Genomic DNA, 55,730 nt, shown 5'->3' on the forward strand with positions numbered 1-55,730 from the left:
GGGGCGGCGGCCGGGGCTGGCGCGGCCGCGGCTGGCGCGGGCGCCGCGGGCGCGGGCGCCGCGGGCGCGGCCGCCGAGACCACCGGCGACGCCGAATCACTCCGCGCTCCCGAACCAGGCTGCGCCCCGGCGGCAGGCCCCGCTGTCGCGGCGGGCAGGTCCGGGTCGGCGGGCTGCTGCGCCGTGGTGGCGCTCAGCGCCTCCACCAGGGCGTCCAGGAGGAGGCACAGCCCACGGCCGCCGGCATCCACCACCCCGGCGCGGGCCAGCACAGGAAGCTGCTGCGGGGTGCGGGCCAGCGCCTCGGTCGCGGCCCGGGAGGCCGCCCGCGCCACCGCCAGCAGGTCGTCGGAGCGCACCTTGCCGGCCGCGTCGGCGGCGGCCGCCACCACCGACAGCACGGTGCCCTCCACCGGCCGGGCCACCGCCGCATAGGCCGCCTCGCTGGCCGACCGCAGCGCCCGGGCCAGCTCGCCGCCGCGCACCGCGACCGCGCCCGCGAACTCCTCGGCCATGCCGCGCAGGATCTGCGAGACGATCACGCCCGAGTTGCCCCGGGCGCCGAGCAGCGCGCCGCGCGCCATCAGGCGCATCGCCTGCCCCAGCGGCGTCGGCGCCGGCCCGCACGCGGCGACCTCGCCCTCCAGCGCCGGCGTCCGCCCCTCGGCGTACGCCGAATCCCCCAGCGCCCGCGTCTGACCCTCGGCGTACGCCGAGTCCCCCAGCGCCCGCGTCCGCCCCTCGGCGTACGCCGAGTCCTCCAGCGCCTGCTGTGCCGAGGCGAGCGTGAGCACCAGGTTGGTGCCGGTGTCACCGTCGGGCACGGGATACACGTTCAGCTCGTCGATCTCGTGCTGGTGCGCGCGGAGCGCCGCGAGCCCACCGCCGCACCAGCGATGCACGGCGGCGTCGTCCAGGGTTTCCAGCACGCGAAAATCGTACTAAGCAGCACCGACATTCTCCCGCTCACGCAGTCCTCCGGGGTGATTAGCTGGCCCGGCGCCGCATCGGGTACCCTGGTCGGGTTGCCCGGGACGATGTCTGGGCGTTTCGAAGATCGATCAATCCCAGGAGTTACCCGTGGCAAGCGTGTGCGACGTCTGTGGCAAGGGGCCGGGCTTCGGTCACAACGTGCCGTGGTCGAAGAAGAAGACCAACCGCCGCTGGAACCCGAACATCCAGTCGGTGCGCACCCCCGCCGGTGGCGGCACCACCAAGAAGCTTCAGGTCTGCACCTCGTGCATCAAGGCCGGCAAGGTCGTCCGCGCCTGACCTGCTCCACCCGTCAGCCCCTGGATCCGTCGGGTCCGGGGGCTGCGTGCTGTGTCGCTGCCGTCATCCCACGAGCGTCCCGGTCGCCGTGGCGGGCCGGTCGACTGCGCGATGCGCCGGCACGAGGCTGCGCTCAGAGGTCCCGGGCGAAGGAGAGCACCCCCTCCTCGTCCCGGTAGTAGCCGAAGTCCGGAATCCGCTCGTACCCGCAGGACTGGTACAGCGCGATCGCCTCAGGCTGCTTGTCACCGGTCTCCAGGATCACCCGGGCCCGCCCGTCGGCCCGCGCCGAGTCCTCCACCACGGCCAGCAGCCGCCGGGCCACCCCGAGGCCCCGGGCCGCCGGCGTGGTGAACATCCGCTTGAGTTCGGCGTCCTCGCCGTGCACCCGCCACCCGGCGCAGCCGATCAGCTCGTCGCCGCGGCCCGCCACGAAGAACCGGCCGCGCGGCGGCGCGAAGTCCGCCGCGGACACCGGGGTGTCGTCGCCGCTGCCGCCGTACCGCTGGGACAGCTCGGCCAGCGCCTCGCCGACCAGCTTCTGCACCGCGGGTTCGTCGTACCGGGCGGCCCGGATCTCGATCTCACTCACCCGGACCACCTTAGGTTCTGCACTCAGCGGAAGTGGTCCCAGCCGGTGCCGCCCTGCCAGGGCAGCCGGTCCACGGTGACGCCGGTGCCCTCGTGCACGCCGCCGATCACCCGCCAGTCGTCCGGCAGCACGGTGTCGCGCGGGAACGTGGCCGCCAGGGCGTGGTCGTCGCCGCCGCTCAGGATCCAGGAGTACGGGTCGACGCCCAGCGCGCTGGCGGCGTCGCGCATCTGGTCCGGGATCTCGAACGCGTCCCGCCGCACGTCGATGCCCACCACGCTGGCGGCGGCGACGTGGCCGAGGTCCTGCAGCAGGCCGTCGGACACGTCGATCATCGAGGTGGCGCCCAGCCGGGCCGCGTCGACCCCGGCCTGGTACGGGACCTGTGGCCGCCGGTGCGCCTCCACGAAGATCTTCGGGGTACGGAAACCGCGGGACAGGATGGCGTACCCGGCGGCGGCGTACCCGGTGCGCCCGGCCAGCGCGACCACGTCGCCGGGCTGGGCACCGCTGCGGACCACCGGGTCGCGCCCGCCCAGGTCGCCGAGCGCGGTCACCGCCACGGTCAGCGTCGGGCTGGCGGACATGTCACCGCCGACCACACCGGCGCCCACCGTGCCGGCCTCCGCGGACAGCCCGCCGGCCAGCTCCTCCGCCCAGGCGACCTCGAGGTCGGTGGGTACGCACAGCGCCACCAGCAAAGCGGTCGGGGTGGCGCCCATGGCCACGATGTCGGCGAGGTTCGCCGCGGCGGCGCGGTGTCCGACGTCCGCCGCGCTGGACCAGTCCCGCCGGAAGTGCCGCCCCTCGACCAGCACGTCGGTGCTCGCCACGACGCGGCCGTCCGGCGCGGTCACCACGGCCCCGTCGTCCCCGGGGCCCAGCAGGCTGCTCCCGCCGCCGTCGAGTCGCGCGACGATCCTGGCGATGAGCCCGAATTCTCCGGCCTCAGCGATGCTCACGTAGAGCCTCTCTCTCCGTACGTGTGGTGGCGCCCTGCTGCCGATCCGATCCGTACGGTAGTTTCACGTTCGGGTCGCCAGCTTTGGATTGGAGTCGGATCGTGGTCCAGGCATACATCCTCATCCAGACCGAGGTCGGAAAGGCTCGTGACGTGGCCGCGGCGATCGACAAAATCGACGGCGTGGTCCGGGTCGACGCTGTCACCGGCCCGTACGACGTCGTGGTGCTGACCGAGGCGCACAACGTCGACGAGCTCGGCCGGCTCATTGTGAGCAAGGTCCAGTACGTCCCGGGCATCACCCGGACCCTGACCTGCTCTGTGGTAAATCTCTGACATGGTGGATCTGCAGACCCGGCCGGCCCGGCAACCCGATCCCACGGTCCGCCGGGCGGCGCTGTGGGCCACCGTGGTCGCGGTGCCGGTGGCCGTACTCGCGGGTCTGTTGATCTTCGCGAAGGTCACTCCGGAGCCGGCCGCGGCACCGGCCGCGACGGCGAGCGCACCGGTGGCCGTGCCCGGCACGCCGGTGCGGATGGCGGCGCCGGCGCTGGCCGCGCGCCCGGCCGAGGTGTGTCTCGCGGTCACCTCGCAGCTGCCCACCCGGGTGCGCAACCTGCCGGCGCGGAAGGTCTCGGCCGGTCCCGAGCAGAACGCGGCGTACGGCGAGCCGCCGCTGACCGTGGCGTGCGGCGTGGCCCAGCCGCAGATGTGCCCGACCACCACGGCGACCGCCGGCTGCGTGCCGCTGGACACCGAATTGCTGATCATGAACCGGGTCTGCTGGTACCCGGCACAGACTCCGGCCGGTGCCGTCTTCACCACCATGGACCGTGAGGTGCCGGTCCAGGTCACCGTGCCGTCCGGCTACGCCAACCCGGCCCAGTGGGCGAACGAGTTCTCCGACGTCGTGGTGCAGACCGACCGGTCCCGGACCACGGGCGTGCCGTCCGGCTGCGGCTGACCCGCGACCGCTGCGGACGTCCGGCCCGGAAATTCCGGTGCGCCGTGACGGTGCCGCCTCTACCGTGGCCGGATGTCGCTGGAAGCCGCCCGGGCCGCGGAGATCCTCGCCCAGTTGTCCGAGCCGGCGCGGCTGCGCGCGTTCGCCGAACTGGTCCACCGGGGTGCGGAGGGCGCCACCCTGGCCGAACTCACCTACGCCCTGGATCTGCCGCTGCCGAAGACCGGCGACGCGTGTGCCCGGCTGGTCGCCCTCGGGCTCGCCACCGGCACCGGAAACGGCGTCTACCGGGCCCGGCCGGAGGGTCTGCGGGAGGCCGCGACGGCGGTGGACCGGCTGCAGCCGATCACCGCGCTGCTCGCCGGTTACCCGTCGTTGCGCGGCTACTTCTCGCACGGCCGGCTGACCGGCATGCCGCCCACCCTCAGCGACCGGTACGACCTGCTCGGCGAGATGCTGTCCGGCTACCTGGCGCTGGACGGCCTGTACGACGAGGACGCGATCAACCGCAAGCTGGCCGGTCTCACCGACGACGTCGCCGGGGTACGGCGGATGCTGGTGGACACCGGCTGGCTGGAACGCGACCGGGCCGGCACCACGTACGGGCCGGGGCGGTCCCCGGCCCGGTGACCGCGGTCAGTGCAGGCCGGTGCCGCGGCGCAGGGCGGCCTGGATCAGCCGGTCCGCCACCTGCGCCCGGGACAGGCCGGTGGCCTCCCACATCAGCGGGAACATCGACGTGGGCGTGAAGCCCGGCATGGTGTTGATCTCGTTGAGGTAGATCCGGTGGTCCGCGGTGACGAAGAAGTCGACCCGGGCCAGGCCGGCGCAGTCGAGCGCGGTGAAGGTCCGGCGTGCGTACTCGCGCACCTGCTCGGTGATCTCGTCCGGCAGGCCGGCCGGGATGTCGTACTTGGCGGCCTCCAGGTACTTGGCCTCGAAGTCGAGGAGATCGCGTTCGGGTACGTGGACCTCGGCCAGCAGGGACGCCTCCGGCACGCCGTCGGTCTCGCCCTCCAGCACGCCGCACTCGATCTCCCGGCCCACGATCGCGGCCTCGACCAGCACCTTGGGGTCGATCTGCCGGGCCTCGGTGATGGCGTCGTCCAGGTCGGCCCAGGTGGTGACCTTGCTGACGCCGTACGACGAGCCGGCCCGCGCGGGCTTCACGAACACCGGCAGCCCGAGCCGCTCCCGGTCCGCCTCGGACAGCGACTGCCCGGCCCGCAGCACCGTGTACTTGCCGACCGGGATGCCCTCGGCGGCGGCCAGCTTCTTGGTGAACTCCTTGTCCATGCCGGCCGCCGAGGCGAACACGTTGACCCCGACGTACGGGATGCCGGCCATCTCCAGCATGCCCTGGATGGTGCCGTCCTCGCCGTACGCGCCGTGCAGGACCGGGAACACCACGTCGACGCCGGCCAGGGACCGGACCCCGTCGGCCGGCTCCAGCACCATCAGTCCGGACGAGGTCGGGTCGGCCGGCAGCACCACGGTCGAGCCGGACTCGGCGGTGATTTCGGGCAGCCGGCTGTCCTGGATGGACAGCTGCGCCGGGTCTCCGGCGGCCAGCACCCACGCGCCTTCGCGGGTGATGCCGACCGGCACGACCTCATATTTGTCCGGGTCGAGCGCGGCCAGGATCCGGCCGGCGCTGACGCACGAGATCGCATGTTCGGTGCTCCGGCCGCCGAACACGACGGCGACGCGGGTCTTGCGAGGGATCATCGCGGGAAGGCCTCTCCTGAGCGGCTGGACTGCGGTGTTCGCCTGGTGTCGCTAGGCTGCCTGCGGGCATTGCCGGGGTGACCCTACTCTGCGTAGACAAGCAGTGGGACGAGGGCGGAGGCTGGCCCGACCAAAAGAGGACACGGAGTAGATGAGACCAGCACTGCACGTAATCGGATGGCCCGGACCGGGCCGCATCGCGACGATGGCGCACCCGCGCGGCGGGCCCTGGCTCGCCGACGAGATGACCGGCTTGTCCCGGGCCGGCGTGGATGTCTTCGTCTCCGCCCTGACCTGGGACGAGGACCGCCGGCTGGGTCTCACCGAGGTGGCCGGCGCGGCCGCGGCCGTGGGCATCGAGTTCATGTCGTTCCCGATCGCCGACCGCGGAGTGCCGCGGGCCCGGGACATCGCCGACGACACCGACGCCATGGCGCTCGGCGTCCGGCTGGCCGCGCACGTCCGGGCCGGCCGCTTCGTGGTCACCCAGTGCTTCGCCGGGATCGGGCGGTCCACGTTGCTCGCCGCAGTGACGCTCGTCATGCTCGGCGTCGGACCGGAACGCGCGCTGCAGATGGTGTCGGAGGCGCGCGGCCTGCCGGTGCCGGACACCGAGGCCCAGCGCCACTGGCTGTACGAGTTCGCCGCCACCCACTGCGGCTGAGCCGCACCCCCGATGCCGCGGCCGGCTCAGCCACACCCCGGGCGCCTCAGCCCGCGGTCCGGGCCACCGCCACGTCCCGCATCTGCAGGTAGAACGCCGCCGTCCCGGCCGCGGTCAGCAGCAGCGACACGGTGAGCCCGGCGGCGTACGGCAGCACCCGCGCCGACGGCGTGTCCTCCGGGCCGAAGATGCCGAGCAGCGCGTCCGTCACGGCCAGCGGCAGCGCGGCGGGCACGAGCAGCAGCAGTCCGGCCCACCAGCGGAACCGGTAGAACCCCGCGGTGATCAGCGCACCGGAGACCAGCCAGCCCAGTGCGGCCGGCAGGAGGTGGCCGAACTCGCGGACCGCCCCGGCCGCGGAGAACGCCGGGTACGACTCCGGCGGGCCGCCGAACGCCGTCCAGACCAGCCACTCGACCCCGTGGCCGATCGGCACCATGGCGGCGTACCCGACGGCGGTGATCGCGCCGAAGACGCCGGCGCCGAGCAGGAAGTCCCGGCGGGTGACGCCGTTGGCCAGGTACAGCTTGAAGTGGGTGGCCACCAGCATCACCCCGATCACCAGCAGCCACCACTTCAGGCCGTGGCCGGCGATGATGATCCACAGGCTCAGCTTCACCTCGGCGACCTGGGCCAGCACTGCCGTGCCGACCGCGGCCACGACCGCCACGGTGCACCAGAACCACACGATGATCGGTCGGTAGATGCGGAACAGGGACCGGGCCACGACCGTCATCGCTGTGCTCCCGTCAGGTGGACGAACAGTTCCTGGATGCCGACCGGTCCCACGGTGAGACCGTCGGCGTCGGCCCGGGCGGCGTCGGCGTCGTCCAGGCGGCCGTAGAGCGTGGCGGCACGGACCCCGCCGAGGCTCTGCTCGCTGAGCACCGTGCGCCCGGCGACGAACCGCTCGACGGCCGCGGCCGGGCCGGTCACCGTGACGCCGCGGCCGCGCAGCACGTCGGCCTCCTCGTGCAGCACGAGCCGGCCCCGGTCGATGATGATCACCTGCTCGAACAGCTCGGCGGCCTCCTCGATGAGGTGGGTGGAGAGGACGACCGTGCGCGGGTACGCCAGATAGTCGGCGAGCAGTTCGCGGTAGAAGGTGGTCCGGGCCGCCGCGTCCATGCCGAGGGACACCTCGTCGAGGAGCGTCAGCGAGGCGCGGGCGGCGAGGCCGAGCACCGCCCCGAGGATGGACCGCTGGCCACGGGAGAGCGTGGTGACCCGCTGGCCGGCGGGCAGGCCGAACGTGTCGAGCAGCCGGGCGGCGTACTCCCGGTCGAAGGTCGGCCGCAGGTCCGCGGCGAACGACAGCACCGCGCCCACCCGGTCGCTGTCGGCGACGTCGAGGGTGTCCCGGACGAAGCAGGTCTGCCGCATCACCTGCCGGTTCTCGAACGGGTTGACCCCGCCCACGGTGACCGTGCCGGACGACGGCCGGCGGTACGACGCGAGCACGCTGAGCAGGCTGGTCTTGCCGGATCCGTTGCGGCCCAGGAGGCCGTAGATCTTGCCGGGCGCGAGGTCCAGGCTGAGTCCGTCGACCGCGACGGTGGGGCCGTACCGGACGGTGAGGTCGCGGAGCACGATGTCGGTGATCATCGCTTCCGCCCCAGGTAGTCGAGGATCTCCTGGACGTCGACGCCGATCATGCGGGCCTCGGCGACCATCGGATCGACGACATCGGCGAAGAACCGTTCCCGGCGTTGTCGGCGCAGCCGGGCGCGGGCGTCCGGGCTGACGAACATGCCGATGCCGCGCTTCTTGTAGAGCACGCCCTCGTCGACGAGCTGGGCGAAGCCCTTGGCCGCGGTGGCCGGATTGATCTGGTAGAACGCCGCGTACTGATTGGTGGACATGATCTGTTCGTCCTCCTTGAGCGTCCCGCTCAGGACGTCGTCCTTGATGCCGTTGGCGATCTGCAGGTAGATGGGGCTGCGGTCATCCAGCACGACAGCTCCCTAGTTCAGTAGTTCATTACTCATGTAATGAACCATAGAACCACGACGCCAGCCGCGCAAGGTGCCGGACAAGAGGGGGCTCAGGCGGCGGCGAAGGACTGCGGCAGTACGCCGTCGTCCCAGAGCCGGTCGAGATGCGCGAGGAAGCCGGTCAGGCTGCGTTCCAGCTCGCGCCGCTCCGCCGTGGACAGCAGCGCGAGCGGGTCGGAGAAGACCAGGCCGGCCGGATGGGCCGCACGGGTGCCGACGAACCGGCGGCACGCCGAGCACCAGACGTAGCTCACCAGCGTGGGCCGGCGGGCCGCCTCCGGAGTGGTGAGGTACGCCCGTACCGCCCGCTCACCGCACGCCGGGCAGTCCCGCTCACCCGGCTCGACCAGGAAGCTGGTGCCCTGCGCCAGCGCCTCCACCTGACCCGCGTCGAAGCTGCGCCACGCCATGGGCGAAACGGTAACCGACCGGCCGTCAGGCGCGGTCCAGCGCGGCCGTCAGGTCGGCCAGCAGATCGTCGGTGTCCTCGATGCCGCAGGACAGCCGCACGAACCCCGGCGCGGTGTCGTCGCCCCACTGGGCCCGCCGGTCCGCCGTGGTGTGCAGCCCGCCGAACGAGGTGGCCGCGAAGACCAGCGTGGACGCCTGCAGGAAGCCGGCCACCCGCTCCGCGCTGCCCAGGTCGAACGAGACGATGCCGGGGATGCGCCGCATCTGAGCGGTGGCGACCGGGTACGACGGGTCGTCCGGCCGCCCCGGCCAGCGCACCCCGTGCACGTCCGGACGGGCGGCCAGCAGCTCCGCCACCGCGGCCGCGTTCGCGGTCTGCCGGGCCAGCCGCAGGTCCAGCGTGCCGATCGACCGGTGCGCCAGCCAGGCGTCGAACGCACCGGGCACGCCGCCGGTCTGCGACCGCCAGCTGGTGAGCCGGGCCAGCAGGTCGGCGTCGTTCGTGGCGACATAGCCGAGCAGCGTGTCGGAGTGCCCGGTCAGTGCCTTCGTACCGGACGCCACGACCACGTCCGCGCCCAGCTCCAGCGGGCGCTGCCCGAGCGGGGTGGCGGTGGTGTTGTCCACCACGACCAGCGCACCGGCGGCGTGCGCGGCGTCCGCCACCGCCCGGATGTCGCAGACGTCCAGTCCCGGGTTCGCCGGCGTCTCCAGCAGCACCAGCCGCACCCCGGCGAACGACGGGTACGGCCCCGCGGTCGGCACCAGCAGCGGCTTCACCCCGAGGTCGCGCAGCGTGCCGTCGGCGAACGCGCGCACCGTGAAGTACCCGTCCGACGGCAGCGCGACGGTGTCGCCGGGTCGCAGCACGGTCAGCAGCATCCCGGTGATCGCGGCCTGCCCGGAGGCGAACGCCAGCACCGCGCCGCCCTCCAGCCGGCCGATGGCCGCCTCCAGGGCGCGCCGGGTCGGGTTGTCCGGCCGGCCGTAGCCGTTCTCGCCGGGCCCGGTGACCGGATCCAGGTGGTACGGCGCCGCGAACACCGGACCGGGCAGGAACGGCTGACCCGGCACCGGTTCGGGCAGTCCGGCATGCACCGCCGCGGTGCTGTCTCCGGTACTCATTCCTGCTTCATCTCCCGGCCCATCAGCAGTTTGACCGCCACCCGCGGGTCCACGCCCTCGTGGCAGACCCGTTCGACCTGTTCGGTGATCGGCATCTCGACGCCGTGCGCCCGGGCCAGGTCGCGGATGGACAGGCAGCTCTTCACGCCCTCGGCGGTCTGCCGGGTGGACGCCTGCGCCGACTCCAGCGACTCGCCGCGGCCCAGGTGCTCGCCGAACGTGCGGTTCCGGGACAGCGGCGACGAGCAGGTGGCCACGAGGTCGCCGAGGCCGGCCAGCCCGGCGAAGGTCAGCGGGTCGGCGCCCACCGCCACGCCCAGCCGGGCCGTCTCGGCCAGGCCACGGGTGATCAGCGACGCCTTGGTGTTGTCGCCCATGCCCATCGCGCTGGCCATCCCGTACGCCAGCGCGATGACGTTCTTGACCGCACCGCCCATCTCGCAGCCGACCACGTCCTCGCTGGTGTACGGCCGCAGGTAGGGCAGCGCGATGGCCTGCTGCACCCAGCGGGCGCGCTGCAGGTCGATGCCCGCCACCACGGTCGCGGCGGGCTGCTCGGCGGCGATCTCCGGGGCCAGGTTGGGGCCGGACACGACCACCACCCGGGCCGGGTCCACCCCGGCGGTCTCCACGATGACCTCGCTCATCCGCTTGGTGGTGCCCAGCTCGATGCCCTTCATCAGCGAGATGAGCGTCGAGTCGGGCGCGAACGCACCGGCCCATTCGGCCAGGTTGCCGCGCAACGTCTGGGACGGCACCGCGAGCGCCACCAGCTCGGCGTCGCGCACCGCCTCGGCCACGTCGCTGGTCGCGGTGATCCGCTCGGGCAGCTTGACCGACGGCAGCGAGCCGTCGTTGCGGTGCTGCTCGCGGATCGCGGCGGCGACCGACTCGCGGCGGGCCCAGATGGTCACGTCCGCACCCGCCTCCGCGAGCACCTTGGCGAACGCGGTGCCCCAGGCGCCGGCCCCGACCACCGCGGCGCGGGTCATTCGGCCACCCCGCCGTCGGCCGGACCGCGGCCCACCCGCTCGTACAGCGGGGGCGGATCGCCCTCCCGGACGGTGGCGAGCAGATCCCGTATCGCGATCATGATGGTGTCCGTCATGTCATCCAGCACCGCCCGCGTCGGCGCCTCACCCACCCACCGGGACAGGTCCACCGGCGGGCCGGCGGTGACCCGCACCGGCGTACGCGGGCGGAAGTTGAGTCGGTTGGTCCGCGGGTCGAAGACCCGCTCCGGGCCCCAGTTCGCCACCGGAACCACCGGCGCACCGGTGACCAGGGCGAGCCGGGCCGCGCCGGTCTTGCCGCGCATCGGCCACAGGTCGGGCTCGCGGGTCGTGGTGCCCTCCGGGTAGATCACCACGACGGCGCCCTGCTGCAGCGCGTCCACCAGGACGTCCAGCGATTTGACCGCCTCCACGCTGCCGCGTTCCACCGGGATCTGCTTCACCTTACGGAGCAGGAAGCCCAGCACCGGGACCTTCCACAGACTGGCCTTGCCGAGAAACCGCGGCCACCGGCCGAGCCCGTAGACGAAATGCGCGATGACCAGGGGATCGAAGTGCGAGACGTGGTTGGGCACCAGGATCACGCCGCCGGTGCGCGGCACGTGCTCCTGCCCGGTCCAGATGCGTTTCGTCCAGACCGTGAGGACCGGCAGCACCAGTCCGACCGCGAACCGCCGCCAGAAGCCGAGCCTGCGGTGCGCCACGGTCCCTCCCTGCCTCGCCCCGGCGGACCCGCCGCCGTCCCCCGTCACCCCTGCGTCGAAATCATGCCTGTTCGCGGCGATGAGGACCAGGCAGGGGTACGGACGGCGGCGCTGGCAGGATGGCGGGGTGGCGCAGAACTGGACGGCGGTGATCCCGGTCAAGCGGCTGCACGCGGCCAAGACCCGGCTGCGTGGCGCGGTACCGGCCGCCCGGCACGAGGAGTTGGCGCTGGCGCTGGTGCGCGACACCGCCGCCGCGGTCCTGGCCTGTCCCGGGGTCGCCGAGGTGCTGGTGGTCACGGACGACCCGGCGGCGGCCGACGCGGCGCGGGCCCTGGGCGCCCGGGTGGCGCCGGAGGACGGCGCCACCGACCTGAACGCCGCGCTGCGCCGGGCGGACCGGGTCACCGGGCCCGGCCGCGACCGCGCCGTGCTGACCGGCGACCTGCCCGCACTGCGCCCGGAGGAGCTGGCCGATGCGCTGCGGCGGGTGGGCACCCGGGCGTTCGTGCCGGACGCGGCCGGCACCGGCACCGTGCTGCTCGCCGCCCCGGCCGGCGTGGACCTCGATCCGTGCTTCGGGGTGGACTCGGCGGCCGCCCACGCCGCGTCCGGGGCGGACCGGCTGGCCGGGGACTGGCCGGGACTGCGCCGCGATGTGGACACGGTCGCGGACCTGCGGGCCGTCCTGGCCCTCGGCACCGGCCCGCACACCTGCGCGGTGCTGCGCGCGGCCGGCCGGGCCGGGGACTGCCGCCCGGCGGCCTGAGACACGGTACGGTGCCAGGCATGCAAGGGACGGTCGCCACCTTCGATCCGGACACCCACGCCGGCACGCTGCTGCTGGACGACGGGACCGAGCTGCCGTTCCCGCCGGAGTCGTTCGGGCGCTCCGGGTTGCGCCTGCTCCGGCTGGGCCAACGGGTCGACGTGCGGACCAGCGCGGACGGCACGGTCACCCGGATCGGGCTACCCGGAATCGAATAAGTTGATCAAGGAGTTGTTCATTCACCGTTAACCCCGGTCGGGTGATGATGGAGACATGCGCACCCCGCCTCGGACACCCGACCCGACCGCGCCCGTTCCGGCCGAAGCCGGTCCCCGGCGTGGCCCCAACGGCCGCTTCGCCCCGCGCGGCACGAAGGAGCCCGGATCCGAGCCGGAGACGGCCGCGCCCGCCGCGCCGGCAACCGCCACCGCGGTCCCCGTCGAGCCGGCCGACCCGGCTGATCCGGAGGACGCCGACGTGACCGGGGACGAGGACGACGACCTGCCCGAGGACCGGTTCCTCAACCGGGAACTCTCCTGGCTCGACTTCAACGCCCGGGTGCTGGCGCTGGCCGAGGACCCGGGCACCCGGCTGCTGGAACGCGCCAAGTTCCTGGCCATCTTCGCCGGCAACCTGGACGAGTTCTACATGGTCCGGGTGGCCGGCCTGAAGCGCCGCCTCAACGCCGGGCTGCCGATGCGCGGCGGCGACCGCTCCTCCCTGCGCAACCAGCTCGAGATGATCACCGAGCGGGCCGCCGACCTGGTGACCCGGCACGCCGCCTGCTTCGGCGAGGAGGTCCGGCCGAAGCTCAGCGCCGAGGGCATCGAGCTGGTCACCTGGAGCGAGTTGGACGCACCGGAACGCGAGCGGCTGCGGACGTACTTCCGGGAGAAGGTCTTCCCGGTGCTGACGCCGCTCGCGGTCGACCCGGCGCACCCGTTCCCGTACATCTCCTCCCGGTCGTTGAATCTCGCCGTGGCACTGCGCAACCCGGACGAGAGCGGCTCCGAACTGTTCGCCCGGATCAAGGTGCCGAACAACGTGCCGCGGTTCGTCACCGTGCAGAACGACAGCCGGGGCGCGCGTTTCCTGCCGGTCGAGGAACTCATCGCGGTACACCTGGATCAACTCTTCTCCGGCATGCAGGTGCTGGAGTGGCACCTGTTCCGGATCACCCGCAACGCCGAGCTGGAGGTCGACGAGGACCGCGACGAGGACCTTCTGCAGGCGCTCGAACGCGAGCTGGCACAGCGCCGGTTCGGTCCGCCGGTCCGCCTCGAGGTGGCCGCCTCGATCAGCGACCACGTGCTCGACCTGCTCACCCGCGAACTGGACATGGACAGCAACGACGTGCTGCGGGTCCCGGCGCCGCTCGACCTGTCGGCGCTCTGGCAGGTGTACGGCGAATGCGACCGCGACGACCTCAAGGACCGGCCGTTCGTCCCGGCCACCCATCCGCAGCTGGCCGACGGCGAGGTGCCGCGCAGCGTCTTCAACCGGCTGCGCGAGTGCGACATCCTGGTGCACCACCCGTACCACTCGTTCTCCACCAGCGTGCAGCGCTTCATCGAGCAGGCCGCCGCCGACCCGAACGTACTCGCCATCAAGCAGACGCTGTACCGCACCAGCGGCGACTCCCCGATCGTCGACGCCCTGGTGGACGCCGCGAACGCCGGCAAGCAGGTGGTGGTGCTGGTCGAGGTGAAGGCGCGCTTCGACGAGGTGGCCAACATCGGCTGGGCGCGCACCCTGGAACGGGCCGGCTGCCACGTCGTCTACGGCCTGGTCGGCCTCAAGACGCACTGCAAGACCGCGCTGGTGGTGCGCCAGGAGGGCAGCCAGATCCGGCGCTACTGCCACATCGGCACCGGCAACTACCACCCCAAGACCGCCCGGTTGTACGAGGACTTCGGCATGCTCACCGCCGACCCCGAGGTGGGCGCGGACGTCACCGACCTGTTCAACGTGCTCACCGGATACAGCCGGCAGACCGCGTACCGCCGGTTGCTGGTCGCGCCGCACAGCGTCCGCAAGGGCCTGATCGAACGGATCGAGGAGCAGGCCCGGGTGGCCCGCGAGGGCGGCGAGGCGCTGGTGCAGTTCAAGGTGAACTCGCTGGTGGACGAGGAGACCATCGACGCGCTGTACCGCGCCTCCCGGGACGGGGTGCGGATCGACCTGGTGATCCGGGGCATGTGCGCGCTGCGGCCCGGCGTACCCGGGCTGTCCGACAACATCCGGGTGCGCTCCATCGTGGGCCGGTTCCTGGAACACTCCCGGGTGTTCCGGTTCGGCGCCGGCGACGACGCCGAGTACTGGATCGGCTCGGCCGACCTGATGCACCGCAACCTGGACCGCCGGGTCGAGGCGCTGGTGCGGGTCACGCTGCCGTCGGCCCAGAACGAGCTGCGCAACGTGCTGGAGCTGTCGATGAAGGACGAGACCGAGGGCTGGGACCTGGCCGCTGACGGCACCTGGCACCGGCGCCCGGCCAGCGCCACCGAACGGCACGTCCACCTGCAGGAGGCGCTGCTGCGCAGGGTCATCGGCAAGGCCGGCTGACGTGCCGGTGGCCGTGGTGCGGGCGGCGGGCGCGGTGCTCTGGCGGCCGGCCGGCGACGGTACCGAGGTCTGTCTGGTGCACCGGCCCTGGTACGACGACTGGAGCCTGCCCAAGGGCAAGCTGGACCCGGGCGAGCATCCGCTGACCGCCGCGGTGCGCGAGGTGCTGGAGGAGACCGGGGTACGCGGCCGGCCGGAGATCCGCCTGCCCGAGGTGGCGTACACGATGCCGTCCGGCGTACCGAAGACCGTGGATTTCTGGCTGATGCGCGCCACCGACGCACCGGCCGTCCCGGTCGCGGATCCCACCGAGGTGGACGCGGTGGCCTGGCTGTCTCCGGCGGAGGCGGTGTCCCGGCTCAGTTACGCGCAGGATCGTGAGCTGGTGCGGTACGCCGCCGGGCTGCCGCCGGTCACCGCGGTCACCGCGCTGGTCCGGCACGGGCACGCCGGTCAGCGCAAGGCGTGGGCCGGTCCGGACGGGCTGCGCCCGATCGACCCGCGCGGGCAGGCCGAGGCGGAACGGCTGGCGGATCTGCTGGCCGGGCTCGATCCGGTACGCCTGATCGCGGCCACCCCGTTGCGCTGCAAGCAGACCCTGGAACCGCTGGCCGCCCGGGTGCACCGGCCGATCGTGTCGGACGCGGCGTTCGCCGAGCCGGCCGAACCGGACGAGGTCCCGGCGCGGGTGAAGGCGGCGGCGGCCCGGCTGGCCGAGGTGCGCGGGGACACCCGGGTGGTGATCTGCAGTCAGGGCAAGGTGTTGCCGCCGCTGCTGGCCGCGCTGGCCGAGGACGCCGACCGGGGGCCGTACAAGACCGCCAAGGGCGGCGCGTGGCTGCTCTCCTGGTCCGGGGACCGTCTGCTCGCGCTCACCCGGCTCTAGTGGCGGCCCGTCGTCGCGGTTCCCGGCGGTCCCGGGCCGGTGCCTGGTCCACCCGCCAGTAGCCGACCAGATCGCCGGTGTGCCACCGGGCCCGCCACAGTTCGTCGGAGCGCGGTTCCCAGTCCCGGTACGGCAGCAACGCCACCCGCCAGGACATCAACGCGATCAGGTACCAGCCGACCAGCGGCACCAGGCCGAGTCCGGCGTCCCGCCGCCGGTACGACGACAGCGGCCCCAGCACCGCCACCGCCACCGCCGACCAGACCGACATCACCAGCCAGTCCAGCAACCCGGAGCCGGTCCACCGCTCGGCCAGGTCGCCGAGTGTCCATCCCGGCACGACGGCGGCCGCGAAGATGCCCGCGGCGAGCAGCGACCTGCTGACGAGGCCGCGCGGAGCCGGTCTGTGATCCATGCCCGGACGGTAGGCTCAGCGCCCCGTACAGCGCCGGGACACGCGAAAGGCGTCCACCGTACGGTGGACGCCTTTCGGGTCGTCAGCGGGCCGCTGAGGGCACCTGAGGGAAGCTCAGGCTCAGCGGGTCTTGCGGGTCCGCGTCGCGCCGGTGCGCGCGGTGCTGGCCCGGGCGGCCGGGGTGCTACCGGCAGTGGCCGCCGTGGTCTTGCGGGCGGTGGTCTTCTTCGCCGCGGTCGTCTTGGCCGCCGTGGCCTTGGTGGCGGTCGACTTGGCCGGAGCCGCCTTGGTGGCGGTCTTCGCCGGCGTGGCCTTGGCGGTGGTCGCCTTGGCCGTGGCCGCCTTGGTGGCCGTCGCCGTCTTCTTTGCCGGCGCCGCCTTGGCCGTGGTGGCCTTGGCGGTGGTGGCCTTGGCCGTGGTGGCCTTCGCGGTGGTGGCCTTGGCCGTGGTGGCCTTGGCCGTCGTCTTCTTGGCCGCCGTGGCCTTGGTGGCGGTCGACTTGGCCGGAGCCGCCTTGGTGGCGGTCTTCGCCGGCGTGGCCTTGGCCGTGGTCGCCTTGGCCGTCGTCTTCTTGGCCGCCGTGGCCTTGGTGGCCGTCGACTTGGCCGGAGCCGCCTTGGTAGCGGTGGACTTCGCCGCCGCCGTGGTCTTCTTGGCGGCCGCCGCCTTGGCGACCTTTCCGCTCGCGACCATCTCCCGGAAAGCTGTCCCGGGTTTGAACGCGGGCACCGACGTCTTCTTCACCTTGACCGGTTCGCCGGTGCGAGGATTCCGCGCGGTACGCGCATTGCGCGCCCGCTTCTCGAAGACACCGAAGCCGGTAATCGCTACCCGGTCGCCTTTGGTGACGGCGTTCTCCACCTCGCTGATGACCGCATCCAGCGCCGCCGCCGCCGTCTTCCGGTCTCCCAGTCGGGCGGCGAGCGCCTCGATGAGCTCGGCCTTGTTCACGGTTTTCCTCCCGGTGTGAGAACTGGCCCGATGCAGGCCATTCTGCGCGCACCGTATGCCCTCTGACCAGCAGACACAAACATCTGCATGAAAAAAAGCCTTGTGTCGCAACGAAAATGCCCCCACCGGGAGGTCCGATGGGGGCGAAAAGCCCTCTGGGGCTAAGGATTTCGGGTCAGGCGACGACCGGCTTGAAAGTCGCACGATCCTTCTCGTACGAGGTGATGTCCGCCTCGTGCCGCAGGGTCAGTCCGATGTCGTCGAGGCCCTCCATCAGGCGCCAGCGGCTGAAATCGTCGATCGGGAAGGTCCAGACGGCATCGTCCACGCGGACTTCGCGGGCACCCAGGTCGATGGTGAGCCGCTTGTCCGGCTCGCTTTCGGCCATCGCCCAGAGGGCCTCCACGGCCTTGAGTTCGAGCTGGACCGGCAGCAGGCCCTCCTTGAGCGCGTTGCCCCGGAAGATGTCGCCGAACCGGGGCGCGACGACCGCCTTGAAGCCCCAGTCGCGCAGCGCCCAGACCGCGTGCTGGCGCGACGATCCGGTGCCGAAATTCGGGCCGGCGACCAGGATCGTGGAGCCGGTGTACGCCGGATTGTTGAGGACGAAGGCCGGATCGTCGCGCCAGGCGCTGAACAATCCGTCCTCGAATCCGGTCCGGGTGACCCGCTTCAGGTACACGGCCGGGATGATCTGGTCGGTATCCACATCGGACCGGCGCAGGGGCATCACGGTGCCGGAGTGGGTGGTGAACTTGTCCATGGCGGATTCCTCAGACGTCTAGAGGTCGGCGGGGGCGGCCAGCCGGCCCACCACGGCGGTGGCGGCGGCGACCTGCGGCGAGACCAGGTGGGTACGCCCGCCGCGGCCCTGCCGTCCCTCGAAGTTGCGGTTGGAGGTGGAGGCGGCGCGCTCGCCGGGGTTGAGCGTGTCCGGGTTCATCCCCAGACACATGGAGCAGCCCGCGAACCGCCACTCGGCGCCGGCCGCCAGGAAGATCTGGTCGAGGCCCTCCTCCTCGGCGGCCGCCCGCACCCGGAACGAGCCCGGCACGATCATCATCCGGACCCCCTCGTGGACCTTGTGGCCGCGCAGCACCTCGGCCGCGGCGCGCAGGTCCTCGATCCGGCCGTTGGTGCAGGAACCCACGAACACCACGTCCACCGGCACGTTCTTCAGCGGGGTTCCGGCGGTCAGGTCCATGTACTCCAAGGCGCGGCGGGCGGCGTTGCGCTCCACCTCGTCCACGAACTCCTCCGGATCCGGCACCACGCTGTCCAACGGCGCGCCCTGCCCCGGGTTGGTCCCCCAGGTGACGAACGGGCTGATCGCCGAGGCGTCGAGCACGATCTCGGTGTCGTACTCGGCGTCGTCGTCGGTGGCCAGCGACCGCCAGTACGCCACCGCGGCGTCCCAGTCCGCACCGCTGGGCGCGTGCTCGCGGCCCTTCAGGTAGGCGAACGTGGTCTCGTCCGGAGCGATCATGCCGGCCTTGGCGCCCCACTCGATGCTCATGTTGCACACCGTCATCCGGCCCTCCATGGAGAGCTTCCGGATGGCCTCGCCGCGGTACTCCACGATGTGGCCGTTGCCGCCGCCGGTGCCGGTCTGCGTGATGAGCGCCAGGATCAGGTCCTTGGCGGAGACACCGGGCCGCAGCTCGCCGGTGACCGTGACGGCCATCGTCTTCGGCTTGGCCTGCGGCAGGGTCTGGGTGGCCAGGACGTGCTCCACCTCGCTGGTGCCGATGCCGAACGCCAGCGCGCCGAACGCGCCGTGGGTGGCGGTGTGCGAGTCACCGCAGACGATCGTCATGCCCGGCTGGGTGAGACCGAGCTGCGGGCCGATCACGTGGACGATGCCCTGATCCTCGTCGCCCAGCGAACGGATCTGCACCCCGAACTCGGCGCAGTTCTTGCGCAGCGTCTCGATCTGGGTGCGCGAGGTGGTGTCGGCAATCGTGAGCAGGTCGCCGCGGCGGTTGTTGAACGCCGGGTCGGCGTACCCGGTCGGGGTGTTGTGGTCCTCGGTCGCGAGGGTGAGATCGGTCCGGCGCACCGGGCGACCGGCCATCCGCAGGCCGTCGAAGGCCTGCGGGCTGGTCACCTCGTGCAGCAGGTGCAGATCGATGTAGAGCAGGTCCGGCTCGCCCTCGGCCGCGCGCACGACGTGGTCGTCCCAGACCTTCTCGGCCAGGGTCCGCGGCGTAGTGACTCCCACCATCTGGACATCCTAAATTCTGGGAGGTAAGTTTCGGCTTGTGGGACACAGTATGAGCGGTGTCGGCGTTCTCGACAAGGCGGTGGTCATCCTCGCTGCCTGCGTCGACGGCGCCAGCCTGGCTGAACTAGTCGACCGGACCAAATTGCCCCGAGCCACCGCGCACCGGCTGGCACAGGCCCTGGAGATCCACCGGATGCTGGTCCGGGACACCCAGGGCCGGTGGCGGCCCGGACCGCGCCTCGGTGAACTGGCCAACGCCGCACCGGACGTGCTGCTGACCGCGGCCGAACCGCTGCTGGCGGCGTTGCGCGACGCCACCGGGGAGAGCGCACAGCTCTACCTGCGCCGGGCCGACGAACGCATCTGCGTGGCCGCCGCGGAACGGGCCAGCGGGCTGCGGGACACCGTGCCGGTGGGCTCGGTGCTGCCGATGGTCGCCGGGTCCGCGGCGCAGATCCTGCTGGCCTGGGAGCCACCGGAAGCGGTGATGCCGCTGCTGCCGCGGTGCAAGTTCACCGGGCGCACGCTGGCCGAGGTACGCCGGCGCGGCTGGGCGCAGAGTGTGGCCGAGCGGGAGCCCGGTGTGGCGAGTGTCTCGGCACCGATCCGGGACCGCACCGGCCGGGTGATCGCATCGATCTCGATAAGCGGTCCGATCGAACGCCTCGGCCGCCGCCCCGGCGAACGCCACGCCATGGCCGTGGTCCGCGCCGGACAGCGCCTCTCCGGTCTGTAGCGACGCGACCCTTGTGGAGTTCGGGTCGCGCGCGACGATCCCGACCGCACGACTTTCGCGCGCACCCGGCCTGCCGCACGCTCTCCATCCACCCCGGCGTGCGGAGACGCGGCGCCCTCCACCCCAAAACTCCCCACACCCCCATCGCCGCACCCACCGTGTGAAGTAACGGCGCGCCCACCTCCGCCACCCCACCCCGCGTGTGAAGAAGCGGCGCTCACCGCACCCAACCTCCCCACAGCGCGCACCACCCCACCCCGCGTGTGAAGAAACGGCGCCCACCGCACCCAACCTCCCCACAGCGCGCACCACCCCACCCCGCGTGTGAAGAAACGGCGCCCACCGCACCCAATCTCCCCACAGCCACGCCGCCCCGACCTGGCGTGTGGAACTGTGGCGTTCGGCGCACCCGGATTCCGCACGCTCCCGCACCGCGCGCGGGCAGCACCCGGGCGAAACGGCGGAATTCGACACGGCGGACCGGGCGATCGGTCACACTCACAGTGTGACCCCGCGCAACGACAAACGGCCCGTGTCAATGACACGGACCGTTTCTTCGCTGTAGTCCCGAAGGGATTCGAACCCTCGCTACCGCCTTGAGAGGGCGGCGTCCTAGGCCGCTAGACGACGGGACCAGGTCTTGCCGGTGTTGCTCGCGTCTCCCGCTCCAGCAACGGTGCCGAACTCTATCAGAAGTCCAGCGCCGCAGATCTCGCGGAGAGACCGTAGCGCTGGGGTACCAGGACTCGAACCTAGACTAACTGAACCAGAATCAGTCGGGCTGCCAATTACCCCATACCCCATTTGGTACGGCATGCCGTACCGGAGGAGAACTTTACCTGAGCCCAGGGTGCCCGCCAAATCGGGTATCCGTCCGGCGTTTCCGTGACCGTCCGCTCACCGAAATGAGTCCACGTGTCGCCGGGCCCACTCGGCGAACGTGGTGGCCGGCCGGCCGAGGAGTTCCGCGACGGTCGGCACCGGCCGCTGCGGGTGTTCGAGCAGCTGGGCCTGGCCGTCCACGTACCATTCCGCGTACTCCCCCATGACCAGCGCGAGCTGCTCGATCGCCTGGTCCCGGGGCAGCTCGACGTAGGTGATCTCGCGCCCCAGCGCCTCGGCGATCAGGCGGACCCGCTCCCGCCGGGAGAGCGACTCCGGGCCGGTCAGCTCGTACGACCGGCCGTGGTGCCCGCCGTCGACCAGGATGCGCGCGGCCACCGCGGCGATGTCCTCCAGCGCGATCGGCGCGTTCGTGGCGTCGCCGTAGCAGTCCCGCACCATCCCGGTCGACGCGATCTGACCTGCCCAGATGTCCGCGTTCGGCATGAACTCGCCGGGCTCCAGATGGGTCCACGGCACTCCGCACGCCTCGACGCCGTCCTCGATCGCCTGCCAGTGGTCGCCCTTCATCCCGGCCATGTCGACGATGTGCCGCACCCCGGCCGCGGCGGCCAGCCGGCACACCTCGTGGACCGTGCGGATCAGCGGCGCCAGATACATCCGCTCGACGCCGTCCAGTGCGGCCGGCAGCGTCTCCGGCCGGCCCAGGTAGCCCTCCACCACCTCGACGCCGTCCGGCAGCGCCGCCTTGACCGGATTGTTGGTCAGCGCCCGCACGTCGGTCGCACCGAGCGCCAGCAGCTCGTCGACGACCAGCCGGCCCACGCTGCCGGTCGCCCCGGTCACCAGGATCTTCATCGCACACCCCTTCTCGTATGGCCTACGGAAACTATCTCGTAGGGTATACGAGAACCATGACGGAATTCAGCGGCCGGACCGATCCGGAGCGCATCCTGCCGCTGCTGTGGCGGCACCGCGCCCCGGCGGCCGGGCGGCCCACCGGACGGCCGCCGAAACTGACCGTGGACGCGGTGGTGGCCGCCGCCGTGGCGCTGGCCGACGCGGACGGGCTGGCGGCCACGTCGATGGCCAAGGTGGCCGCCCGGCTCGGCGTGGGCACGATGACGCTCTACACGTACGTGCCGTCCCGGGCCGAGCTGGTCGACCTGATGGTGGACGACGTGCTGGCCGGCCGCGCGCTCCCCGGCCCGGGCGACCCCCGCCCGGAGAACTGGCGCGACCAGGTCGGCGTGTACGCCGACCGCACCCGGGCGATGTACCGGGCACACCCGTGGCTGAGCCAGGTCACCCTGGTGCGGCCGCCGATCGGGCCGGGCATGCTGGCCGAGCGGGAGTACGTGCTGTCCACCGTCTCCGGCCTCGGCCTGCCGCTGCACCGGATCAACCCGGCCGCGCTGGCGATCACCGCGTTCGTCACCGCGGGCGCCCGCCAGGAGGCCGACAGCGCACAGCTGCGCCGCGCCACCGGCCAGTCCGACGACGACTGGTGGCTGCAGCGGATGCAGCTGTGGGAGGACTGGTTCGACGTCGAGCGGCACCCGGCCATGACGGAACTGTGGAACGCCGGCGGGTTCCACGAGTCGGAGGACGCGTTCGGGTACGGCCTGGCGGTGCTGCTGGACGGCATCGCGGCCGACGCCGCCGGGTTCAGTCCAGCGTGACGACCGGGTTGGAGAGCGTCCCGATGCCCTGCACGGTCACCGACACGGTGTCGCCCGCGACGATCTCACTCACCCCGGCCGGCGTACCGGTCAGGATCACGTCGCCGGGCAGCAGCGTCATCACGTGCGAGACGTACGACACCAGCGTCGGCACGTCGAACACCATGTCCTTGGTCCGGCCCAGCTGGCGCATCTCCAGCTGTTCCGGGTCGCGGCCCACCTCGCAGCGGATCTCCAGGTCGCGCACGTCCAGGCCGGTGACGATCCACGGGCCGATCGGGCAGAACGAGTCGAAGCCCTTGGCCCGGGTCCACTGCGGGTCGGAGCGCTGCAGGTCCCGCGCGGTCACGTCGTTGCCGCAGGTGTAGCCGAAGATGGCCCGCTCGGCACCGGCCCGGTCCACCCGGCGGGCACCGGTCGCGCCGATCACCACGGCCAGCTCGGCCTCGTGCTCGACCTGCTTCGACTGCGACGGCAGGCGGATCGCGTCGTTCGGGCCGATCACCGAGGTCGACGGCTTGATGAAGATCAACGGCTCCTTCGGCACCTCGTTGCCGTGCTCCGCGGCGTGCTCGGCGTAGTTGCGGCCGACGCCGATCACCTTGCTGGAGAAGATCGGCGCGAGCAGGCGGACGTCGGCGAGCGCCCAGCGCTGCCCGGTGAACCGCACCTCCTCGAACGGCAGGCTGCTGATCTCGGCGACGGTCAGCCCGGAGGTGCCGGCACCGGCCTCACCCTCGACCACTCCGAACGACACGCCACCGGCATGAACAAAGCGAGCGAAACGCACGGTCAACCCCAGAGGTAGTAACGAACACGCGCCGCCAATCTACGCCGGGCGCGGCACCGGGTCGGCGCCCAGGCGGGGGAACGGCCGCAACGAGAAGACCACCTCGACCGGCACCTCGAAGTAGGCGCAGATCCGCAACGCCAGATGCAGGCTCGGGCTGAACTCGCCGCGCTCCAGGTATCCGACGGTCTGATAGTGCACGCCGAGCGCCTCCGCCAGCTGCCGGCGGGAGATGCCCCGCTCGGCGCGCAGCATCGCGATCCGGTTGTAGGTGACCTCGCTGCTCATCCGTCGCCTCCGCGGCCCGACCCGGCGCTCGTCCGCCGCCGTGGTCGCGACCGTAGCCTCCCTGGTCCGCTCGCCCGCCTCACATCGGGGCCCGGGACATCGCCTTCTCGCGGCGGGCCGCCACCGCGGAACCGGACTCCCGGCGCGCCATCCGGCGCAGCACCACCGGTGCCAGCAGCAGCCCGAGCACCGCCCAGAGGCCGAGTACGCCGAAGCCCTCCAGAGTCCGCCACGAGCCGCCCAGTTCCACCGCCGCCATCGCGTCCGGCAGGAACGCCGACCGCATGCCCAGGCCCATCCAGTAGATCGGGAAGACCTGTCCGAGGCCCTGCAACCAGCCCGGCAGCGCGGTGATCGGGTAGAAGATCCCGGAGATCGCGATCAGGCCGAACATGGTGAACATGATGAGGCCGATGCTGCGCGGGTTGTCGAAGATGGAACCCAGCACCGCGCCCAGCGGCATGGTGGCCACCAACGCGAGCGGGATCAGCCAGCACAGCGTCAGCCAGCCGTTCGCGTCCAGCTGCAGACCGTCCACCACGAACAGTGCCGGCACCAGCTGCAGCACGAAGCCGACCAGTGCCATTCCGCCGACCAGCACGATCTTGCCGATCAGGTATCCGGACATCCCGGTCGGCACCGCCTTGGCGCGCAGCAGCGTGCCGTCCTCCCGGTCGGTGACCAGCAGCTGGGCGACGGTGGCCAGGCCGGTGAGGGCGAGGTTCATGCCGAGGAAGCCGGGCAGCGTGCTCGCGCCGAGCGAGAACTCGGTGCCGGGCACCCGCGCGTCCCGCATGAAGAAGACCGTGATCAACGCCACCAGCGACGGGAACAGGTACGTCCACAGGTCCAGCCCGGTGGTCAGGCTCTGCCGGAACTCGATGCCGCCGCGGGCCACCCCGGTCCGCAGCGCGGTGCTGGCCGCACTCATCGCCTACCTCCGCTCCGCCGCCGTGGTCCGGTTCGTCGCCTCACCGGGCCACCGCCGCGAACACGTCCACCGCGTCGGCGGCACGGCCGGCCTCGGACTCGCGTACCAAAGTCATGTAGGTGTCCTCCAGACTGGTGGGCCGCACCTCCAGATCGGCGATGTCCTCGCCGTACTGGGCGAACAGCTCCCGGACGAAGCCGGTCGCGTCCGCGGCCGAGTGCACGTACCGGGAACCGTCCCGGGTCCATCGGACCTCGGTCTCGCCGGCCACCCGGCGGGCCAGTTCGTCCGGCGAACCGTCGGCCACGATCCGCCCGCCGGCCAGGATCAGGATCCGGTCCGCCAGCTTCTCCGCCTCGTCCAGGTCGTGCGTGGTCAGCAGCACCGTGGTGTCGTCCACGTCGGTGAGCCGGTGCACCAGGTCGTGGAACTCACGGCGCGCGGCCACGTCGAACCCGACCGTCGGCTCGTCCAGGAAGAGCAGCTCCGGGCGGCCGACGATGCCGATCGCCACGTCCAGCCGGCGCCGCTGCCCGCCGGAGAGCCGGCCGATCCGGGTGTCCCGCTGCCCGGTCAGGCCGACCACCTCGAGCAACTCGTCCACCGGCCAGGGCCGGTTGATCTGCGACGTGGAGTAGTCGGCGTAGTACGTCCCGAGGTGGCCGAGCAGCTCGCGTACCCGCCATTTGCCGTGGTCCCGCCAGGACTGCAGCACCACCCCGAGCCGCGCCCGCCACCGCTCGCCCCCGGTCGCCGGGTCGTCGCCCAGCACCCGCACCTCGCCCGCCGACCGCATCCGGAAGCCTTCCAGGATCTCGATCGTGGTGGTCTTGCCCGCCCCGTTCGGACCGAGCAGGGCGAGCACCTCACCCCGCCGGGCGACGAAGTTCACCCCGTCGAGGACGTCCTTGGTCCCGTACCGCATGCGCAGGTCGCGGACGTCGATCACCGGTTCGTCCGCGGTGCCGAAAGCCTCCATGTCCAGCACAATATCAAAAATGTAGTAGGTGTACTACATCCGCTCGCACCAAGACTACAGTGGCGAAGCGCGCCGATGTCGTACGTGCTCGATACGCTGGTGGAATGCTGACCACGACGCTGCCTTCGGTGACGTGGATCCCCCTTGCCCGCGCCCACGCCGAGCGCGCCGACGACATGACGGCCGGCCATCGCGCCCGCCGGGCGCGCGGTGAGAAGCACGCGATCGAGGACTTCCTGTACGACTATTACGGCACCCGCCCGGCCCAACTACGCCGCTGGCACCCCGGCGTCGGCACCGGCCTGGCCCCGGCACCGGACGGGGTGGCCGAGCACGCCGCCTGGAAGTGGTACCGGACGTTTCCCGACGGCGTGGTCACGCTCGACGTCGAGGCATACCTGGCGGCCCGCGGCGAGAGCGTGCGCTACATCCACGGCCTGCTCACCGCGACCGCGTCCCGCCCGGTCTTCTCCGGCTGCTTCGGCCTGCACGAGTGGGCCATGGTCTACCGCCGGCCGGAACACCGCCACCCGCTGCCGCTGCGGCTCGGCCAGGCCGGCACCGACCAGGTGGTGGAGAGCCACCCGATCCGCTGCACCCACTTCGACGCATTCCGGTTCTTCACCCCGGAGGCGGTCGGCCTCAACCGGCTGCAGCCCACCCGCGCCACCCAGGTCGACCTGGACCAGCCCGGCTGCCTGCACGCGGCGATGGACTGCCACAAGTGGGCCGGCAAACTCGGCCCGGCGGTGCCCGGCGCGCTGGCGCTGGACTGCTTCGCGCTGGCCGCCGACATCCGGCTGCTCGACATGCAGGCGTCGCCCTACGACCTGACCTCCTACGGTCACCCGCCGGTGAAGATCGAGACCCCGGAGGGCAAGGCGGAGTACGTGTCCCGCCAGCGCGAGTTCGCCCGCCGCGCGGCCGGCCTGCGCGCCCGCCTGATCCGCGTCTGCGACGAACTGCTCGGCCCGGCGGCGGCCGCCGAGAACCGCGAAACCGTGGCCCCGTTCAACCACCGCTGACTCCCTGGTCGCACTGTCGGTGCCCACGTCAGCACCACCCCTGACCCGGCAGATCCGGTCCGAGAGTGGGTGACCGTCCGGCGGTGGTGCCGGGCACAGACTGCTTCTGGCGGGCGGGCTCTCCTTCCGGGATACGGAAAGTCGCGGAGTCCCACAAATCAGCGACCCGTCATGTCCGAAACGCTGCCTTGCCCCGGCTTCCGACCCGGCCACCCCACCACGCCCCCGGTCTCGCCCCGCCGACCGCCCGCCCCGGTGGGTGCTGTGCCGGTGTGCGGCCTTGCTCCGGCGAGATCCTGGAGGTCCACACGATTCTCGGAGCCGCAACGCCCCCATAGCGGCCACCGCACTCCAAGTTCTGCCCCAGCCTCCGAGATCTGCCCAGCCTCCAAGATCTGTGAAGGGTTCCGTCAAGCGGTGACGGGCGTTGGCTTCGAGGAGTCCGCTCGCACCCCTCGTGCCCGGTCACCGTTGACGAGCAACCGCGTCTTCGCTACTCCGATCTTGTGGCCGTGGAGTCGTATATCGACCACAGCTGCACGACTTCAACCTCACGTCGGCCCCAGACGACCCTTTGCCCCCTTTTTTTGCGGACGCCACCGCGCATCCCGCGCCATGGTGTGCGCAACAGCGGCGCGCTGGGTGCCACAACTCGACGCACCCCCGACGCCCGAGCGCAGCGTGCAGAGTTACGGCGCACTGGGTGCCGGGGAACCACACGCGGCGTCACCCGAACCCGGCGAAACGAGGAACGGCACGCTCGTCGATCTCGCAGCAATCGGCCAGATCTTGGAGGGAAGAGCAGATCTTGGAGGGAAGAGCAGATCTTGGAGGCAGCACGCCCTCATGGGGGCCATTTCGCTCCAAGAATCTCCTCGCCCTCCAAGATCTGGCGTGCGCCTCCAAGATCTGCCACGCAAACGCCGCGTACCGGACAGTCAAGCGCTCCGCAGACGGGTGCCCGGTCAGGGGCGCTCCCCCGTCCCCCACGCGCCCGGGCGAGGAAGTCCCGGCGGATGCGTGCGCCTCGCCCGAAATGTCACCTCGCGGCCTCAGTGGAACACCACGGTGCCTGTCGGAGGCCCATAACCGCATTGGTGTGCCAGTGGAGCGCTCCACTGGCACACCAATGCCGAACCGTCAGTCGGAGTCGGCGCGGCGGTTGCGCTTGGTCTGGCCCCGGCGCTTCTTCTCGGCGATGCGGCGCTCCACCGCCCCGCGCGACGGCCGGGTCGCCCGCCGGGCCCGTTGCGGCGGGGCGATCGCGTCCGCGACCAGCGCGGCCAGCCGGGCCGCCGCCGCCTCCCGATTGCGCAACTGGGACCGGTGCTCCGAGGCCGTCACCGTGAGCACGCCGTTGACCAGGCGCCGTCCCAGCCGTTCCACCGCCCGGTCCCGCAGCACCGGCGGCAGCATCTCGGACCCGGTCAGGTCCCAGGACAGCTCGACCCGCGAGTCGGTGGTGTTCACACCCTGCCCGCCGGGACCGCTGGACCGGGAGAAACGCCACGAGAGTTCCGCGGCGGGGATGGTCAGCCGCTCACTCACCTGCACGTCGTCCGGCACGCCGCCCAGCATGGCACCGTCGCCCCGGACCCGGCCACCGGGTTAGCCGGACCAGGAGTCGGCCGCCCGGCAAAGGCCGAGCCCGGGCCCGCCCGGTCTAGCGGGGCCAGGGGTTGGTGTCCGGCGGCGGGACGTCGTCGGTCCGGTCCGGAGCCGGCAACCAGAGGACGAACGTGCTGCCTACGCCGAGCGTCGAGTGTGCGGCCACCTGCCCGCCGTGCGACTCCACGATCTGCCGGACGATGGCGAGTCCGAGCCCGGTCCGGCGTTCCCGCGAGCGCACCGGCGCGTTACCGGGGGCGCGCCAGAAGCGGTCGAACACCCGGGACAGGTGGTCCGGCGCGATGCCCGGTCCCTGGTCCGCGACCACCAGCCAGAGCCACGACCCGGTACGCCCACCGGCGATCGTGACGGTGCTGGCCGACGGCGCCAGGCGTACCGCGTTGGACAGCAGGTTGCCGACCGCCCGGCGCAGGGCGTCGTGGTCGCCGATGAGGCGCAGGCCCTCGTCCACGTCGTAGGCGAACGACACCCGCTCCGAGCCGTACTCCTCGCCCGCCTCCCGGGCCACCGTGGCCAGGTACACGTCGGCGTCCGGCACCGCGTCGGAGTCCCGGCGGGCCGTGGCGAGCAGGTCCTCGACGAGGCGGGACATCCGGGTGGTGGCCCGGTCCACCACGGCGACCGCCCGGGTGCGTTCCTCCGGCGAGGCGTCCGGCGCGGTCAGCGAGGCGTCCAGGTTGGTACGGATGATGGCGAGCGGGCTGCGCAGTTCGTGCGAGGCGTCGTCGATGAGCTGCCGCTGCGACTGGAAGGCGTGGTCGAGCCGTTCCAGCATGGAGTCGATGGTGTCGGCCAGGTCGCGGAGTTCGTCGTGGGGGCCGTCCAGGTTGATCCGCCGGGACAGGTCGGTGGCCTGGATGTCGCGGGCGGTCCGGGCGATCGCGCCGACCGGTCGCAGGGCCCGGCCGGACAGCACCCAGCCGATGCCCAGGCTGGCGACGAAGAGGCCGCCGAGCGCCATCAGCGAGTAGTTCCGCAGATTCTGCAGGGTGTTGTAGTTGACCGCGGCCTCGATCTGGCTGATCTCGGCCACCGTGGTGAACCCGACCGGCCGGTAGTTCTCGTAGATCTTGGCCCGTTGTGCGGTGATCGGCTGTGGGTCGGTGGACTGGGCCACCGCGAAGTAGGTGATGGCCAGTGTGGCGGCGGCCAGCGCGAACAGCAGCAGCGAGTAGAGCACGGTCAGCCGGAACCGGATGGACCGCAGGATCGGCGGCCGGGCCATCCAGCTCCGGATCATCCGGGCGCGCAGCATCCGGGGGCTCACGCCGCCTCCCGGAGCCGGTAGCCGCGTCCCACCACCGTTTCGATCCAGCCGTCGCCGAGCTTGCGCCGCAGCGTGCCGACGGTGACCCGGACGGTCTGGGTGAACGGGTCGGCGTTCTCGTCCCAGACGTGCTCGAGCAGTTCCTCGCTGGAGACCACCCGGCCGGCCCGGGTCATCAGGTACTCCAGGACGGCGAACTCCTTCGGCGTGAGGGTCAGTTCGGCGCCGGCCATCGACGCCCGGTGCCGGGCGCTGTCCAGGCGCAGCGGGCCCACGGTCAGCACCGCGGAGGTGCCGGCGGTGTCCCGCCGCAGCAGCGCGCGGACCCGGGCCAGCAGTTCGGCCAGCGCGAACGGCTTCACCAGGTAGTCGTCCGCGCCCTCGTCCAGGCCGCGTACCCGATCGTCCAGGGCGCCCCGCGCGGTGAGCATGAGCACCCGGAGGTCGCCGTCGCCGGGCGTCTCCACCTCGCCGTTGCGCAGCGACCGGCACAGCGTGAACCCGTCGCCGTCCGGCAGGTTGATGTCGAGCAGCATCAGGTCGTACTCGTTGACGGTCAGCCGGTCGTACGCCTCCGCCGCGTCGGCGGCGACGTCCACCGCGTACCCGGTCCTGGCCAGCCCCACCCGCAGGCCCTCGGCCAGGTCCTCCTCGTCCTCCACCACCAGCAGCCGCATCTTTCGACTATCCACGGTTGATCAGGGTGTCGGCCACCTGGCGGGCCCGTTCGACCGGAATCGCGAAGCCGATGCCGATCGAACCGCCGCCCTCCAGGGTCGCGATGGCGGTGTTCACCCCGACCACCTCGCCGCGCGCGTTCACCAGCGGACCGCCGGAGTTGCCGGGGTTGATGGAGGCGTCGGTCTGCACCGCGGTCTGGCGTACCTGGCCGCCGAGCCGGACCTGGCGGTCGAGCGCGCTGATGATGCCGGCGGTGACCGTGCCGGTGAGGCCGAGCGGGGAGCCGACGGCGAGCACCGGTTCGCCGACCCGGGTGGCGTTCGGGTCGGCCGCGCGCAACGGCTGCAGCGCGGTGGACGCCTCCACCCGCAGCACCGCGATGTCGCTGTTCGGGTCGCGGCCGACCACCTCGGCGGTGAGGCGGCGGCCGTCCGAACCGACCACCGAGATCCGTCCGCCGCTGCCGGCCGCGGCCACCACGTGGCTGTTGGTGACGATGTGGCCGCGGCTGTCGAACACGAAGCCGGAGCCGGAACCGCCGCCGGACGCGCCGCGTACCTGGATGGAGACCACCCCGGGCAACGCCCGGGCGGCCGCGCCCACCAGGTCGGACGGCACGCCCGGCGGCGGCGGTGCGGACGTCTCGGCGGCGGACGTGGACGCCGGGTCGCCGGCGCCGCCGGCCAGGTATCCGGCCGCGCCTCCGCTGCCGGCGGCGACCGCGACCACGGCGGTCCCGGCCGCCGCGACGATCGGCCAGCGCCGGGCCGGCCCGGCCGCGGCGTGCGCCGGGCCGGTCGACGGCCCCGCGGCCGCCGCACCGGCCGGAACGCCGGGTGAGACGAACTCCGGTCCGCGCGGTTCCCCGCCGAGTCCTGGATACGTCATGATGCTCTCCACTCCTGTCAGGGCAGCCGGGCGAACCAGACCATCGAGGCGACCGCGGCCAGCGCCGCGAGCACCAGACCGATACCGATGAAGCGGGCCGAGACGTCCTGCTGCTCGGTCTCGTAGCCCACCGAGCTGCCGATGTCGGCGTACGCGTTGCGCAGTTCCGCGGCGCTGCCCGCCTCGAAGTAGTTGCCGCCGGTGGCACCCGCCACCGACTGCAGCGTCTCGCCGTCCACCGGCACCGGCTGCGCGCCGCCGATCGTGCCGGACTCGGTGCCGAAGGCGATCGCGTCCACCGGCACGCCCAGTTCGCTGGCCAGTCCGGCGGCCTGGTTCGGGTCCTGCCCGGCGGTGTTGGCGCCGTCGGACAGCACCACGACCCGGGCCGGCGGGGTGTCCTCGCCGGCGTTCGCGTCCAGCGTGCGGATCTGGTCCAGCGACGTGGCGATGGCGTCACCGATCGCCGTGCCGGCCCGGCCGGCCGCGCCTTCGGACAGCCGGTCGATGCCCGCGTTCACCGCACCGCGGTCGGTCACCGGCGGGACGAACACCGAGGCGCTGCCGGCGAAGCCGACCAGGCCGACGTTGAACTCCTCGGGCAGGTTCGCCACGAACTCGCGGGCCGCGGCCTTCGCGGCGGTGAGCCGGTCCGGCTCCACGTCGGCCGCCAGCATGGACCGGGACACGTCCACCGCGACCAGAACGGTGGCCCGTTCCCGGGGCACCCGGACGTCGTCCATCGGCCGGGCGAAACCGACGACGAGCAACGCCAGCATGGCGAGGAACAGGCCGGCCGGCACGTGCCGGCGCCACTGCGGGCGCTTCGGCGCGACCCGGTCGAGCAACTTCAGATTGGTGAAACGGACGGCGTAGCGGCTGCGGCGGCGTTGCAGGACGACGTACGCGACGGCGAGCGCCGCGACCGCCGCGAGAAGCCACAGCCGTTCCGGACTCTGCCAACTCACGTGGTGCTCCCTTGGACTCTCGCCCGGCCGGCCCGGGTCAGCCGGCGCTGGGCGTGGACGTGGCGGACGATGTCGGCGATCCAGTCCCGGTCCGTCCGCAACGGCAGGTGCTGGGCGCCGGCCCGGCGGATCGCCGCGGCGATGGTGGCCTGCTGGGTACGGGCCGCGTCGGCGTACCGCTCGCGGAGCCGGCGGCCGGCCGTGGACACCTCGCGGCGCCGCCCGGTCTCCGGGTCGACGAGCGTGAGCAGCCCCACGTCCGGCAGTTCGTGTTCGCGCGGGTCGGTGACCTGGACGGCGAGGACCTGGTGGCGGGCGGCGAGCCGGCGCAGCGGCCGTTCCCAGTCGGGTGCCGCGGGGCCGAGTCCGTCGGCGTCCAGCCCGTCCAGGAAGTCGCTGACGACCACCACCACGCCCCGGCGGCGGATCGCGCGGTGCGCCCCCTCCACCGCGTCGGCCAGCGACACTCCGGTGGTCGCGGCCGGACCCCGGGGCACGGCCAGCAGTGTGCGGAGCATGCCGAGCAGATGGGTACGCCCGGTACGCGCCGGAAACCGCCGCACGCCGTCCGGCCCGAGCAGGTACCCGCCGAGCCGGTTGCCGGCACCCGCGGTGAGGAAGCCGACCGCGGCCACCGCCGCCACGGCCAGTTCCCGCTTCTCGAACTCGGCGGTGCCGAAGTCCATGCTGGGCGTGCCGTCCACCAGCACCCAGGTGGCCAGCTCCCGGTCCGCGTCCACGGTGCGCACGTGCGGCACGGTGGTGCGGGCGGTGACCGACCAGTCCATCCGGCGTACCTCGTCCTCGCCGGCGTGGTATTCGCGGCTGCCCGCCGGCTCGCTGCCCGGACCGGGCAGCAGGCCGAGGTACCGGCCCTGCAGCATCCCGTCGAGGCGGCGGGTCACGGCCAGTTCCAGCCGGCGCAGCCGGCGTTCCGGCGCCAGTTCGTTGATCGACGCACCCTGGTCCATCGCCGTCACGCCGCGATTCCGAGGCCCGGGCCCTGCTGTTGCTGGGCCGGCGCGATCACCGGCAACGGCACGGCGTCGACGATGCGCCGGACCACGGACTCGGCGGCCACGTCGTCGGCGACCGCGTCGAACGACAGCACCAGCCGGTGCGCCAGCACGTCCGGAGCGAGTTCCAGGATGTCCGCGGGCAGCACGTAGTCCCGGCCGCGCAGCAGCGCGAGCGCCCGGCCGGCGGCGACCAGGCCGAGCGTCGCCCTCGGGCTGGCGCCGTACGCCAACTGGCCGGCCACCTCGGGCAGCCCGAAGCGTGCCGGGTCCCGGGTGGCGAGCACCAGCCGGACCACGTACTCGGCCAGCGCGTGGTGCACGAAGACGTTGCGGGCCCGGTCCTGCAACGCCAGCAGCCGCGCGGTGTCCAGCACCGGCCGGGCGTGCGGGCGGCCCTGGCCCATCCGGTACAGGATGCCGAGTTCGTCGGCGTCGGTCGGGTAGTCCACCAGGACCCGCATGAGGAACCGGTCGCGCTGCGCCTCGGGCAGCTGGTACACGCCCTCACTCTCGATCGGGTTCTGGGTGGCCAGCACGAGGAACGGCCGCGGCACCGGGTGGGTCCGCCCGCCGATCGAGACGTGCCCCTCGGCCATCACCTCGAGCAGCGCGGACTGCACCTTGGCCGGCGCGCGGTTGATCTCGTCGGCCAGCACCAGATTCGCCATCACCGGGCCGAGTTCGATGTCGAACGACTCGCGCGACGCCCGGTAGATCCGGGTGCCGAGGATGTCGGACGGCACCAGGTCCGGGGTGAACTGGATGCGGTGGAAGGTGCCGCCCACCGCGACCGCCAGCGTCTCCGCGGCCAGCGTCTTCGCCACGCCCGGTACGCCTTCGAGCAGGCAGTGCCCGCCCGCCAGCAGCGCGGTCATCAGCCGCTCGACGAGCCGGTCCTGTCCGACGATGACCTTCTTGACCTCGAACAGCGTCTGCTCCAGCAACCTCGCGTCGGAGCTGTCGTCCATCTGTGTGTCCCCTCGGGTCGCGGATCGGGCGGGCGGCGGCCCGCCCGGTGTGACCAGGACACCAAGAGCGACCGAAAGCGGAGCGAAGGAAGGAATACTGGGGTGGTGACGTCGACATCCACGCCGGTCGAGACCGGCTATCCGTGGCCCATCGAGACCACGCGCCTGAACAACGGGCTCCGCGTGGTCGTGAGCGAGGACCGGAGCGCACCGGTCGTCTGCGTGAACCTGTGGTACGACGTGGGCTCGCGGCACGAGCCGGAGGGACAGACCGGCTTCGCGCACCTCTTCGAGCACCTGATGTTCGAGGGCTCGGTCCACGTGCAGAAGACCGAGCACATGCGCCTGGTCCAGGGCAACGGCGGCTCGCTGAACGCGACCACGAATCCGGACCGGACGAACTACTTCGAGACGATGCCCTCGGAGCATCTGGAACTCGCGATCTGGCTGGAGGCCGACCGGATGGGCGGGCTGGTGCCGGCGCTCACCCAGGAGACGCTCGACAACCAGCGCGAGGTGGTCAAGAACGAGAGACGCCAGCGGTACGACAACGTGCCGTACGGCGACGCGTGGCTGCGCCTGTTACCGCTGCTGTATCCGCCCGGCCATCCGTACCATCACGCCACGATCGGGTCGATGGAGGACCTGAACGCGGCCGGCCTGGAGACCTTCCGGGCGTTCCACCGGCAGTACTACGCGCCGAACAACGCGGTGCTGACCGTGGTCGGCGACACCAGCGCGGCCGAGGTGTTCGCGCTCGCGGACAAGTACTTCGGCGCCCTGGAACCGGTCCCCGACATCCCGCCCGCACCGAACGGTCACCTCACCGGCCCGGCCGAGCACCCGGCCCGCCAGACCGTGACCGGTAAGGTCCCGGCGCCGCGGATCTACCTGTCGCACCGGACCCACCCGTTCGGCTCGGCCGGCTACGACACCGTCACGGTGCTCGCCACCGTCCTGGGCAGCGGCCGCGGCAGCCGGCTCTACCAGCGGCTGGCCGACGGCGCCCGGATCGCCCAGCCGGACTACGTCGGCGCGTACGGCGTCGACCTGGCGCACGCACCCGCGCCGCTGATCATCACGGCCACCGCCAAGGACGGCGTGGACGCGGCGACCCTGGAGGCCGGGCTGGCCGAGGTGGTCGACGGCCTGGCCACCGAGCCGGTCACCGAGGCCGAACTCGAACGCGCCAAGGCCCTGCTCACCACGTCGTGGTGGCGTCAACTGTCCACCGTGGGCGGTCGCGCCGACACCCTGGGCCGGTACGCCACCCAGTTCGGCGATCCGGCCAGTGCCGGTTACCGGCTGCCCGGCTGGCAGGCCGTCACCGCCGGCGACATCGCCGACGTGGCCGCGCAGACGCTGCAGCCGTCGTCCCGCGTCACCCTCACCTACCTGCCGGGAGACCACTCGTGACCCTCGTAGCCGACCGGCCGGAACCGGGCACCGCCCGGCCGTACTCTTTCCCGTCCGTCATCCGCACCGAGGCGGCCGGCGGCCTGGTGGTGGCCGCCCACCTGCCGGGCCAGTTGCTCGCCACCGCGTCCCTGCTGCTGGACGCGGGCGCGGCCCGGGAGGCCACCGACCGGGAAGGCACCGCCTCGATCCTGGCCAAGGCGCTGGAGGAGGGTACGCAGAAGCGCGACTCGGCGCAGTTCGCGCTCGCGCTGGAGCGGCTCGGCGCGGAGCTGACCACCTCGGTGGACTGGGACGCGTTCCGGGTCGGTGTCTCGGTGCCGGTGGACCTGTTGCCCGGCGCGGTGGAGTTGCTGGCCGAGGCGGCCCGTACCCCGAAACTGGATCCGTCCGACGTGCTCCGGGTCCGCGACGACGAGGTGACCGCGTTGCGCATGGAGTGGGCGCAACCGGGCCCGCGCGCCGACGCCGCCCTGCGCGCCGACCTGTTCGGTGCCGGCGAGCGGTACGGCCGTCCGCTGCACGGCGATCCGACGTCCACGGCCGCGGTGACGGCCGACGACGTGGTGGAGTTCCACCGGTCCTGGCTGGGCCGCCCCGGTGTGCTGCTGGTCGCCGGGGACCTGGACCGGCTGGACCTCAAGGTGCTGGCCGAGGCCGCGTTCGGCGGTACGTCCGGCGATCCGCTGCCGGTCGACCCGCCGCTCACCCTGGCGCTGCGCGACGCCCGCCGTACCATCCTGGTGGACCGTCCCGGGTCGGTGCAGTCGACGCTGCGGCTCGGCCACCGGGCGCCGCACCGGGCACACCCCGACTACGTGCCGATCACGTTGGCCGCGACCGTGCTGGGCGGCGCGTTCACGTCCCGCCTGAACCACCTGATCCGCGAGGTGAAGGGCTACACGTACGGCATCCGCGGCGACTTCGCGATGACCCGCCGGTTCGGCCGGTTCGGGGTGAGCGCGGCGGTGCAGACCGCGGTCACCGGCCCGGCCCTGGCCGACACGGTCGGCGAGATCACCCGGACCCGGCTGGACGGCGTGACCGAGGCGGAGTTGGAGGTGGCGCGCCGGTGGCGGGCCGGCCAGCTCTCGGTGGACATGCAGACGCCCGGCGCGATCGTCGGTGCGCTGGCCACCCTGGTCATCCACGGCCTGCCCGACGACTACTACGCGACCCTGCGCCGGCAGCTGCTGGACGCCACGGTCGCCGACGTCTCCGCCGCGGCCGCCGCCCACCTGCACCCCGGGTCCCTCACCATGGTCATCGAAGGCGACGCCGCCCTCATCCGCGACGACCTGACCGCCCTCAACCTGGCCCCCATCACGGACGCCGCTCCGTAGCCCTGCCCGGTCGGCCCGAGCTGGCACGGGGGTGGTGTTGCCAGGACGTGACGGACGCGTTTCAATGTGAGAGCGCTCGTGAGAGCGCTCTCACAGCGCTAGGAGCCCCCATGCCAGCGACCTTCTCCGTCTCGTCCGTACCGGTTCCGCGGCGGCGGCTGCTGGCGCTGGCGGCCGCCGCCACCGTCGCCACGCCGCTGCTGCCGGCCGACCCGGCGTCGGCGAGTTCGGACCGGCCCCGGCACCTGGTCGACCCGTCGCTGGCCACGCCGGTCGCCCGGGCCTACCGGTATCTGGACGTCGTGCAGGACGCGTACGTCAAGGGTGCCGAGCCACGGCTGCTGCAGTCGTACAACAACGAGAGCGGGCTGATGACCGCCGCCTTCGTGTACGACAACGCCCTGGCGATCCTGGCCTACCTGGCGAACCCCACGGTGGCGAACGTGCGGCGGGCGCGGCTCATCGGTGACGCGTTCCTCTGGATCCAGGACCACGACGAGGCGTTCGCCGACGGGCGGGTGCGGCAGGCGTACGCCGCGGGTCCGATGCTGTTCTACGGTGGCAGCCCGGCGTTTCCGGGGCTCCGGCGCGACGACGGCAAGGCGGCGTTCCTGTGGCCGTTCGGCTTCGGCGGCTCCTCGACCGGCGACATGGCCTGGGCCGGCCTGGCGCTGGCGCAGCTCTACGCCGACACCCGGATCCGGAAGTACCTGGACGGCGCCGTGGCGCTGGCCCGGTGGATCGCCGGCAACGAGTCGGGGTACACGCACGGCGGCTACCACGGCGGGATGCAGACCGACGGCGTGACACCGCAGAGGTGGACCTCCACCGAACACAACATCGACGTGTACGCGTTCTTCATGCTGCTCGCCAAGCTCACCCGGGACCGGCGCTGGCACACCCGCGCGGACGCCGCCGCCGCGTTCGTCGGCAACATGTGGAACCGTGCCGACCGCTTCCTCTGGACCGGCACCCTGGGCGGCCTCGAGGGTGAGGACCCCAACCTGATCAACACCGGCAACATCCCGGAGGACGTCCAGACGTGGGCGGTGCTCGGGATGGGCGACCGGCGGTACGACCCGTCGGTGGACTGGGTGATGGACCAGTTGTGGAACACCGACTCCGCCGGCGGCACCTCGCAGCTGGCGCCGGACGTGCGGATCTCCGGCGTCACGTACAGCAGTCAGGCCAAGGCGATCACCGGCCCGATCTCCGGCAGCGACCTGCCGAACCACCGGGACGCGGTGTGGCTGGAGGGCAACGGTCACGCCGCCCTGGCCCTGTTGCAGCGCAGGAAGTCCGGCGACCGGGCGATCGCCAAGCGGCTGCTGGCCGAGACCGTGGTGGCGCAGAACCGGGTCGGCGCCGGTCAGACCGTGGGGCGCACCGCCGACCCGGACGGCGGCAGACTGTCCGACCCGGCCGGCGGCGGCACCTGGACCGGCACCCCGCTGCCCGCCCGGTCCGGCGTGGTCGCGGCGAGCAGCGCCTTCGACACCGGCTTCGCGTTCGGGTACTTCCAGCGCCAGCACGTCGGCGCCACCGCATGGTTCCTGATGGCGGCGCAGAACTTCAATCCGTACCGCTGAGGCTGAGAAGGCTCTCAGCAAACCGGCTGTGACCTGGGCCGCCTCGTGCAGCGTCGGATGGCGGCGGCCGGATAACGTCGCCTCATGACCATCACCACGGCGCCACCGGAAGCCACCCCGCTGCGGCGGAAGCGGCGCCTGGCGGCCACCCTCGTGGTGTGGTTGCTCGTGCTGCCCGGACTGGCCTGGGCGGTCACCCGGATGTTCGGCTGGGAACGCGGCATCGGGGTGCAGTTCTTCGCGTTCACCCCGTACGTCGCGGCGGCGGCCTGGCTGCCCGCACTGATCGCCCTGGTCACCCGCCGCTGGCTCGCCGCCGCCGTGGCCGTGGTGGCGGCGGCCATCCTCGCGGTGAGCGTGCTGCCGCGGGCGGTGGCGGGCGACCGCGGCCCGCAGACCGGCGTGGAACTGCGCGTGCTCACCGCGAACGTGCTGTTCGGCGGCGCCGACCCGGAGACGCTGGTACGCCTGGTCCGGGAGAACGACGTCGCGGTGCTGGCGATGCAGGAGTTCACTCCGGGCATGCAGTCCCGGCTCACCGCCACCGGCATGGACGACCTGCTGCCGCACCGTTCGGTGGCGGTGGAGTTCGGCGCCAGCGGGTCCGCCGTCTACTCCCGCTTCCCGATCACCGGGGGCGGAGCACGCCGCAACGGCGGCGGCTTCCTGCAGTCGTACGGGACCATCCAGCCACCCGGCACCGGCCCGGTGCTCGTCGAGTCGGCGCACCCGCTGGCGCCGTACTCCCTGGAGGTGCTCGGCGGCTGGCGGTCCGACCTGCGCGACCAACCGCGGGCCGATCCGCAGGGCCCGCCCCGGATCCTGCTCGGCGACTTCAACGCCACGCTGGACCACCGGCCGATGCGCGAGCTGATCGCGCGCGGCTACCGGGACGCCGCGGACGCCGACGGTCAGGGCCTGGTGGGCACCTGGGGCCCGTACGACGGCGATCCGTTCCCGCCGGTGACGATCGACCACGTGCTGGTGGACCGGCGCATCGGAGTCCGGGACGCCGAGGTGCACGGCGTCCCGAACAGCGACCACCGCGCCGTGTTCGCGGTGCTGGTCCTGCCGGCGGCCTGACTCAGGCGGGGGTCGCCGAGCGGGCCAGGCCGTAGGTGAGCGCGTCCACGAGCGCGTGCCAGCTCGCCTCCACCACGTTCTCGTGCACGCCGACGGTGGTCCATTCGCGGTTGCCGTCCGACGTCTCCACCAGCACCCGGGTGACCGCGCCGGTGCCGTGCGAGCCTTCCAGGATGCGCACCTTGTAGTCGGCCAGCTCGAACGACTTCAGTTCGGGATAGTGCTTCGACAGCGCCACCCGCAGCGCCTCGTCGAGTGCGTTCACCGGGCCGTTGCCCTCCGCGGTGGCGATCACGCGCTCGCCGCGTACCCGCACCTTGACGGTGGCCTCGGACACCACCGCGCCGTCCTCGCGGTGTTCGGTCTGCACCCGGTACGACTCCAGCGCGAACGGCCGCGCGAAGCCCTCCCCCGGCATCTCGTCGCGCACCAGCAGCTCGAACGACGCGTCGGCGGCCTCGAAGGACCAGCCGCCCGCCTCCAGTTCCTTGACCCGCCGGGTGATCGCGGACAACGCCTCCGGGAGGCCGGCCAGGTCCAGACCGAGCTCGCGGCTCTTGAGCTCGATGCTGGCCCGGCCGGCCATCTCGGTCACCAGGATCCGCATGTCGTTGCCGACAACCGACGGGTCGACGTGGTTGTACAGCAGCGGATCCACTTTGATCGCACTCGCGTGCAGGCCCGCCTTGTGAGCGAACGCCGCGGCCCCGACATAGGCCTGGTGGGTGTCGGGGGCGATATTGGCGATCTCGGCGAGCGCGGTGGACACCCGCGTCGCCTTCTCCAGGCATCCGTCCGGTAGGACTTTCAGCCCGAGCTTGAGTTGCAGGTTCGCGACCGTGGCGAACAGGTCCGCGTTGCCGGGACGCTCGCCGTAGCCGTTGGCGGTGCACTGGAAGTGCTTCACTCCGGCCTCGACCGCCGCCACGGTGTTCGCCACCGCGCAGGACGTGTCGTTCTGGCAGTGGATGCCGAGCCGGTCGGGGGTGACGCCGGTCCGCTGTACCACGTCGTCGATCGCGGCGGTGATCATGGACGGCAGCATGCCGCCGTTGGTGTCGCACATGACGACCCGTTCGGCGCCGGCCTCGATCGCGGTGCGTACCACGGACGCGGTGTACTCCGGGTCGTACCGCAAGCCGTCGAAGAAGTGCTCGCAGTCGACGAACGCGCGGCGGCCGTTGGCGACCAGGTGCCGGACGGTGTCCCGGACCATCGCCAGGTTCTCCTCGCCGGTGGTGCGCAGCGCCCGCTCGACGTGCCGGATGTCCGACTTCGCGACCACGCACACCACCGGCGTCTCCGCGTCCAGCAGCGCCTGCACCTGCGGGTCCTGCGCCACGTCGACGCCGGCCTTGCGGGTGGCGCCGAACGCGACCAGCACCGCGTGCTTGAGGTCCAGCTCGGTCCGGGCCCGCGCGAAGAACTCGGTGTCCTTCGGCATGGCGCCGGGCCACCCGCCCTCGATGAAACCCACGCCGAACTCGTCCAGCAGCCGCGCGACCGCGAGCTTGTCGACGACCGAGTAGCTGATGCCCTCGCGCTGCCCACCGTCGCGCAGCGTCGTGTCGAACACCTGGTAGTCCATGGGGATTCCTTTCGACGATCGGTGGCCCAACAAAAAGACCCCCCGCGGATGCGGGAGGTCTGCGCGTCGGCGTGGAGTCAGCCGGCGCGCTAGGTGCCAATAATGAGCACGGAGTGGGTCACGGAAGGAAGCATGCCACGCACGGAGGGCAGCGTGGGATGGAAGTCCAGATTCCGGGACGTACGACGGTACGTTGAATGCGTGGCTGTCGAACCGTACCCCCGGAATCTGACGTTCTCCTCGGCTTACAACTTTCGTGACGTGGGCGGATACGCCGGCGCGGACGGGCGGACCGTGCGCTGGCGGCGCCTGTTCCGGGCCGACTCGCTGCACCGGCTGGAGGGCGAGGACTGGGCGGCGTTCTCCGCGCTCGGGGTGCGCACGGTGATCGACCTCCGGCGGACGTACGAGGTCGAGCAGCACGGCCGGGTGCCGGAGGCCGACGGCCTGGACTACCGCAACCTGGTGCTGGAGCACGTCGATTGGCAGGACGTCCCCTATCCGGCGGACGTGGTGCACGCCCGGTGGCTGGCGGACCGCTACCTCAACTTCGCCGAGGACGGGCACGTCGCGCTCGCCGCCGCGCTCGGTGTGATCGCCGACCCGGACGCCGCGCCGGTGGTGGTGCACTGCATGGCCGGCAAGGACCGCACCGGGGTGACGTGCGCTCTGGCGCTCGCGCTGGTCGGGGTGTCCGACGCGGACGTCGCGGCCGACTACGCGCTGACCGAGACGTCGATGCGGTCGCTGATGGAGTACCTGCGCGGGCGGGACCCCGCGTCGGTCGACGGCCGGGAGCACATGTTCGACTCGCCGGCCGAGGCGATGCTGATCTTCCTGCGGGAGTTGCGCGAGCGCCACGGCTCGGTCGAGTCCTACGCCCGCGACATCGGCCTCACCGACGCCCAGCTGTCCAGCATGCGCGCGTCCCTGCTCACTCCCGCTTGACGTTTTCCGTTATCGGAAAATATGGTGGCTGCCATGGCACGAGCAGCGACGACCTCGGACACGTTCAACGCGATCGCCGAACCGCAACGCCGGGACATCCTGACGTTGCTGCGGTCGGGTGAGCGGCCGGTGACCGAGGTGGCCCAGGCGCTGGGGATGCAGATGCCACGGGCGTCCAAGCACCTGCGGGTGCTGCGGGAGGTCGGGCTGGTCCGGGTCCGCGAGGAGGGCAAGCAGCGCCTCTACGGCCTGGACGCCCGCGGGTTGCGGCCGATCCACGAGTGGGTCGGCGGATTCGAGCAGTTCTGGGCCGGGAGTTTCGACCGGCTGGACGCCTACCTGCAGGACCTCAAGCAGACACGACAGGAGAAATGACCGATGGCAACCGCTGAGCAGGAAACGCGGGCGGATCCCGCGACGGCCGATCGGGAGATCGTGATCTCCCGGGACATCGACGCGCCACGGGAGCTGGTGTTCGAGGCGTTCACCGAGGTCCGGCACCTGTCGCAGTGGTGGGGACCGGAGGGGTTCACCACCACCACGCGATCCTTCGCCTTCCGCGCGGGCGGCGTCTGGGAGTTCGTGATGCACGGGCCGGACGGGACCGACTACCCCGAGTGGATCACCTGGACCGAGATCGTCCCGCCGGAGCGGATCGCGCTGCGGCACGGAGAGTCCCGCGACGACCCGAACACCTTCGAGTCGACGCTGACCTTCACCCCGGACGGTACGACGACCCGGATCGTGATGCGCACGGTCTTCCCCACCAGGGAACTGCGCGACCAGGCCGTGGAGAAGTACCACGCGATCGAGGGCGGCCGGCAGACCCTGAGCAACCTGGCCGCGTACGTCACCGGGCTCGCCCGCACGGACGTGGAGCGCTGATGGCCGGGACGGTGTTCGTCAGCGTGTCGATGTCGCTGGACGGCTTCAGCGCGCCCGAGTCGATGGACGGCATCTTCGCCACGGCCGAGCAGCGGGAGCAGGACCCGAGGCTGGGGCGCTGGATGGCGCAGTGGATGGCGATGCAGGCGTGGATCTTCCCGCAGCGGTATTTCCGGGAGAGGCTCCACCTGGGCGACGGCGGCGAGGAGGGGCGCGACAACGACATCGTCCGGGAGACGTTCGAGCGTACCGGCGCGAGCGTCATGGGGAGGCGGATGTTCGACCTCGGCGAGCGTTCCTGGCCGGCCGAGGCGCCCTTCCACACCCCGGTGTACGTTCTCACGCACCAGCCGCGCGACCCTTGGGAACGGCCGGGCGGCACCACGTTCCACTTCGTCGACGACGGCATCCACAGTGCACTGAGCCAGGCCCGCGCCGCCGCCGGTGACCGGGACGTCCGGATCGCCGGCGGCAGCGAGACCATCCTGCAGTACCTCAATGCCGGCCTGGTCGACGAATTCTCGATCGCGCTCGCACCGGTGCTGTTCGGCGCCGGCACCCGCCTGTTCGACGGCGTGGACCCGACCCGGATCGCGCTGGAGCCGGTCAGGTCGGAGTCCTCCTCGCGGGTGACCCACCTGACCTACGCGGTGCGCCCGGTGGAGACCGGGTAGGCGATCGGGAATCAGAGGACGCGATGGACCCAGTGGAACGGGTCCTCGGCGCGCCCTCGCTGGATGTCGACCAGTTCCTGGCGCAGCGCCATGGTGACCTCGCCCGAGCCGCCGTCCGCGATGACGAACTCGCCGTCGGGGTGGCGGACCGTGCCGATCGGCGTAATGACCGCGGCCGTGCCGCACGCGAACGCCTCCCGGATCCGCCCGGAGGCGGCGCCGTCGCGCCACTCGTCGAAGCTCACCGGCCGCTCCTCCACCCGGCGGCCGGCGCGCTGGGCCAGCTTCAGGACGGAGTCGCGGGTGATGCCGGGCAGGATCGTGCCGGTCAGCGGCGGCGTGACCAGGCTGCCGTCGTCCAGCACGAAGATGATGTTCATGCCGCCGAGTTCGTCGACGTACCGCCGCTCCACCGCGTCCAGGTAGACCACCTGGTCGCAGCCGTGCTCGATGGCCTCGGCCTGGGCCGAGAGGCCGGCCGCGTAGTTGCCGCCGCACTTCGCGGCGCCGGTGCCACCGGGCGCGGCCCGGGTGTAGTCCGGGGTGATCCACACCGCGACCGGCTTCACGCCGCGGGCGAAGTACGGCCCGACCGGGGACGCGATGACCAGGTAGAGGTATTCCATCGCCGGGCGCACGCCGAGGAAGACCTCGCTGGCGTAGGCGAACGGGCGCAGGTAGAGGCTGCCCTCGTCGGTGTCCGGGATCCAGCCGCGGTCGATCGTGATGATCTGGCGCAGCGACTCCAGGAACGTGGCGGGCGGCAGCACCGGCATCGCCATGCGCTGCGCGGACTGGCCGAACCGGGCCGCGTTGGCGTCCGGGCGGAACATCGCGACGCCGCCGTCGGGCATCTGGTACGCCTTCAGGCCCTCGAAGATCTCCTGCGCGTAGTGCAGCACCGCGGTCGCCGGGTCCATCGGGATCGGCGCACGCGCCTCGACCCGGGGCTCGTACCAGCCTTTGCCCTCGGCATACCGGACGGTGACCATGTGGTCGGTGAAGATGCGGCCGAATCCCGGATTGGCCAGCAACGCCGTGCGTTCCGTGTCGGCTACGGGCGCCGGGTTGGGACGGATCTCGAAGTCGAGAAGGTTGTCACCACCGCTCATGGCACGTGACCTGCTTTCTTGAGAAACGAGTGAACAAGCATGCGGAGGCACCCGTAGTGCCCCATGAACTTACCCCGAACGGTCGTTCAACGCCGACCCTCGGGTGTGCGCCACTGCCCGCCGGTACCCCCGGCGGGTGAGGCGTGCGGGAAAGAAACGAACTCAGGCGGCCGCGGTGGCGGCGACCCGGTCCCCGACCTCGGCGGTCTGCAGCGGCGCGCCCGGCGTGCGGGACGCGACCTCGGCCGCGACCGCCTCGGATACTCGCCGGGCCTCGTCGTCGTGCCCGAGGTGTTCGAGCAGTAGGGCTGCGGAGAGGATGGCGGCCGCCGGGTCGGCGATGCCCTGGCCCGCGATGTCCGGAGCCGAGCCGTGGACCGGCTCGAACATCGACGGGTACGTCCGCTCGGGGTTGATGCACCCGCTCGCGGCCATGCCGATGCCGCCGGTCACGGCGGCGGCGATGTCGGTGAGGATGTCACCGAAGAGGTTGTCGGTCACCACCACGTCGTAGCGCTGCGGGTTGCTCACGAGGAACATCGCGGCCGCGTCGACGTGCTGGTATTCCGTAGTGACGTCCGGGAAGTCGGCGGCGACGGCGGCGAACGCCCGCGCCCACAGCCCGCCCGCGTGGGTGAGCACGTTGGTCTTGTGCACGAGCGTCAGGTGCCGGCGCTCGCGGCGCCGGGCCCGGGTGAACGCGTCCCGGATGACCCGCTCCACGCCGTGCCGGGTGTTCAGGCTCTCCTCGGTGGCGATCTCGGCGGCGGTGCCCTTGTGCAGGGTGCCGCCGGCGCCGGCGTAGAGGCCCTCGGTGCCCTCGCGCACCACGATCATGTCGATCTCGCCGGGCTTGACGCCGGCCAGCGGGCTGGTGGTGCCGGGCCAGAGTCGCGACGGGCGCAGGTTCACATACTGGTCGAAGTCGAACCGCAGCCTGAGCAGCAGGCCGCGCTCCAGCACGCCGGGCGGCACGCTGGGGTCGCCGACCGCGCCGAGCAGGATCGCGTCGTGGCCGGCCAGTTCGTCGCGCACCGAGTCGGGCAGCACCTCGCCGGTCCGGTGGTAGCGCGCGGCGCCGAGGTCGTACTCCGTGGACTCGATGCCGGGAAGCACGGCGTCGAGCACCTTGCGCGCCTGGGCGGTCACCTCGGCCCCGATGCCGTCGCCGGCCACCACCGCGATCCGCGCCACGCTCACGTCGACACTCCCTTGTCCGCTCCCGACCCGACGAGAGTAGCCCCGCGTCCCGACCTCCGGTACACCGGTCCCACTTATCGGACGTTAAGCCGGGGCCGGTCCCCGGAGAGGTGGTCCGGACGCGAACAGCCCCCGGATCGCGGCAAACGATCACGGGGGCTGTAGCGACGAAAACGCGTGGCTCGCGCCCGCCGGGGGTGCAATCCGCACAGGCAGCGGCGAACACGTCACCCGAAGACGAGCCCGCGCCACGTGAAGTGCGGCAGGAGCAACGCTAGCGATGCGGACTAATAACGCGCAAGACGCATCCCCCGCGTGTCGGCCCAAGGATCATTGCTTGCCGCGAACCGTATGGCACCATGCGCCGGTGAGTTTTGACCTCGTGGTGTGGGCAATGGACAAAACGGATGCACCGGATGCCGTGCGGGCCGCCAACGCTCGCTGCGCCCGCGGTGAGCATCCGCAGCGGCCCGCCGACCCGCGCGTCGTGGCGTTCTACGACGCCCTGACCGCCGAATATCCGGACCGCGGTCCGCGGGCCACCGCCCCCGGTTCGCCGTGGGCGAGCGCCCCGCTGCACGCGGCCGCGGACCACATCCAGATGCGGCTGGAGGAGAGCTGTCCGGACGCGGTCCTGGAACGGATCGAACGGCTGGCCGGCGAGCTGAACCTCGACCTGCTCGACCTGCAGGACGGCACGGTCTACCCACCGCCGGTCCGCACCCGCTGACCGCCGACACCGCCGACCGGCCGCACCCGCTGACCGCCGGCACCGGCGACCGGCCGCACCCGCTGACCGGCCGCACCCGCCGCACCGGCCGCACCACGCCGGCCGGGACGGCTACTCGCCGCGCAGGTCCGCGAGGCTCCCCCGGGACGCCCCGATCGCCGCGGCCGCCGACGACAGCAGCTCCGCGTCCACCGAGGAGTCCACGGTGAGCGTCATCAGCGCCTCGCCACCGGCCTCCCGCCGGGCCACCTGCATGGCGGCGATGTTGACTCCGGCCTCGCCCAGGATCGACCCGATGGCGCCGACCACGCCGGGCCGGTCGGAGTAGCGGAAGAACAGCAGGATCCCCTCGGCGCCGAGTTCGAGATCGAACCCGTCGACCTCGGTCAGCCGGCGGATCTCCCGCGCCCCGGTCACGGTCACCGTGCCGGCCACGCTGACCGTGCGCCCGTCCGGCAGCGCCCCGCGCAGCGTCACCAGGTTGTGGTGGTCGATTGCCTCGTCGTCGGTGACCAGGTCGACCTCCACGCCCCGGTCGGCGGCGAGCTGCGGCGCGTTGACGTACGTCACCTGCTCCTCCACCACCGACGCGAACAGGCCCTTGGTGGCGGCCAGCTTGAGCACCGTGACGTCGTGCGCCACCACCTCGCCGCGGACCTCCACGGTGACGCTCGCGGCCACCCCGCCGGCCACCGCGGTGAACACCTTGCCGAGCTTCTCGGCCAGCGCCAGCAGCGGCCGTACCTCCTCGCCGACCACGCCACCGGCCTGCACGTTCACCGCGTCCGGCACGAACTCGCCCTGCAACGCCAGCCGGACGCTGCGGGCCACCGACAGGCCGGCCTTGTCCTGCGCCTCCGCGGTGGACGCGCCCAGGTGCGGGGTGACCACTACGTTGTCGAACGCGAACAGCGGCGACGAGGTGATCGGCTCCTTGACGAAGACGTCGATGCCGGCCCCGGCCACCCGCCCGTCGGCCAGCGCGTTCGCCAGCGCCTGCTCGTCGATCAGCCCGCCGCGGGCGGCGTTCACGATGCGCACGCCGGGCTTGACCAGGTCCAGCTCCCGCTCGCCGATCAGGCCCAGCGTCTCCGGGGTCTTCGGCAGGTGCACCGAGATGAAGTCGCTCTCCCGGAGCAGCTCGTCCAGGCCGACCAGGCGCACCCCGAGCTGGGCCGCCCGGGCCGGCTGCACGTACGGGTCGTAGGCGATCAACCGGGTCCCGAACGCCGCCATCCGCTGCGCGAACAACACCCCGATCCGGCCCAGCCCGACCACCCCGACGGTCTTGCCCTGCACCTCGACGCCGGTGTAGCGGGAGCGCTTCCACTCGCCGTTCTTCAGCGCCGCGCTGGCCCCGGCGGTGTGCCGGGCGACCGCCAGCAGCAGCGCGATGGCCTGCTCGGCGGCGGAGACGATGTTCGACGTGGGCGCGTTGACCACCATGACGCCGCGGGCGGTGGCGGCCGGCACGTCGACGTTGTCCAGTCCGACGCCGGCCCGCGCGACCACCTTGAGGCGCGGGGCCGCGGCGATCGCCTCGGCGTCGATCTGGGTGGCGCTGCGGACGATCACCGCGTCCGCCGTGGCCAGCTCCGCGAGCAGGGCGGGGCGGTCGGTGCCGTCCACCTGCCGCACGTCGAATTCGGTGGCGAGCACGTCGAGGGCGGCCGGGGCCAGCTCCTCCGCGACCAGGACTACCGGAGTCATCGATCTCCATCCATCGAAGGGTGGCGCCTTCCCGGATGGTATGTACGCGTCCGGCCGCCATGGAAGTTCATCCCACGGCGGCGACGCTCACACATTGGAAACGTCCCGGTTACACCGGGATGGTGTGCCGATCGATCGGCGGCGCGGCCGGCAGCCCCGCGGCGGCGCGACCGTCCAGCTGCCGGAAACTCTGCGCCTCGGCGTCCAGCGCGTCGTACAGCAGGTCGAGGGCGAGCGTGCCGACCGGCGGGTAGATCCGCTCGCGCGGCGGCTGCTGGCCCACCTCCAGGACGCCCTGCGCGACCATGAAGTCCAGGATCGCCTGGCGCACCGCGGGCAGCGTGACCGCCGAGTGGTACAGCACGTTGAGCGCCTGCATGCGCATGCCCTGGACGTGCTCCTCGCCCTTGTTGTCGTGGAAGTGCGGGTTGCGGGTCTCGATCTGCAGCACCGGCACCGAACTCGCCATGACGTCCGGGTGCGCGCTCTCCAGCACGCCGCCGAACTGTTCGAACAGGTCCACGTACTCGAACGGTTCGACCGCGAACCCACCGGCCAGCCGCAGCTTCAGGCCGAGCGCGAGGCTCATCGCGTGCTCGCCGGCGTTGCCGGTGGCGATGACCTCCGTGCCGAAATGCGAGTACTCGGCGAGGAACCGGTTGAGCCACTCGTTGGTGACCTCGGAACTGCGGCCGCGCCGGCTGAAGAACAACCGGCCCTCGCGGAGCTTGGGCTTGGAGTGCCAGGAGATCCGGACCATCGAGTACGGGCTCTCGGCGAGATGCAGCCCGGCCGCGTACGCCTTGCAGTACTCGTGCACCGCACCCGGCACGTAGTTGTCCGCGTCGACGTACCCGACGTACTGGCGTCCGGTCATCGCGGCCAGCGCCATGCCGACCAGCATGGCCTCGCCCTTGCCGGCCCGCACCAGACCGTCGTCGTCGATCAGTTCGTCCATGCCGGCCGCCTTGAATGCGGCCGCGACCCCGGGATCGCGCTGATGGACGGTGAGGGCGGAACGACCGGCCAGCCGACAGAACTGCTCGACGGTCTGCGCCTCGATCTCGTACCGGTCGACCGGCCCGCGATCGCTGTTCGAGACCAGCACGATCAGACAGTCGTGCGGAATTCCGGAGAGCACTCCTTCGATGACGCTGCGCGACTCGTTCATGCACGGCACGACGATGACCAATTGCGTTTCGATGGCGCGTAACGCATCCGGGGTGATGACCCGGCTGGCTCCCGAAAGCCCAGGCAGGCCACTGTTTGCCACGGCACCCGAGTCAAGCTCGATCACCCGCTGCAGCTCGTGGATCCGGACCGCGCCGAAGCGCTCACTCCGGAAAGAATCAGCCAGTCGCATGCGGCGAGGCTACCTGTCCGATGCCACTGCGAAGTGCCCGAACAACGCACAATTCTGTGACGGTGCTGAACCGGTAAGCAGCGTGTAACACCGACGTTTCAAGTAATCGCACGGTCACGCAAAAGCGCCCGGCCGGAAATCGGCCGGGCGCTTATCGACGCCGAATCAGGCAGTTTCGGTGATCGGCCGGTCCACCCAGCTCATCATGTCGCGCAGCTTCTTGCCGGTGACCTCGATCGGGTGCTCGGCACCCTCCCGGCGGTACTTCTGCAGCGCCGGGCCGCCCGCCTCGTCGTCCGCGATCAGGGCCTTGGTGAACTCGCCGGACTGGATCTCCGCGAGGATCTTCTTCATCTCCTGCTTGACCCCGGCGTTGATCACCCGCGGTCCGCTGACGTAGTCGCCGAACTCGGCGGTGTCCGAGACGCTGTACCGCATCCGGGAGATGCCGCCCTCGTACATCAGGTCGACGATCAGCTTGAGCTCGTGCAGGCACTCGAAGTACGCGATCTCCGGGGCGTACCCGGCCTCGGTGAGCACCTCGAAGCCGGTCTGCACCAGCGCCGCCGTGCCGCCGCAGAGGACCGCCTGCTCGCCGAAGAGGTCGGTCTCGGTCTCCTCCTTGAACGTGGTCTTGATGACGCCCGCGCGGGTGCCGCCGATCGCCTTCGCGTACGACAGCGCGAGCGCCTGCGCGCCGCCGGTGGCGTCCTGCTCCACCGCGATCAGCGCCGGTACGCCCTTGCCGTCGACGTACTGGCGGCGGACCAGGTGGCCCGGGCCCTTGGGCGCCACCATGGCGACGTCCACGTCGGCCGGCGGCTTGATCAGCTCGAAGCGGATGTTCAGGCCGTGGCCGAAGAACAGCGCCTTGCCGGCGGTCAGGTTGGGCTGGATCGACTCGGCGTAGATCTTGCGCTGCGCGGTGTCCGGCGCGAGCACCATGATCACGTCGCCCCAGGCGGCCGCCTCGGCCGGCGTCAGCACCTTCAGGCCCTGCTCCTCGGCCTTGGCGCGGCTCTTCGAGCCCTCCTTCAGGCCGACCACCACGTCGACGCCCGAGTCGCGCAGCGACAGCGAGTGCGCGTGGCCCTGGCTGCCGTACCCGATGACGGCGACCTTGCGCCCCTGGATGATGGACAGGTCGGCATCGTCGTCGTAGAACACTTCCGCTGGCATTTCATACCTTCCGAGTGGTGTCAGGCCGCGCGCAGTGCGGGGCCGGTGGTGATGGAGCGGGAGCCGCGACCGATCGCGACCAGGCCGGACTGCACCATCTCCTTGATGCCGTACGGCTCGAGGTCGCGCAGCAACGCGTCCAGCTTGTCGGGGTTGCCGGTCGCCTCGATGGTGAGGGTGTCCGGTGCGACGTCGATCACCTTGGCACGGAACAGCTCGACCGTCTCGAGTACCTGGGCGCGCTGCGAACGATCGGCCCGCACCTTCACCAGCAGGAGTTCGCGCTGGACCGACTGCACCGGGTCCAGCTCGACGATCTTCAGGACGTTCACCAGCTTGTTGAGCTGCTTGGTCACCTGCTCCAGGGGCGAGGTCTCCGCGTTCACCACGATCGTGATGCGGGAGACGTCCGGGTTCTCCGTCTCGCCCACCGCCAGGGAATCGATGTTGAAGCTGCGCCGCGAGAAGAGCCCGCTGACCCGAGCCAGCACACCGGGCTTGTTCTCCACCAGCACGGAGAGAGTGTGCTTGGTCACTGAGCCTCCTTTGTCATGTCCGCCTGGCCCTCGCCTGCGAGGCCGTTGTCATGTGCGGCTGAGTGCCGCTCGGTGCAGTTGGCCATGACTAGAGGTCGTCCTCCTCGAAGTTGGGTCGCACGTCGCGGGCGAACATGATCTCGTCGTTGCTCGTGCCGGCCGGGACCATCGGCCACACCATGGCGTCCTTGCCGACCGTGAAGTCGATGACCACCGGCGCGTCGTTGATCTCCATCGCCGCCTGGATGGTCTTGTCCACGTCGTCCTTGGACTCGCAGCGCAGGCCGATGCAGCCCAGCGCCTCGGCGAGCTTCACGAAGTCGGGGATCCGGTGCTTGTGCGTGCCCAGGTCGGTGTTGGAGTAGCGGCCCTCGTAGAACAGCGTCTGCCACTGCCGGACCATGCCGAGGTTGCCGTTGTTGATCACCGCGACCTTGACCGGGATGCCCTCGAGCGCACAGGTGGCGAGTTCCTGGTTGGTCATCTGGAAGCAGCCGTCGCCGTCGATCGCCCAGACCGTGGTGCCCGGCCGGCCGACCTTGGCGCCCATCGCCGCCGGGACCGCGTAGCCCATGGTGCCGGCGCCGCCGGAGTTCAGCCAGGTGCCCGGCTTCTCGTACGAGATGAACTGCGACGCCCACATCTGGTGCTGCCCGACCCCGGCCACGTAGATCGCGTCCGGTCCGGCCAGCTTGCCGATCCGCTCGATCACGTACTGCGGGGCCAGCGTGCCGTCGGTCGGCTCCTCGTAGCCCAGCGGGTACCGCTCGCGCAGGTCGTCGAGCTGGTGCCACCAGGCCTGGTAGGCGCCGGTACCGGTGGCGGTGCCGGACACCGCGGCGATCAGTTCGTCGATCACGTGCCGGGCGTCGCCCACGATGGGCACGTCGGCGTGCCGGTTCTTGCCGATCTCGGCGGGGTCGATGTCGGCGTGCACGACCTTGGCGTCCGGCGCGAACGTGTCCAGCTTGCCGGTGACCCGGTCGTCGAACCGGGCGCCGAGCACGACCAGCAGGTCCGACTTCTGCAGGGCGTACACCGCCGGGACGGTGCCGTGCATGCCGGGCATGCCCAGATGCTGCGGGTGCGAGTCGGGGAACGCGCCGAGCGCCATCAGGGTGGTGATCACCGGCATGCCGGTCAGCTCGGCGAGCTTGCGCAGCCCGTCGGTGGCACCGGCCTTGAGCACGCCGCCGCCGACGTACAGCACCGGGCGGCGGGACTGGGCGATGAGCCGGGCCGCCTCGCGGATCTGCTTGCCGTGCGGGTGCAGCGTGGGCCGGTAGCCGGGCAGGTCCAGGGTCGGCGGCCAGGCGAACGTGGTCTGCGCCTGCAGGATGTCCTTCGGGACGTCGACCAGGACCGGGCCGGGCCGGCCGGAGAGCGCCAGGTGGAACGCCTCGGCCATGATCCGCGGGAGTTCCTCGGCGTTCTGGACCAGGAAGTTGTGCTTGGTGATCGGCAGCGTGATGCCCTGGATGTCCGCCTCCTGGAAGGCGTCGGTGCCGATCGACTTGCGGGCCACCTGGCCGGTGATCGCGACGATCGGGACCGAGTCCATGTAGGCGTCGGCGATCGGCGTGACCAGGTTGGTGGCGCCCGGGCCGGAGGTGGCGATACAGACGCCGACCTTGCCGGTGGCCTGGGCGTACCCGGTCGCCGCGTGCCCGGCGCCCTGCTCGTGCCGGACCAGGATGTGCCGGACCTTGGAGTCGAACAGCGGGTCGTACGCCGGCAGGATGGCGCCGCCGGGAATACCGAACGCCACTTCCACGCCGAGCGCCTCGAGGGACCGCACGAGCGATCCGGCCCCGGTCGTCGGGGTCGGGGACACCGTGACTGCCGCGTGGGTCCCGGCGACGGCCGCGGCTACGGTGGCCGGCGTGGCGGCGGAGGCTCGGTGGGCGAGGGTCTCGGGAGTGGGTCTCGTCATGGCGATCAGACCTTCGGGTCGGTTTGGTTGGGCCGCGTCGTCTCGGAGCCGCGCAAGTCCGGGTTTGCGCAACAAAAAAGGTCCTCGTGCCGTAGCACGGGACCTAGCGCATCCTCCGGACGGAGAATGCGCTCACATAAGTACTCGGGACGACAAGCACATGCGACTAACCTTGCCCGATCTCACGCGCTGAGTCAACTGATCCCACATGCTGATCACCCGTCGGTGCGTCGAACGCCGGGTCGGTCGGCAGCAGCGCCCTGAGCTGGCGCATTCCCGGGCCCAGCATGACCACCTGGCTGCGCGCGGCGGTGCCCGGCGGCAGCGTCGGCGGGGCGGACCGCGGCGCCGGGGCGGGCCGGGTCACCGGTGCCCGCAGCGTCCGCAGCTGCGCCTCCAGGTGTTCCGCCGGTACGCCCCAGCCGAACAGCGAGCCCTGCCCGAGGCGGCACCCCGCCTCCTCCACGACCGCCCGCTGGGCCGGCGTCTGGATGCCCTCGGCCAGCACCTCCAGGCCCAGCCGGTGGCCGAGCCGGACCACCACGTCGACCAGCGGCGCCGCGGTGCCGGTGCGGGACTCCGGCTCGGCCACCAGGGCGTGATCGATCTTGAGGATGTCCACCGGGAGCGTGCGGAGCTGCCCGAGCGAGGAGTATCCGGCGCCGAAGTCGTCCAGCGCGATGCGCACCCCGGTGGCGCGCAGCTCGGTGAGCCGGCGGACCAGTTCCTCCAGGTCGGTGGCGACCGCGTGCTCGGTCACCTCCAGCACCAGTCGCTGCGGCGGCACGCCGTGCTCGCCGAGCACGTCGGCGACCTGGCCCGCGTAGTCGGCCGCGTGCAGTTCCTTGGGCGACAGGTTGACCGACACCCAGACGTCGTGACCGTCCGCCAGCCACTGGGCCAGTTGCCCGCAGGCCTGCCGCAGCACCCAGAGGCCGAGCCGGTTGATCAGGCCGGACTCCTCGGCCACCGGGATGAACTCGTCCGGCCGCACCGAACCCAGCGTGGGATGGTGCCAGCGCAGCAGCGCCTCCGCCCCGACCGGCCGCATCGACGGCAGCGCCACCACCGGCTGGAAGACCAGGCGCAGCTCGTCGCGGTCGATCGCGTGGCGCAGCTCGTTCTCCAGCGTGCTGCGCCGGCGCAGCAGCTCGTCGTAGCGGACCTGGTAGCGCTCCACCCGGTTCTTGCCACGCTGCTTGGCGTAGCGCAGCGCCAGGTCGGCGTCGCGCATCAGCTCGCCGGTGTCGCTGGGCGACGGGTTGCCGGCCACCCCGACGCTGGCGGACAGGAAGACCGAGGCGCCGTTCACCTCGTACGGTTCGCCGAGCACCGCGAGCAGCCGGGTGGCGGCGAGCATCGCCTCGTCCGGCGTGGCGTGCATCAGCACCGCGAACTCGTCGCCGCCGAGCCGGGCGGCCACGTCACCGGAGAGCAGGTTGCGCCGCAGCCGCTCGCCCACCTCGGTCAGCACCGCGTCGCCCACGTCGTGGCCGCGCATGTCGTTGACGTTCTTGAAGCCGTCCAGATCGACGCCGACCAAGAACCGGGGCCGGCGGAGCGGGTCCGGTTCGCGCAGCGCGCGGAGCAGGCCGCGCCGGTTGGCCAGGCCGGTGAGCGGATCGGTGTGGGCCAGCTCGCGGAAGTGCGCCTCCCGCTGCCGCAGCTGCAGGGTGTACCGCTTGACGTCGTCCAGCGCCAGGTACTGCCGGGCCACCAGCGCGAGCCCCTCGACGGCGGCCGCGGCCAGGCCGGCCGGCCCGAAGGTGCCGTCCACCGAGACGTGGTAGACCGCCGAGCCGATCATCGCGAGCATCGGCACGAACGCGTACGCGGTGCCGCGCTGGGTGACGTCGCCGACCACCTCGACCGGCCGGTCGGCCCGTTTGACCGCCCGCGCGACCACCACCAGCCCGGTCGGCAGCAGCACCGCGCTGATCAGCACCACCCGCGGCCAGTCCTGGCAGATGCCGCCGGCCAGCGCGGTGGCGGCGACCGCCACCACCGCCACCCCGGCGGCCACCTGCACGGTGACGTGCCGGGGCCGGTGCGCGTGCATGGCCAGCACCGCGGTGAGGCCGAAGGCCACCACGGCCACGGCGCCGGGCAGGAGCATGGAGAGACAGGGGTACGGCGTGTACGCCCCGAGCAACCGGGTCGGCTCGGCCACCAGCACCCACCCGACGAACCAGGCGGCCGCCGCGATGATCAGCGCGTCGGCCAGGTGGCGCAGGGCCGCGCCCGGGGTCGCCGCGGCACCGGGCAGCACCAGCGTGCCGGCCAGCAGGGTGAGCGTGCCGAGCGCCATCCCGACCGCCACCGCGGACGCCAGGGTCTGCCGGTGGTGCGCCGCGTCGTCCGACATGGTGAGCGCACTGAGCAGGCCGGCCAGCGCCGCCGCGGTGGCCACCGCGCCACCGACCGCGAGCAGCAGGTGGGCCCGGCGGGCCGCGCCGGTGTGCCGCCGGCCGGAGTTGCCCAGCAGGGCGACGGCCGGGACCGCGACCAG

57 protein-coding genes and 2 tRNA genes (1 of these 59 running past the window's edge) are annotated in these 55,730 nt (G+C 72.0%); 21 read left to right on the plus strand and 38 right to left on the minus strand.

The window, feature by feature from the left end:
* Positions 1–929 (minus strand): DAK2 domain-containing protein (locus LDL48_RS30855; protein WP_225258644.1); only part of this gene is annotated, 929 nt, incomplete at its 3' end.
* A gap of 151 nt (positions 930–1,080) precedes the next feature.
* On the opposite strand from LDL48_RS30855, the gene rpmB reads away from it, so the two are divergent.
* Positions 1,081–1,272: a 50S ribosomal protein L28 gene (gene rpmB, locus LDL48_RS30860; protein WP_106316350.1), complete on the plus strand. Its 192-nt coding sequence runs from the start codon at positions 1,081–1,083 to the stop codon at positions 1,270–1,272.
* A 133-nt stretch (positions 1,273–1,405) separates the two neighbouring features.
* On the opposite strand, the gene LDL48_RS30865 is transcribed toward rpmB, so the two are convergent.
* Complete coding sequence (locus tag LDL48_RS30865) at positions 1,406–1,864, minus strand: GNAT family N-acetyltransferase (protein WP_225258645.1); 459 nt, start codon at positions 1,862–1,864, stop codon at positions 1,406–1,408.
* A gap of 23 nt (positions 1,865–1,887) precedes the next feature.
* Positions 1,888–2,826, minus strand: coding sequence for a thiamine-phosphate kinase (locus LDL48_RS30870; RefSeq protein ID WP_225258646.1), 939 nt, complete (start codon positions 2,824–2,826; stop codon positions 1,888–1,890).
* A gap of 101 nt (positions 2,827–2,927) precedes the next feature.
* Between LDL48_RS30870 and LDL48_RS30875 the strand changes: the two genes are divergently transcribed.
* The 3 genes from LDL48_RS30875 (at position 2,928) to LDL48_RS30885 (ending at position 4,419) form a co-directional block, all read left to right on the plus strand.
* The gene (locus LDL48_RS30875; RefSeq protein WP_225258647.1) at positions 2,928–3,161 is read left to right on the plus strand and encodes an Lrp/AsnC ligand binding domain-containing protein; all 234 of its coding nucleotides are present in this window, start codon (positions 2,928–2,930) and stop codon (positions 3,159–3,161) included.
* Between the two features lies 1 nt (position 3,162).
* Positions 3,163–3,789, plus strand: coding sequence for a DUF3515 family protein (locus tag LDL48_RS30880; RefSeq protein WP_225258648.1), 627 nt, complete (start codon positions 3,163–3,165; stop codon positions 3,787–3,789).
* Positions 3,790–3,861: 72 nt separating this feature from the next.
* Positions 3,862–4,419, plus strand: coding sequence for a DUF2087 domain-containing protein (locus tag LDL48_RS30885; RefSeq protein ID WP_225258649.1), 558 nt, complete (start codon positions 3,862–3,864; stop codon positions 4,417–4,419).
* A 6-nt stretch (positions 4,420–4,425) separates the two neighbouring features.
* Here LDL48_RS30885 and LDL48_RS30890 read toward each other — a convergent pair whose 3' ends face one another.
* On the minus strand, positions 4,426–5,517 hold the full coding sequence (locus LDL48_RS30890) for a D-alanine--D-alanine ligase family protein (protein WP_225258650.1): 1,092 nt from the start codon (positions 5,515–5,517) through the stop codon (positions 4,426–4,428).
* A gap of 205 nt (positions 5,518–5,722) precedes the next feature.
* Here LDL48_RS30890 and LDL48_RS30895 point away from each other — a divergent pair, with 205 nt between their 5' ends.
* A complete protein-coding gene (locus LDL48_RS30895; RefSeq protein WP_225258651.1) occupies positions 5,723–6,181 on the plus strand; it encodes a protein-tyrosine phosphatase family protein in 459 nt (152 codons plus the stop codon).
* Between the two features lie 46 nt (positions 6,182–6,227).
* On the opposite strand, the gene LDL48_RS30900 is transcribed toward LDL48_RS30895, so the two are convergent.
* From LDL48_RS30900 to LDL48_RS30930, 7 genes are all read right to left on the minus strand, one after another.
* Positions 6,228–6,917, minus strand: a complete 690-nt coding sequence (locus LDL48_RS30900; RefSeq protein WP_225258652.1) for a hypothetical protein — start codon at positions 6,915–6,917, stop codon at positions 6,228–6,230.
* Entirely contained in the window at positions 6,914–7,786 is an 873-nt protein-coding gene (locus LDL48_RS30905; RefSeq protein ID WP_225258653.1) for an ABC transporter ATP-binding protein, read from the minus strand. The genes LDL48_RS30900 and LDL48_RS30905 overlap by 4 nt, the downstream gene beginning before the upstream one ends.
* Positions 7,783–8,136 (minus strand): GntR family transcriptional regulator, encoded by a 354-nt coding sequence (locus LDL48_RS30910; protein ID WP_225258654.1) that lies wholly within the window; start codon positions 8,134–8,136, stop codon positions 7,783–7,785. Before LDL48_RS30910 ends, LDL48_RS30905 begins: the two co-directional genes overlap by 4 nt.
* 89 nt (positions 8,137–8,225) lie before the next feature.
* On the minus strand, positions 8,226–8,585 hold the full coding sequence (locus LDL48_RS30915; protein WP_225258655.1) for a hypothetical protein: 360 nt from the start codon (positions 8,583–8,585) through the stop codon (positions 8,226–8,228).
* Positions 8,586–8,610: 25 nt separating this feature from the next.
* Positions 8,611–9,711 (minus strand): cystathionine gamma-lyase, encoded by a 1,101-nt coding sequence (locus LDL48_RS30920; protein WP_225258656.1) that lies wholly within the window; start codon positions 9,709–9,711, stop codon positions 8,611–8,613.
* Positions 9,708–10,703: an NAD(P)H-dependent glycerol-3-phosphate dehydrogenase gene (locus tag LDL48_RS30925; RefSeq protein ID WP_225258657.1), complete on the minus strand. Its 996-nt coding sequence runs from the start codon at positions 10,701–10,703 to the stop codon at positions 9,708–9,710. The genes LDL48_RS30920 and LDL48_RS30925 overlap by 4 nt, the downstream gene beginning before the upstream one ends.
* Positions 10,700–11,428, minus strand: coding sequence for a lysophospholipid acyltransferase family protein (locus LDL48_RS30930; protein WP_225258658.1), 729 nt, complete (start codon positions 11,426–11,428; stop codon positions 10,700–10,702). The genes LDL48_RS30925 and LDL48_RS30930 overlap by 4 nt, the downstream gene beginning before the upstream one ends.
* Positions 11,429–11,555: 127 nt before the next feature.
* Between LDL48_RS30930 and cofC the strand changes: the two genes are divergently transcribed.
* Genes cofC through LDL48_RS30950 form a run of 4 tightly spaced genes read left to right on the plus strand, consistent with a single transcriptional unit; the run spans position 11,556 to position 15,648 of the window.
* Complete coding sequence (gene cofC / locus LDL48_RS30935; protein ID WP_225258696.1) at positions 11,556–12,197, plus strand: 2-phospho-L-lactate guanylyltransferase; 642 nt, start codon at positions 11,556–11,558, stop codon at positions 12,195–12,197.
* 20 nt (positions 12,198–12,217) lie between these two features.
* Positions 12,218–12,415 (plus strand): cold-shock protein, encoded by a 198-nt coding sequence (locus tag LDL48_RS30940; RefSeq protein WP_255629482.1) that lies wholly within the window; start codon positions 12,218–12,220, stop codon positions 12,413–12,415.
* A 55-nt stretch (positions 12,416–12,470) separates the two neighbouring features.
* Entirely contained in the window at positions 12,471–14,762 is a 2,292-nt protein-coding gene (locus LDL48_RS30945) for an RNA degradosome polyphosphate kinase (RefSeq protein ID WP_225258660.1), read from the plus strand.
* 1 nt (position 14,763) lies between these two features.
* Complete coding sequence (locus tag LDL48_RS30950; RefSeq protein ID WP_225258661.1) at positions 14,764–15,648, plus strand: NUDIX hydrolase; 885 nt, start codon at positions 14,764–14,766, stop codon at positions 15,646–15,648.
* Here the strand turns inward: LDL48_RS30950 and LDL48_RS30955 are convergent.
* The 4 genes from LDL48_RS30955 to leuC form a co-directional block, all read right to left on the minus strand.
* A complete protein-coding gene (locus LDL48_RS30955; protein ID WP_225258662.1) occupies positions 15,635–16,063 on the minus strand; it encodes a hypothetical protein in 429 nt (142 codons plus the stop codon). The genes LDL48_RS30950 and LDL48_RS30955 overlap by 14 nt on opposite strands.
* Before the next feature lie 120 nt (positions 16,064–16,183).
* A complete protein-coding gene (locus LDL48_RS30960; RefSeq protein ID WP_225258663.1) occupies positions 16,184–17,014 on the minus strand; it encodes an HU family DNA-binding protein in 831 nt (276 codons plus the stop codon).
* Positions 17,015–17,189: 175 nt separating this feature from the next.
* Entirely contained in the window at positions 17,190–17,777 is a 588-nt protein-coding gene (leuD, locus tag LDL48_RS30965; protein ID WP_225258664.1) for a 3-isopropylmalate dehydratase small subunit, read from the minus strand.
* Positions 17,778–17,795: 18 nt separating this feature from the next.
* Complete coding sequence (gene leuC, locus LDL48_RS30970; RefSeq protein ID WP_225258665.1) at positions 17,796–19,238, minus strand: 3-isopropylmalate dehydratase large subunit; 1,443 nt, start codon at positions 19,236–19,238, stop codon at positions 17,796–17,798.
* Between the two features lie 49 nt (positions 19,239–19,287).
* Between leuC and LDL48_RS30975 the strand changes: the two genes are divergently transcribed.
* Positions 19,288–19,974 carry an IclR family transcriptional regulator gene (locus LDL48_RS30975; RefSeq protein ID WP_015625005.1) on the plus strand — a complete coding sequence of 229 codons (687 nt, stop codon included), beginning with the start codon at positions 19,288–19,290 and terminating at the stop codon, positions 19,972–19,974.
* 562 nt (positions 19,975–20,536) lie between these two features.
* Here the strand turns inward: LDL48_RS30975 and LDL48_RS30980 are convergent.
* From LDL48_RS30980 to LDL48_RS30990, 3 genes are all read right to left on the minus strand, one after another.
* A tRNA-Glu gene (locus LDL48_RS30980) sits at positions 20,537–20,609 on the minus strand.
* 96 nt (positions 20,610–20,705) lie between these two features.
* Positions 20,706–20,777 (minus strand) — tRNA-Gln (locus LDL48_RS30985).
* A 94-nt stretch (positions 20,778–20,871) separates the two neighbouring features.
* Positions 20,872–21,675 carry an NmrA family NAD(P)-binding protein gene (locus LDL48_RS30990; protein ID WP_225258666.1) on the minus strand — a complete coding sequence of 268 codons (804 nt, stop codon included), beginning with the start codon at positions 21,673–21,675 and terminating at the stop codon, positions 20,872–20,874.
* A 56-nt stretch (positions 21,676–21,731) separates the two neighbouring features.
* Here LDL48_RS30990 and LDL48_RS30995 point away from each other — a divergent pair, with 56 nt between their 5' ends.
* Positions 21,732–22,499 carry a TetR/AcrR family transcriptional regulator gene (locus LDL48_RS30995; protein WP_225258667.1) on the plus strand — a complete coding sequence of 256 codons (768 nt, stop codon included), beginning with the start codon at positions 21,732–21,734 and terminating at the stop codon, positions 22,497–22,499.
* Here the strand turns inward: LDL48_RS30995 and LDL48_RS31000 are convergent.
* The 4 genes from LDL48_RS31000 to LDL48_RS31015 all read right to left on the minus strand — a co-directional run bounded on the left by LDL48_RS31000 (position 22,486) and on the right by LDL48_RS31015 (position 25,487).
* A complete protein-coding gene (locus LDL48_RS31000; RefSeq protein WP_225258668.1) occupies positions 22,486–23,289 on the minus strand; it encodes a fumarylacetoacetate hydrolase family protein in 804 nt (267 codons plus the stop codon). The two genes, LDL48_RS30995 and LDL48_RS31000, sit on opposite strands and share 14 nt — an antisense overlap.
* Positions 23,290–23,328: 39 nt before the next feature.
* Complete coding sequence (locus tag LDL48_RS31005) at positions 23,329–23,577, minus strand: helix-turn-helix transcriptional regulator (RefSeq protein WP_225258669.1); 249 nt, start codon at positions 23,575–23,577, stop codon at positions 23,329–23,331.
* 79 nt (positions 23,578–23,656) lie between these two features.
* Positions 23,657–24,508, minus strand: coding sequence for an ABC transporter permease (locus tag LDL48_RS31010; protein ID WP_225258670.1), 852 nt, complete (start codon positions 24,506–24,508; stop codon positions 23,657–23,659).
* A 40-nt stretch (positions 24,509–24,548) separates the two neighbouring features.
* A complete protein-coding gene (locus tag LDL48_RS31015) occupies positions 24,549–25,487 on the minus strand; it encodes an ABC transporter ATP-binding protein (protein WP_225258671.1) in 939 nt (312 codons plus the stop codon).
* Between the two features lie 104 nt (positions 25,488–25,591).
* Between LDL48_RS31015 and LDL48_RS31020 the strand changes: the two genes are divergently transcribed.
* Positions 25,592–26,512 carry a 3-methyladenine DNA glycosylase gene (locus LDL48_RS31020; protein WP_225258672.1) on the plus strand — a complete coding sequence of 307 codons (921 nt, stop codon included), beginning with the start codon at positions 25,592–25,594 and terminating at the stop codon, positions 26,510–26,512.
* Between the two features lie 1,140 nt (positions 26,513–27,652).
* On the opposite strand, the gene arfB is transcribed toward LDL48_RS31020, so the two are convergent.
* From arfB to LDL48_RS31055, 7 genes are all read right to left on the minus strand, one after another.
* On the minus strand, positions 27,653–28,090 hold the full coding sequence (gene arfB / locus LDL48_RS31025) for an alternative ribosome rescue aminoacyl-tRNA hydrolase ArfB (RefSeq protein ID WP_255629483.1): 438 nt from the start codon (positions 28,088–28,090) through the stop codon (positions 27,653–27,655).
* An 85-nt stretch (positions 28,091–28,175) separates the two neighbouring features.
* Positions 28,176–29,408, minus strand: coding sequence for a sensor histidine kinase (locus LDL48_RS31030; RefSeq protein ID WP_225258674.1), 1,233 nt, complete (start codon positions 29,406–29,408; stop codon positions 28,176–28,178).
* Positions 29,405–30,085 carry a response regulator gene (locus tag LDL48_RS31035; RefSeq protein ID WP_225258697.1) on the minus strand — a complete coding sequence of 227 codons (681 nt, stop codon included), beginning with the start codon at positions 30,083–30,085 and terminating at the stop codon, positions 29,405–29,407. The genes LDL48_RS31030 and LDL48_RS31035 overlap by 4 nt, the downstream gene beginning before the upstream one ends.
* A gap of 7 nt (positions 30,086–30,092) precedes the next feature.
* Positions 30,093–30,977, minus strand: coding sequence for a S1C family serine protease (locus LDL48_RS31040; protein ID WP_225258675.1), 885 nt, complete (start codon positions 30,975–30,977; stop codon positions 30,093–30,095).
* Positions 30,978–30,994: 17 nt separating this feature from the next.
* Positions 30,995–31,945, minus strand: a complete 951-nt coding sequence (locus tag LDL48_RS31045) for a VWA domain-containing protein (RefSeq protein ID WP_225258676.1) — start codon at positions 31,943–31,945, stop codon at positions 30,995–30,997.
* Entirely contained in the window at positions 31,942–32,916 is a 975-nt protein-coding gene (locus LDL48_RS31050; RefSeq protein WP_225258698.1) for a DUF58 domain-containing protein, read from the minus strand. Before LDL48_RS31050 ends, LDL48_RS31045 begins: the two co-directional genes overlap by 4 nt.
* Before the next feature lie 5 nt (positions 32,917–32,921).
* Complete coding sequence (locus LDL48_RS31055) at positions 32,922–33,932, minus strand: AAA family ATPase (protein WP_225258677.1); 1,011 nt, start codon at positions 33,930–33,932, stop codon at positions 32,922–32,924.
* Positions 33,933–34,037: 105 nt separating this feature from the next.
* Between LDL48_RS31055 and LDL48_RS31060 the strand changes: the two genes are divergently transcribed.
* From LDL48_RS31060 to LDL48_RS31075, 4 genes are all read left to right on the plus strand, one after another.
* Complete coding sequence (locus LDL48_RS31060) at positions 34,038–35,348, plus strand: M16 family metallopeptidase (protein WP_225258678.1); 1,311 nt, start codon at positions 34,038–34,040, stop codon at positions 35,346–35,348.
* Entirely contained in the window at positions 35,345–36,691 is a 1,347-nt protein-coding gene (locus LDL48_RS31065) for a M16 family metallopeptidase (protein ID WP_225258679.1), read from the plus strand. Before LDL48_RS31060 ends, LDL48_RS31065 begins: the two co-directional genes overlap by 4 nt.
* Positions 36,692–36,801: 110 nt before the next feature.
* Entirely contained in the window at positions 36,802–38,280 is a 1,479-nt protein-coding gene (locus tag LDL48_RS31070; protein WP_225258680.1) for a hypothetical protein, read from the plus strand.
* A gap of 84 nt (positions 38,281–38,364) precedes the next feature.
* The gene (locus tag LDL48_RS31075) at positions 38,365–39,363 is read left to right on the plus strand and encodes an endonuclease/exonuclease/phosphatase family protein (RefSeq protein ID WP_225258681.1); all 999 of its coding nucleotides are present in this window, start codon (positions 38,365–38,367) and stop codon (positions 39,361–39,363) included.
* Between the two features lies 1 nt (position 39,364).
* Here LDL48_RS31075 and cimA read toward each other — a convergent pair whose 3' ends face one another.
* A complete protein-coding gene (gene cimA, locus LDL48_RS31080) occupies positions 39,365–40,951 on the minus strand; it encodes a citramalate synthase (protein ID WP_225258682.1) in 1,587 nt (528 codons plus the stop codon).
* A 201-nt stretch (positions 40,952–41,152) separates the two neighbouring features.
* Here cimA and LDL48_RS31085 point away from each other — a divergent pair, with 201 nt between their 5' ends.
* From LDL48_RS31085 to LDL48_RS31100, 4 genes are read left to right on the plus strand one after another with little or no spacing between them, the layout of a single operon-like run.
* Positions 41,153–41,899: a tyrosine-protein phosphatase gene (locus LDL48_RS31085; protein ID WP_225258683.1), complete on the plus strand. Its 747-nt coding sequence runs from the start codon at positions 41,153–41,155 to the stop codon at positions 41,897–41,899.
* A gap of 33 nt (positions 41,900–41,932) precedes the next feature.
* Positions 41,933–42,274: an ArsR/SmtB family transcription factor gene (locus LDL48_RS31090; protein ID WP_225258684.1), complete on the plus strand. Its 342-nt coding sequence runs from the start codon at positions 41,933–41,935 to the stop codon at positions 42,272–42,274.
* Positions 42,275–42,277: 3 nt separating this feature from the next.
* Positions 42,278–42,784 carry an SRPBCC family protein gene (locus LDL48_RS31095; RefSeq protein ID WP_225258685.1) on the plus strand — a complete coding sequence of 169 codons (507 nt, stop codon included), beginning with the start codon at positions 42,278–42,280 and terminating at the stop codon, positions 42,782–42,784.
* Positions 42,784–43,458 carry a dihydrofolate reductase family protein gene (locus LDL48_RS31100; RefSeq protein WP_225258686.1) on the plus strand — a complete coding sequence of 225 codons (675 nt, stop codon included), beginning with the start codon at positions 42,784–42,786 and terminating at the stop codon, positions 43,456–43,458. The genes LDL48_RS31095 and LDL48_RS31100 overlap by 1 nt, the downstream gene beginning before the upstream one ends.
* Before the next feature lie 11 nt (positions 43,459–43,469).
* Here the strand turns inward: LDL48_RS31100 and LDL48_RS31105 are convergent, their stop codons facing one another.
* Both LDL48_RS31105 and LDL48_RS31110 read right to left on the minus strand, forming a co-directional pair.
* Complete coding sequence (locus tag LDL48_RS31105) at positions 43,470–44,570, minus strand: branched-chain amino acid aminotransferase (protein ID WP_225258687.1); 1,101 nt, start codon at positions 44,568–44,570, stop codon at positions 43,470–43,472.
* A 162-nt stretch (positions 44,571–44,732) separates the two neighbouring features.
* Positions 44,733–45,764 (minus strand): 3-isopropylmalate dehydrogenase, encoded by a 1,032-nt coding sequence (locus LDL48_RS31110; protein WP_225258699.1) that lies wholly within the window; start codon positions 45,762–45,764, stop codon positions 44,733–44,735.
* 400 nt (positions 45,765–46,164) lie between these two features.
* Between LDL48_RS31110 and LDL48_RS31115 the strand changes: the two genes are divergently transcribed.
* Positions 46,165–46,500, plus strand: coding sequence for a hypothetical protein (locus LDL48_RS31115; protein ID WP_225258688.1), 336 nt, complete (start codon positions 46,165–46,167; stop codon positions 46,498–46,500).
* A gap of 111 nt (positions 46,501–46,611) precedes the next feature.
* On the opposite strand, the gene serA is transcribed toward LDL48_RS31115, so the two are convergent.
* The 6 genes from serA to LDL48_RS31145 form a co-directional block, all read right to left on the minus strand.
* Positions 46,612–48,210 carry a phosphoglycerate dehydrogenase gene (gene serA / locus LDL48_RS31120; RefSeq protein WP_225258689.1) on the minus strand — a complete coding sequence of 533 codons (1,599 nt, stop codon included), beginning with the start codon at positions 48,208–48,210 and terminating at the stop codon, positions 46,612–46,614.
* A 109-nt stretch (positions 48,211–48,319) separates the two neighbouring features.
* Positions 48,320–49,573 (minus strand): mannosyl-3-phosphoglycerate synthase, encoded by a 1,254-nt coding sequence (gene mpgS, locus LDL48_RS31125; protein WP_225258690.1) that lies wholly within the window; start codon positions 49,571–49,573, stop codon positions 48,320–48,322.
* Positions 49,574–49,738: 165 nt separating this feature from the next.
* A complete protein-coding gene (gene ilvC, locus LDL48_RS31130; protein WP_225258691.1) occupies positions 49,739–50,752 on the minus strand; it encodes a ketol-acid reductoisomerase in 1,014 nt (337 codons plus the stop codon).
* Positions 50,753–50,772: 20 nt separating this feature from the next.
* The gene (gene ilvN / locus LDL48_RS31135; RefSeq protein WP_225258692.1) at positions 50,773–51,288 is read right to left on the minus strand and encodes an acetolactate synthase small subunit; all 516 of its coding nucleotides are present in this window, start codon (positions 51,286–51,288) and stop codon (positions 50,773–50,775) included.
* Between the two features lie 88 nt (positions 51,289–51,376).
* Positions 51,377–53,221 (minus strand): acetolactate synthase large subunit, encoded by a 1,845-nt coding sequence (locus tag LDL48_RS31140; RefSeq protein ID WP_225258693.1) that lies wholly within the window; start codon positions 53,219–53,221, stop codon positions 51,377–51,379.
* A 166-nt stretch (positions 53,222–53,387) separates the two neighbouring features.
* Positions 53,388–55,730 carry the 3' portion of a putative bifunctional diguanylate cyclase/phosphodiesterase gene (locus tag LDL48_RS31145; RefSeq protein WP_372472217.1) on the minus strand. 45 nt of this gene lie beyond the right edge of the window, so the window shows 2,343 of its 2,388 coding nt (coding positions 46–2,388); its start codon lies off the right edge, out of view; the stop codon is at positions 53,388–53,390.

This window comes from Jidongwangia harbinensis (genome assembly GCF_020216025.1).
GTDB classification, from domain to species: Bacteria; Actinomycetota; Actinomycetes; order Mycobacteriales; family Micromonosporaceae; genus Actinoplanes; species Actinoplanes harbinensis.

Coding starts and splice junctions, on each gene's coding strand:
- LDL48_RS30880 (WP_225258648.1), top strand. CDS start 3,163: ATGGTGGATCTGCAGACCCGGCCGGCCCGGCAACCCGATCCCACGGTC.
- LDL48_RS30885 (WP_225258649.1), top strand. CDS start 3,862: ATGTCGCTGGAAGCCGCCCGGGCCGCGGAGATCCTCGCCCAGTTGTCC.
- LDL48_RS30890 (WP_225258650.1), bottom strand. CDS start 5,517: ATGATCCCTCGCAAGACCCGCGTCGCCGTCGTGTTCGGCGGCCGGAGC.
- LDL48_RS30895 (WP_225258651.1), top strand. CDS start 5,723: ATGGCGCACCCGCGCGGCGGGCCCTGGCTCGCCGACGAGATGACCGGC.
- LDL48_RS30900 (WP_225258652.1), bottom strand. CDS start 6,917: ATGACGGTCGTGGCCCGGTCCCTGTTCCGCATCTACCGACCGATCATC.
- LDL48_RS30905 (WP_225258653.1), bottom strand. CDS start 7,786: ATGATCACCGACATCGTGCTCCGCGACCTCACCGTCCGGTACGGCCCC.
- LDL48_RS30915 (WP_225258655.1), bottom strand. CDS start 8,585: ATGGCGTGGCGCAGCTTCGACGCGGGTCAGGTGGAGGCGCTGGCGCAG.
- LDL48_RS30920 (WP_225258656.1), bottom strand. CDS start 9,711: ATGAGTACCGGAGACAGCACCGCGGCGGTGCATGCCGGACTGCCCGAA.
- LDL48_RS30925 (WP_225258657.1), bottom strand. CDS start 10,703: ATGACCCGCGCCGCGGTGGTCGGGGCCGGCGCCTGGGGCACCGCGTTC.
- LDL48_RS30940 (WP_255629482.1), top strand. CDS start 12,218: ATGCAAGGGACGGTCGCCACCTTCGATCCGGACACCCACGCCGGCACG.
- LDL48_RS30945 (WP_225258660.1), top strand. CDS start 12,471: ATGCGCACCCCGCCTCGGACACCCGACCCGACCGCGCCCGTTCCGGCC.
- LDL48_RS30955 (WP_225258662.1), bottom strand. CDS start 16,063: ATGGATCACAGACCGGCTCCGCGCGGCCTCGTCAGCAGGTCGCTGCTC.
- leuD (WP_225258664.1), bottom strand. CDS start 17,777: ATGGACAAGTTCACCACCCACTCCGGCACCGTGATGCCCCTGCGCCGG.
- leuC (WP_225258665.1), bottom strand. CDS start 19,238: ATGGTGGGAGTCACTACGCCGCGGACCCTGGCCGAGAAGGTCTGGGAC.
- LDL48_RS30975 (WP_015625005.1), top strand. CDS start 19,288: ATGAGCGGTGTCGGCGTTCTCGACAAGGCGGTGGTCATCCTCGCTGCC.
- LDL48_RS30990 (WP_225258666.1), bottom strand. CDS start 21,675: ATGAAGATCCTGGTGACCGGGGCGACCGGCAGCGTGGGCCGGCTGGTC.
- LDL48_RS30995 (WP_225258667.1), top strand. CDS start 21,732: ATGACGGAATTCAGCGGCCGGACCGATCCGGAGCGCATCCTGCCGCTG.
- LDL48_RS31005 (WP_225258669.1), bottom strand. CDS start 23,577: ATGAGCAGCGAGGTCACCTACAACCGGATCGCGATGCTGCGCGCCGAG.
- LDL48_RS31010 (WP_225258670.1), bottom strand. CDS start 24,508: ATGAGTGCGGCCAGCACCGCGCTGCGGACCGGGGTGGCCCGCGGCGGC.
- LDL48_RS31015 (WP_225258671.1), bottom strand. CDS start 25,487: ATGGAGGCTTTCGGCACCGCGGACGAACCGGTGATCGACGTCCGCGAC.
- LDL48_RS31020 (WP_225258672.1), top strand. CDS start 25,592: ATGCTGACCACGACGCTGCCTTCGGTGACGTGGATCCCCCTTGCCCGC.
- arfB (WP_255629483.1), bottom strand. CDS start 28,090: ATGCTGGGCGGCGTGCCGGACGACGTGCAGGTGAGTGAGCGGCTGACC.
- LDL48_RS31035 (WP_225258697.1), bottom strand. CDS start 30,085: ATGCGGCTGCTGGTGGTGGAGGACGAGGAGGACCTGGCCGAGGGCCTG.
- LDL48_RS31040 (WP_225258675.1), bottom strand. CDS start 30,977: ATGACGTATCCAGGACTCGGCGGGGAACCGCGCGGACCGGAGTTCGTC.
- LDL48_RS31050 (WP_225258698.1), bottom strand. CDS start 32,916: ATGGACCAGGGTGCGTCGATCAACGAACTGGCGCCGGAACGCCGGCTG.
- LDL48_RS31055 (WP_225258677.1), bottom strand. CDS start 33,932: ATGGACGACAGCTCCGACGCGAGGTTGCTGGAGCAGACGCTGTTCGAG.
- LDL48_RS31070 (WP_225258680.1), top strand. CDS start 36,802: ATGCCAGCGACCTTCTCCGTCTCGTCCGTACCGGTTCCGCGGCGGCGG.
- LDL48_RS31075 (WP_225258681.1), top strand. CDS start 38,365: ATGACCATCACCACGGCGCCACCGGAAGCCACCCCGCTGCGGCGGAAG.
- cimA (WP_225258682.1), bottom strand. CDS start 40,951: ATGGACTACCAGGTGTTCGACACGACGCTGCGCGACGGTGGGCAGCGC.
- LDL48_RS31090 (WP_225258684.1), top strand. CDS start 41,933: ATGGCACGAGCAGCGACGACCTCGGACACGTTCAACGCGATCGCCGAA.
- LDL48_RS31095 (WP_225258685.1), top strand. CDS start 42,278: ATGGCAACCGCTGAGCAGGAAACGCGGGCGGATCCCGCGACGGCCGAT.
- LDL48_RS31100 (WP_225258686.1), top strand. CDS start 42,784: ATGGCCGGGACGGTGTTCGTCAGCGTGTCGATGTCGCTGGACGGCTTC.
- LDL48_RS31105 (WP_225258687.1), bottom strand. CDS start 44,570: ATGAGCGGTGGTGACAACCTTCTCGACTTCGAGATCCGTCCCAACCCG.
- LDL48_RS31115 (WP_225258688.1), top strand. CDS start 46,165: ATGGACAAAACGGATGCACCGGATGCCGTGCGGGCCGCCAACGCTCGC.
- serA (WP_225258689.1), bottom strand. CDS start 48,210: ATGACTCCGGTAGTCCTGGTCGCGGAGGAGCTGGCCCCGGCCGCCCTC.
- mpgS (WP_225258690.1), bottom strand. CDS start 49,573: ATGCGACTGGCTGATTCTTTCCGGAGTGAGCGCTTCGGCGCGGTCCGG.
- ilvC (WP_225258691.1), bottom strand. CDS start 50,752: ATGCCAGCGGAAGTGTTCTACGACGACGATGCCGACCTGTCCATCATC.
- LDL48_RS31140 (WP_225258693.1), bottom strand. CDS start 53,221: ATGACGAGACCCACTCCCGAGACCCTCGCCCACCGAGCCTCCGCCGCC.